General features: G+C 69.9%; 52 protein-coding genes and 1 riboswitch (2 of these 53 cut by a window edge). Of the genes, 45 read left to right on the top strand and 7 right to left on the bottom strand.

Features of this window, described 5'->3' with window-relative positions; all coding sequences use genetic code 11:
* The 3 genes in view from AAFO60_RS00775 to AAFO60_RS00765 are tightly spaced (at most 13 nt apart) and all read left to right on the top strand, a layout consistent with a single transcriptional unit that may run on beyond the window.
* Window positions 1-159 carry the final stretch of an ABC transporter substrate-binding protein gene (locus tag AAFO60_RS00775; protein ID WP_347954252.1) on the top strand. Its footprint begins 1,539 nt before the window's first position, so the window shows 159 of its 1,698 coding nt (coding positions 1,540-1,698); its start codon lies off the left edge, out of view; the stop codon is at window positions 157-159.
* Window positions 156-725 carry an adenine phosphoribosyltransferase gene (locus AAFO60_RS00770; protein WP_347954251.1) on the top strand — a complete coding sequence of 190 codons (570 nt, stop codon included), beginning with the start codon at window positions 156-158 and terminating at the stop codon, window positions 723-725. Before AAFO60_RS00775 ends, AAFO60_RS00770 begins: the two co-directional genes overlap by 4 nt.
* 13 nt (window positions 726-738) lie before the next feature.
* Window positions 739-3,033, top strand: coding sequence for a RelA/SpoT family protein (locus tag AAFO60_RS00765; protein WP_347954250.1), 2,295 nt, complete (start codon window positions 739-741; stop codon window positions 3,031-3,033).
* Window positions 3,034-3,643: 610 nt separating this feature from the next.
* Here the strand turns inward: AAFO60_RS00765 and AAFO60_RS00760 are convergent.
* A complete protein-coding gene (locus AAFO60_RS00760) occupies window positions 3,644-4,573 on the bottom strand; it encodes a peptidylprolyl isomerase (RefSeq protein WP_347954249.1) in 930 nt (309 codons plus the stop codon).
* 165 nt (window positions 4,574-4,738) lie between these two features.
* Here AAFO60_RS00760 and AAFO60_RS00755 point away from each other — a divergent pair, with 165 nt between their 5' ends.
* Both AAFO60_RS00755 and hisS read left to right on the top strand, forming a co-directional pair.
* Window positions 4,739-5,422: an MBL fold metallo-hydrolase gene (locus AAFO60_RS00755; RefSeq protein ID WP_347954248.1), complete on the top strand. Its 684-nt coding sequence runs from the start codon at window positions 4,739-4,741 to the stop codon at window positions 5,420-5,422.
* Complete coding sequence (gene hisS, locus AAFO60_RS00750) at window positions 5,419-6,684, top strand: histidine--tRNA ligase (RefSeq protein WP_347954247.1); 1,266 nt, start codon at window positions 5,419-5,421, stop codon at window positions 6,682-6,684. Before AAFO60_RS00755 ends, hisS begins: the two co-directional genes overlap by 4 nt.
* 116 nt (window positions 6,685-6,800) lie before the next feature.
* On the opposite strand, the gene ypfJ is transcribed toward hisS, so the two are convergent.
* Window positions 6,801-7,679: a KPN_02809 family neutral zinc metallopeptidase gene (gene ypfJ, locus AAFO60_RS00745; protein ID WP_347954246.1), complete on the bottom strand. Its 879-nt coding sequence runs from the start codon at window positions 7,677-7,679 to the stop codon at window positions 6,801-6,803.
* Window positions 7,680-7,818: 139 nt separating this feature from the next.
* On the opposite strand from ypfJ, the gene aspS reads away from it, so the two are divergent.
* From aspS to aroB, 11 genes are all read left to right on the top strand, one after another.
* Window positions 7,819-9,666: an aspartate--tRNA ligase gene (aspS, locus tag AAFO60_RS00740; protein WP_347954245.1), complete on the top strand. Its 1,848-nt coding sequence runs from the start codon at window positions 7,819-7,821 to the stop codon at window positions 9,664-9,666.
* A gap of 7 nt (window positions 9,667-9,673) precedes the next feature.
* Complete coding sequence (locus AAFO60_RS00735) at window positions 9,674-10,834, top strand: hypothetical protein (RefSeq protein WP_347954244.1); 1,161 nt, start codon at window positions 9,674-9,676, stop codon at window positions 10,832-10,834.
* Window positions 10,835-10,859: 25 nt separating this feature from the next.
* Window positions 10,860-12,221: a replication-associated recombination protein A gene (locus tag AAFO60_RS00730; protein WP_347954631.1), complete on the top strand. Its 1,362-nt coding sequence runs from the start codon at window positions 10,860-10,862 to the stop codon at window positions 12,219-12,221.
* 131 nt (window positions 12,222-12,352) lie between these two features.
* Window positions 12,353-15,019 (top strand): alanine--tRNA ligase, encoded by a 2,667-nt coding sequence (gene alaS, locus AAFO60_RS00725; RefSeq protein WP_347954243.1) that lies wholly within the window; start codon window positions 12,353-12,355, stop codon window positions 15,017-15,019.
* A complete protein-coding gene (gene ruvX, locus AAFO60_RS00720) occupies window positions 15,016-15,444 on the top strand; it encodes a Holliday junction resolvase RuvX (protein WP_347954242.1) in 429 nt (142 codons plus the stop codon). The genes alaS and ruvX overlap by 4 nt, the downstream gene beginning before the upstream one ends.
* 45 nt (window positions 15,445-15,489) lie before the next feature.
* Window positions 15,490-17,373, top strand: a complete 1,884-nt coding sequence (locus AAFO60_RS00715) for an endolytic transglycosylase MltG (protein ID WP_347954241.1) — start codon at window positions 15,490-15,492, stop codon at window positions 17,371-17,373.
* The gene (locus tag AAFO60_RS00710; protein ID WP_347954240.1) at window positions 17,370-18,194 is read left to right on the top strand and encodes a shikimate dehydrogenase; all 825 of its coding nucleotides are present in this window, start codon (window positions 17,370-17,372) and stop codon (window positions 18,192-18,194) included. Before AAFO60_RS00715 ends, AAFO60_RS00710 begins: the two co-directional genes overlap by 4 nt.
* Window positions 18,195-18,285: 91 nt before the next feature.
* Entirely contained in the window at window positions 18,286-18,663 is a 378-nt protein-coding gene (locus tag AAFO60_RS00705; RefSeq protein ID WP_347954239.1) for an A24 family peptidase, read from the top strand.
* 31 nt (window positions 18,664-18,694) lie between these two features.
* Complete coding sequence (gene aroC / locus AAFO60_RS00700; RefSeq protein ID WP_347954238.1) at window positions 18,695-19,891, top strand: chorismate synthase; 1,197 nt, start codon at window positions 18,695-18,697, stop codon at window positions 19,889-19,891.
* Between the two features lie 26 nt (window positions 19,892-19,917).
* Window positions 19,918-20,454, top strand: coding sequence for a shikimate kinase (locus AAFO60_RS00695; RefSeq protein ID WP_347954237.1), 537 nt, complete (start codon window positions 19,918-19,920; stop codon window positions 20,452-20,454).
* Entirely contained in the window at window positions 20,447-21,556 is a 1,110-nt protein-coding gene (gene aroB, locus AAFO60_RS00690; RefSeq protein ID WP_347954236.1) for a 3-dehydroquinate synthase, read from the top strand. The genes AAFO60_RS00695 and aroB overlap by 8 nt, the downstream gene beginning before the upstream one ends.
* A 72-nt stretch (window positions 21,557-21,628) precedes the next feature.
* Here the strand turns inward: aroB and AAFO60_RS00685 are convergent, their stop codons facing one another.
* A complete protein-coding gene (locus AAFO60_RS00685) occupies window positions 21,629-22,120 on the bottom strand; it encodes a B-4DMT family transporter (RefSeq protein WP_347954235.1) in 492 nt (163 codons plus the stop codon).
* A gap of 84 nt (window positions 22,121-22,204) precedes the next feature.
* Here AAFO60_RS00685 and AAFO60_RS00680 point away from each other — a divergent pair, with 84 nt between their 5' ends.
* The 10 genes from AAFO60_RS00680 to pyrF all read left to right on the top strand — a co-directional run bounded on the left by AAFO60_RS00680 (window position 22,205) and on the right by pyrF (window position 33,388).
* Window positions 22,205-23,347 (top strand): aminopeptidase P family protein, encoded by a 1,143-nt coding sequence (locus tag AAFO60_RS00680; RefSeq protein ID WP_347954234.1) that lies wholly within the window; start codon window positions 22,205-22,207, stop codon window positions 23,345-23,347.
* 25 nt (window positions 23,348-23,372) lie between these two features.
* Entirely contained in the window at window positions 23,373-23,936 is a 564-nt protein-coding gene (gene efp / locus AAFO60_RS00675; RefSeq protein ID WP_347954233.1) for an elongation factor P, read from the top strand.
* 59 nt (window positions 23,937-23,995) lie between these two features.
* On the top strand, window positions 23,996-24,445 hold the full coding sequence (gene nusB / locus AAFO60_RS00670) for a transcription antitermination factor NusB (RefSeq protein ID WP_347954232.1): 450 nt from the start codon (window positions 23,996-23,998) through the stop codon (window positions 24,443-24,445).
* Window positions 24,446-24,529: 84 nt separating this feature from the next.
* Window positions 24,530-25,093, top strand: a complete 564-nt coding sequence (gene pyrR, locus AAFO60_RS00665; protein ID WP_347954231.1) for a bifunctional pyr operon transcriptional regulator/uracil phosphoribosyltransferase PyrR — start codon at window positions 24,530-24,532, stop codon at window positions 25,091-25,093.
* Window positions 25,090-26,088, top strand: a complete 999-nt coding sequence (locus AAFO60_RS00660) for an aspartate carbamoyltransferase catalytic subunit (RefSeq protein WP_347954230.1) — start codon at window positions 25,090-25,092, stop codon at window positions 26,086-26,088. The genes pyrR and AAFO60_RS00660 overlap by 4 nt, the downstream gene beginning before the upstream one ends.
* Entirely contained in the window at window positions 26,088-27,431 is a 1,344-nt protein-coding gene (locus tag AAFO60_RS00655; protein ID WP_347954229.1) for a dihydroorotase, read from the top strand. Before AAFO60_RS00660 ends, AAFO60_RS00655 begins: the two co-directional genes overlap by 1 nt.
* On the top strand, window positions 27,428-28,000 hold the full coding sequence (locus tag AAFO60_RS00650) for a transporter (RefSeq protein WP_347954228.1): 573 nt from the start codon (window positions 27,428-27,430) through the stop codon (window positions 27,998-28,000). The genes AAFO60_RS00655 and AAFO60_RS00650 overlap by 4 nt, the downstream gene beginning before the upstream one ends.
* A complete protein-coding gene (gene carA / locus AAFO60_RS00645) occupies window positions 27,997-29,214 on the top strand; it encodes a glutamine-hydrolyzing carbamoyl-phosphate synthase small subunit (protein WP_347954227.1) in 1,218 nt (405 codons plus the stop codon). Before AAFO60_RS00650 ends, carA begins: the two co-directional genes overlap by 4 nt.
* Window positions 29,214-32,564, top strand: a complete 3,351-nt coding sequence (gene carB / locus AAFO60_RS00640) for a carbamoyl-phosphate synthase large subunit (protein WP_347954226.1) — start codon at window positions 29,214-29,216, stop codon at window positions 32,562-32,564. The genes carA and carB overlap by 1 nt, the downstream gene beginning before the upstream one ends.
* Complete coding sequence (gene pyrF, locus AAFO60_RS00635; RefSeq protein WP_347954225.1) at window positions 32,561-33,388, top strand: orotidine-5'-phosphate decarboxylase; 828 nt, start codon at window positions 32,561-32,563, stop codon at window positions 33,386-33,388. Before carB ends, pyrF begins: the two co-directional genes overlap by 4 nt.
* 72 nt (window positions 33,389-33,460) lie before the next feature.
* Here pyrF and AAFO60_RS00630 read toward each other — a convergent pair whose 3' ends face one another.
* Window positions 33,461-34,528, bottom strand: coding sequence for an alpha/beta fold hydrolase (locus AAFO60_RS00630; RefSeq protein ID WP_347954224.1), 1,068 nt, complete (start codon window positions 34,526-34,528; stop codon window positions 33,461-33,463).
* A gap of 206 nt (window positions 34,529-34,734) precedes the next feature.
* Between AAFO60_RS00630 and mihF the strand changes: the two genes are divergently transcribed.
* From mihF to metK, 5 genes are read left to right on the top strand one after another with little or no spacing between them, the layout of a single operon-like run.
* Entirely contained in the window at window positions 34,735-35,049 is a 315-nt protein-coding gene (gene mihF, locus AAFO60_RS00625; RefSeq protein WP_006894812.1) for an integration host factor, actinobacterial type, read from the top strand.
* Window positions 35,050-35,051: 2 nt separating this feature from the next.
* Window positions 35,052-35,672, top strand: coding sequence for a guanylate kinase (gmk, locus tag AAFO60_RS00620; RefSeq protein WP_347954223.1), 621 nt, complete (start codon window positions 35,052-35,054; stop codon window positions 35,670-35,672).
* A complete protein-coding gene (gene rpoZ / locus AAFO60_RS00615; RefSeq protein WP_347954222.1) occupies window positions 35,673-35,972 on the top strand; it encodes a DNA-directed RNA polymerase subunit omega in 300 nt (99 codons plus the stop codon).
* A gap of 9 nt (window positions 35,973-35,981) precedes the next feature.
* Window positions 35,982-37,247, top strand: coding sequence for a bifunctional phosphopantothenoylcysteine decarboxylase/phosphopantothenate--cysteine ligase CoaBC (gene coaBC / locus AAFO60_RS00610; protein ID WP_347954221.1), 1,266 nt, complete (start codon window positions 35,982-35,984; stop codon window positions 37,245-37,247).
* Between the two features lie 30 nt (window positions 37,248-37,277).
* The gene (metK, locus tag AAFO60_RS00605; RefSeq protein ID WP_347954220.1) at window positions 37,278-38,492 is read left to right on the top strand and encodes a methionine adenosyltransferase; all 1,215 of its coding nucleotides are present in this window, start codon (window positions 37,278-37,280) and stop codon (window positions 38,490-38,492) included.
* An 88-nt stretch (window positions 38,493-38,580) separates the two neighbouring features.
* On the opposite strand, the gene AAFO60_RS00600 is transcribed toward metK, so the two are convergent.
* Window positions 38,581-40,485, bottom strand: coding sequence for a cutinase family protein (locus tag AAFO60_RS00600; protein WP_347954219.1), 1,905 nt, complete (start codon window positions 40,483-40,485; stop codon window positions 38,581-38,583).
* A gap of 283 nt (window positions 40,486-40,768) precedes the next feature.
* Between AAFO60_RS00600 and AAFO60_RS00595 the strand changes: the two genes are divergently transcribed.
* Genes AAFO60_RS00595 through ribD form a run of 6 tightly spaced genes read left to right on the top strand, consistent with a single transcriptional unit; the run spans window position 40,769 to window position 48,403 of the window.
* Window positions 40,769-42,709 (top strand): primosomal protein N', encoded by a 1,941-nt coding sequence (locus tag AAFO60_RS00595; protein WP_347954630.1) that lies wholly within the window; start codon window positions 40,769-40,771, stop codon window positions 42,707-42,709.
* A gap of 1 nt (window position 42,710) precedes the next feature.
* A complete protein-coding gene (fmt, locus tag AAFO60_RS00590; protein WP_347954218.1) occupies window positions 42,711-43,652 on the top strand; it encodes a methionyl-tRNA formyltransferase in 942 nt (313 codons plus the stop codon).
* Complete coding sequence (locus AAFO60_RS00585; protein ID WP_432211681.1) at window positions 43,649-45,064, top strand: RsmB/NOP family class I SAM-dependent RNA methyltransferase; 1,416 nt, start codon at window positions 43,649-43,651, stop codon at window positions 45,062-45,064. The genes fmt and AAFO60_RS00585 overlap by 4 nt, the downstream gene beginning before the upstream one ends.
* Window positions 45,065-45,121: 57 nt before the next feature.
* Complete coding sequence (locus AAFO60_RS00580) at window positions 45,122-46,645, top strand: alanine/glycine:cation symporter family protein (RefSeq protein WP_347954217.1); 1,524 nt, start codon at window positions 45,122-45,124, stop codon at window positions 46,643-46,645.
* Window positions 46,646-46,688: 43 nt separating this feature from the next.
* Window positions 46,689-47,390 carry a ribulose-phosphate 3-epimerase gene (rpe, locus tag AAFO60_RS00575; protein ID WP_347954216.1) on the top strand — a complete coding sequence of 234 codons (702 nt, stop codon included), beginning with the start codon at window positions 46,689-46,691 and terminating at the stop codon, window positions 47,388-47,390.
* A 5-nt stretch (window positions 47,391-47,395) separates the two neighbouring features.
* Window positions 47,396-48,403 (top strand): bifunctional diaminohydroxyphosphoribosylaminopyrimidine deaminase/5-amino-6-(5-phosphoribosylamino)uracil reductase RibD, encoded by a 1,008-nt coding sequence (gene ribD / locus AAFO60_RS00570; RefSeq protein ID WP_347954215.1) that lies wholly within the window; start codon window positions 47,396-47,398, stop codon window positions 48,401-48,403.
* A gap of 67 nt (window positions 48,404-48,470) precedes the next feature.
* Here the strand turns inward: ribD and AAFO60_RS00565 are convergent, their stop codons facing one another.
* Entirely contained in the window at window positions 48,471-48,707 is a 237-nt protein-coding gene (locus tag AAFO60_RS00565; RefSeq protein ID WP_347954214.1) for a LapA family protein, read from the bottom strand.
* A gap of 206 nt (window positions 48,708-48,913) precedes the next feature.
* Window positions 48,914-49,065: riboswitch (FMN riboswitch) on the top strand.
* A 57-nt stretch (window positions 49,066-49,122) separates the two neighbouring features.
* Here AAFO60_RS00565 and AAFO60_RS00560 point away from each other — a divergent pair.
* From AAFO60_RS00560 to AAFO60_RS00540, 5 genes are read left to right on the top strand one after another with little or no spacing between them, the layout of a single operon-like run.
* Window positions 49,123-49,767: a riboflavin synthase gene (locus AAFO60_RS00560; protein WP_347954213.1), complete on the top strand. Its 645-nt coding sequence runs from the start codon at window positions 49,123-49,125 to the stop codon at window positions 49,765-49,767.
* 11 nt (window positions 49,768-49,778) lie between these two features.
* Window positions 49,779-51,089 carry a bifunctional 3,4-dihydroxy-2-butanone-4-phosphate synthase/GTP cyclohydrolase II gene (locus tag AAFO60_RS00555; protein WP_347954212.1) on the top strand — a complete coding sequence of 437 codons (1,311 nt, stop codon included), beginning with the start codon at window positions 49,779-49,781 and terminating at the stop codon, window positions 51,087-51,089.
* On the top strand, window positions 51,086-51,556 hold the full coding sequence (gene ribH / locus AAFO60_RS00550) for a 6,7-dimethyl-8-ribityllumazine synthase (RefSeq protein WP_347954211.1): 471 nt from the start codon (window positions 51,086-51,088) through the stop codon (window positions 51,554-51,556). Before AAFO60_RS00555 ends, ribH begins: the two co-directional genes overlap by 4 nt.
* Window positions 51,553-52,059, top strand: coding sequence for a PH domain-containing protein (locus AAFO60_RS00545; protein ID WP_347954210.1), 507 nt, complete (start codon window positions 51,553-51,555; stop codon window positions 52,057-52,059). Before ribH ends, AAFO60_RS00545 begins: the two co-directional genes overlap by 4 nt.
* A gap of 43 nt (window positions 52,060-52,102) precedes the next feature.
* Window positions 52,103-53,698, top strand: a complete 1,596-nt coding sequence (locus tag AAFO60_RS00540) for a cation:proton antiporter family protein (RefSeq protein ID WP_347954209.1) — start codon at window positions 52,103-52,105, stop codon at window positions 53,696-53,698.
* A 57-nt stretch (window positions 53,699-53,755) separates the two neighbouring features.
* On the opposite strand, the gene AAFO60_RS00535 is transcribed toward AAFO60_RS00540, so the two are convergent.
* Window positions 53,756-54,142 (bottom strand): type II toxin-antitoxin system death-on-curing family toxin, encoded by a 387-nt coding sequence (locus tag AAFO60_RS00535; protein WP_347954208.1) that lies wholly within the window; start codon window positions 54,140-54,142, stop codon window positions 53,756-53,758.
* Between the two features lie 394 nt (window positions 54,143-54,536).
* Here AAFO60_RS00535 and uvrC point away from each other — a divergent pair, with 394 nt between their 5' ends.
* The 3 genes in view from uvrC to AAFO60_RS00520 are tightly spaced (at most 41 nt apart) and all read left to right on the top strand, a layout consistent with a single transcriptional unit that may run on beyond the window.
* Complete coding sequence (gene uvrC, locus AAFO60_RS00530) at window positions 54,537-56,510, top strand: excinuclease ABC subunit UvrC (RefSeq protein WP_347954207.1); 1,974 nt, start codon at window positions 54,537-54,539, stop codon at window positions 56,508-56,510.
* A gap of 41 nt (window positions 56,511-56,551) precedes the next feature.
* The gene (gene rapZ, locus AAFO60_RS00525; RefSeq protein WP_424326677.1) at window positions 56,552-57,403 is read left to right on the top strand and encodes an RNase adapter RapZ; all 852 of its coding nucleotides are present in this window, start codon (window positions 56,552-56,554) and stop codon (window positions 57,401-57,403) included.
* Window positions 57,400-57,671, top strand: partial view of a gluconeogenesis factor YvcK family protein gene (locus AAFO60_RS00520; RefSeq protein ID WP_347954205.1) — the beginning only. It continues 736 nt past the right edge of the window; 272 of the gene's 1,008 nt are visible here — the first part of the coding sequence; the start codon lies at window positions 57,400-57,402; the stop codon falls past the right edge of the window. Before rapZ ends, AAFO60_RS00520 begins: the two co-directional genes overlap by 4 nt.

The raw sequence follows: 57,671 nt of genomic DNA, 5'->3' as shown, positions 1-57,671 counted from the left end.
CTGCTGCGTACCATCGAGACCGCGGCGTGGGATCAGCTGCCGACGATCCCGCTGTTCGGCACCGTCCGGGCCCGCGAATCGGTGTCGGTGAATCAAGTGGTGCCCGGGTTCGGCGTGTCGGGCACGGGATGGAACATGGATCGGTGGACAGTCTCATGACGCTCGGGCAACCCTCGGCGCACTCCCTGACGCGCGCCCAGGCCGCGATCGAACGGCACGCACGCCTGGTGCCCGACTTCCCGTCGCCGGGCATCGCGTTCAAAGATCTGACGCCGGTCCTCGCCGACGCCGACGGTCTCGACGCCGTCGTCGACGCCCTGGCCCGCGCGTGCGACGGGGCCGACCTCGTCGCGGGCATCGATGCCCGCGGATTCCTGCTGGGCGGCGCCGTCGCGCGGCAACTGGGCACCGGTCTCGTCGCGGTCCGCAAGGGCGGGAAGCTGCCGCCGCCGGTCATCGGCGTCGACTACGCCCTCGAGTACGGCACCGCGAGACTGGAGATCCCCGCCGACGGCCTCGATCTCGCCGGCCGCCGGGTCGCCGTCATCGACGACGTGCTGGCCACCGGCGGAACCCTGGTCGCCGCCTCGCAACTGCTGCACCGCGCGGGCGCGCACGTGCACACCATCGCCGTCATCATGGAGTTGGCCGGATTCACCGGGCGGGAAGCGATTCGGTCGGGCATCGGTCCGGCCGTGCAGGTGCATACGCTCTGCGAAGGCTGAGTACGATCGCCCTATGAGCGATCCCGAGACCAGGCGCCCGGACGACGGTTCCCCGCTGAGCTCGCGCCGCGTGCGTGCGCGCTTGGCCCGCCGGATGACGGCGGCTCCCCGCAGCGGGGTCGCACCGGTGCTCGAGCCCCTGGTCACCCTGCACCGCGAGGTGTATCCGAAGGCCGACGTCGCCGTCCTGGCGCAGGCGTACGCGGTCGCCGACGAACATCACTCGGGGCAGTTCCGCAAGTCCGGCGACCCGTACATCACGCACCCGCTGGCGGTCGCGACCATTCTCGCCGACCTGGGCATGGACACGACCACGCTGGTCGCGGCCCTCCTGCACGACACCGTCGAAGACACCGGCTATTCACTGGAGGCCTTGGAGAAGGACTTCGGGATGGAGGTCGCGCACCTCGTCGACGGCGTGACCAAACTCGACAAGGTGGCGCTCGGCAGCGCCGCCGAGGCCGAGACCATCCGCAAGATGATCATCGCGATGGCGCGCGACCCGCGGGTGCTGGTGATCAAGGTCGCCGACCGGCTCCACAACATGCGCACCATGCGGTTCCTGCCGCCGGAGAAGCAGGCGCGCAAGGCCCGCGAGACGCTGGAGGTCATCGCGCCGCTCGCGCACCGACTCGGCATGGCGACCGTCAAATGGGAGCTCGAAGACCTTTCGTTCGCGATCCTGCATCCGAAGAAGTACGAGGAGATCGTTCGCCTCGTCGCCGACCGCGCCCCCAGCCGCGACACCTACCTGGCCCGGGTGCGCTCGGATCTGAACAACGCCCTCGCCGCCTCCCGCATCACCGCGACCGTCGAAGGGCGACCCAAGCACTACTGGTCGATCTATCAGAAGATGATCGTCAAGGGCAAGGACTTCGACGACATCCACGACCTGGTCGGGATGCGGATCCTCTGCGACGAGGTGCGCGACTGCTATGCGGCGATCGGCGTCGTCCACTCGCTGTGGCAGCCGATGGCCGGCCGCTTCAAGGACTACATCGCGCAGCCCAGCTTCGGCGTCTACCAGTCTCTGCACACGACGGTGATCGGACCCGAGGGCAAACCGCTCGAAGTGCAGATCCGCACCTTCGAGATGCACCGGACCGCCGAGTTCGGCATCGCCGCGCACTGGCGCTACAAGGAAGGCCGAAAAGGCAAGGGCCGCAAGTCGACCGATGTCGCCGAAGTCGACGACATGGCGTGGATGCGGCAGCTGCTCGACTGGCAGCGGGAAGCCGCGGATCCGGGGGAGTTCCTGGAATCGCTGCGCTACGACCTCGCGGTCAAGGAGATCTTCGTCTTCACCCCCAAGGGCGACGTCGTGACCCTGCCCGCCGGGTCGACGCCCGTCGACTTCGCCTACGCGGTGCACACGGAGGTCGGGCACCGGTGCATCGGCGCCCGCGTCAACGGTCGCCTGGTGGCGCTCGAACGGGCGCTGGAGAACGGCGAGGTCGTCGAGGTGTTCACCTCCAAGGCCGAGAACGCCGGGCCGAGCCAGGACTGGCAGAACTTCGTCGTCTCACCGCGCGCCAAGGCGAAGATTCGGCAGTGGTTCGCGAAGGAGCGCCGCGAAGAGGCGCTCGAGACCGGCAAGGACGCGATCGTCAAGGAGGTCCGGCGCGGCGGACTGCCCGTGCACCGCCTGGTGTCGGGGGAGTCGATCAACGCGCTGGCCAAGGAGTTCGGCTTCAACGACGTCGACGCGCTGTACACGGCGGTCGGCGAAGGCCATGTGCCCGCGGGCCGAGTGGTGCACCGGTTGGTCGCGATGCTCGGCGGAGTCGACGCGGCCGAAGAAGAGATCGCCGCCCGCGCGACGCCCTCGTCGACGAGCCGGCGCCGACAGTCCGGCGACAGCGGCGTGGTCGTGGAGGGCGTCGACAACGTTCTGGTCAAACTCGCCAAATGCTGCACGCCGGTGCCGGGCGACGAGATCCTCGGCTTCGTCACCCGGGGCGGCGGCGTCAGCGTCCACCGCGCCGACTGCACCAATGCCGACGACCTGCGGTCGCAGCCCGAGCGGCTGCTGCCGGTGAGCTGGGCGCCGAACCCGACGTCGGTCTTCCTCGTCGCGATCCAGGTCGAGGCCCTCGACCGCCACCGCCTCCTGTCGGACGTCACTCGAGTGCTGGCCGACGAACGCGTCAACATCCTCTCCGCGACCCTGACGACGAACCGGGACCGCGTCGCAGTCAGCAAGTTCACCTTCGAGATGGGCGACCCGAAGCACCTCGGCCACGTCCTCAACGTGGTCCGCAACGTCGAAGGCGTCTACGACGTCTACCGCGTCACCTCCGCGGCCTAGGGGAGCGAGCCGTTCCTTCCAGGCTGGTCGAGACCCGGGTGCGGGGGATCTCGCAGGCTTGCTCGACCAGCGTGGCCTTTTAGGGTGGTCGAGTAGGCCGAGGCGCTAGCCGAGGGCGTATCGAGACCCTTGGGGTGCTGGGTGATCTCGATGCGCTTGCTCGCTGCGCTCGCAGGCTTACTCGATCAGCCTGGGGCGCAGGAGCGGAGCGACGGAGCGCATCGAGACCGCGTGCGGTGATCTCGCAGGCTTGCTCGATCAGCGTGGCCTTTTAGGGTGGTCGAGTAGGCCGAGGCGCTAGCCGAGGGCGTATCGAGACCTGGGGGGTGCGGGGCGATCTCGATGCGCTTGCTCGCTGCGCTCGCAGGCTTACTCGATCAGCCTGGGGCGCAGGAGCGGAGCGACGGAGCGCATCGAGACCGCGTGCGGTGATCTCGCAGGCTTGCTCGATCAGCGTGGCCTTTTAGGGTGGTCGAGTAGGCCGAGGCGCTAGCCGAGGGCGTATCGAGACCTGGGGGTGCGGGTGGATCTCGATGCGCTTGCTCGCAGGCTTACTCGATCAGCCTGGGGCGCAGGAGCGGAGCGACGGAGCGCATCGAGACCGGGCGGGCTACGAGCTGATCGAGGCCGATTCGATCTTCAGCGGGGTCTTGGGGAAGCCGCTGGTCGGGGTGCCGACGGGGCCGGGGTCGATGCCACCGGCGACGACCTTGTCGACGATCTTCATCCCGGCCTCGTCGACCTTGCCGACCACCGACAGCGTCGGCTGCAGCTCCGAATCCTTGGTCACGATGAAGAACTGGGCGCTGCCGGTGTTCGTCACACCGCTCTGCTCGTCGTTCCGGTTGGCGATCGCGACGGTGCCGCGCGGGTAGATCACCGGCGGCGTCATGCCCAGCTGGAGCATCTGCGGATTGATCTCGCCGGGCTTGAGGTCGGTCGGATTCTCATCCGGGCTCGTCCAGCCGGGGGCGCCCGCACCCGTGCGGGTCGGGTCGCCGCATTGCAGGACGTGCAGCTTCGCCGACTCAGCCAGCCGGTGGCAGTCGGTTCCGTCGTAGTACTTGTTCTCGGTCAGCGAGATCAGCGCGTTCACATTGCACGCCGCCGACGACCGGTCGAGCGTGATCGGGATCTCGCCGAGATTCGTCTTCAACGTCCAGTCGACGGTCCCGGTGTTCCGGGTGCGGCTCTGCGGCATCGGGGAGGTCCGCACGTTCTTGCCGCCTTCGCGCATGAACGCCAGGTACTTCTCGCCCTCGGCCTTCTGATCGGCTGGCGCGGCCTTCACCTGCTCCTCGATCGACTTGAGCGTCTTGTCCCAGTCGTTCGCGGCCTTGGTGTAGGTGCAGTCGGTGTTCCGCTTGTCGTCCCAGTGGCGGTAGTAGAAGTAGCCGCCGACCGCGGCCGCGGCCAGCACGGCCACGCTGCAGACCGAGATGATCGTGATCCGCCGTTGGCGCGCGATGTGGCGCTCGCGTTCGAGGCGTTCCTCGAGCTTGCGGCGGGCGGCGTCGCGGCGCTCTTCGTTGGACGACACGCTGGTGGAACCTCCTGTGCGGCTGCGGGGTGGGGCACCGTGAAATCGACGCTGTCACGGCAGCGCGCACCATGCTATCGCAGGGTCCTGGGAAGCCGATGAGACAATGGCACCCGACGTGTCGTCCGGGCAGACCACCGGGCGCTGACGAGGAGGTCCACCACCGTGCTGATCGCCGGGTTCCCCGCTGGCATGTTCCAGACCAACTGCTATCTGGTCGCGCACGATCGCGGTCAGGACGCGGTCATCATCGATCCGGGGCAGGACGCGGCGTCGATGGTGCGTCAGGCACTGGCCGAGTACGAGCTGACGCCGGTGGCGATCTTCCTGACCCACGGCCATCTGGACCACACCTGGAACGCCACCGAACTCGCCGACGAGTACTCGATCCCCGTCTACATCCACGCCGACGACCGGTCGATGCTCACCGACCCCGGCATGGGCCTGGGCAGCGCCCTGTCGTCGATGATCGGCGACATGACCTTCACCGAACCGGAGAAGGTCATCGAGTTCGTCGACGGCGAGGACGTCGACGCCGCGGGCATCCGCTGGGGCGTCGACCATGCGCCCGGCCATTCGGCGGGAAGCGTGCTGCTCTCGCCGGACGCCGCGCCGGTCTGTTTCGCGGGCGACGTACTGTTCAATGGTTCGATCGGGCGCACCGACCTGCCCGGCGGCGACCACCGGCAACTCCTCGACTCGATCGCCGAGAAGCTGATGGGCCGCGACAACGACCTCGTGATCCTGCCGGGTCACGGACCCCAGACGACGATCGGCGCCGAGCGGGCCTCCAACCCGTTCCTGCTCGATCTTCCCGAAGCCAAGAAGAAAGGACGTTTCGGACTGTGAGTGGAGAGTTTGCGGCACCGAAGGGCATTCCCGACTACTACCCGCCCGCTTCGACGGACTTCCTCGCAGTACGCAACGCGTTGACCGAGGCCGCGCACCGCGCGGGATACGGGCACATCGAGCTGCCGATCTTCGAGGACACCGCGCTGTTCGCACGCGGCGTCGGCGAGTCGACCGATGTGGTCAGCAAGGAGATGTACACCTTCGCCGATCGCGGCGACCGGTCGGTGACCCTCCGGCCCGAAGGCACCGCCGGCGTGATGCGCGCGGTGATCCAGCACGGTCTCGACCGCGGCCAACTGCCGGTCAAGCTCTGCTACTCGGGTCCCTTCTTCCGCTACGAACGACCCCAGGCCGGGCGTTACCGGCAGCTCCAGCAGGTCGGTGTCGAGGCGATCGGCGTCGACGATCCGGCGTTGGACGCCGAGGTGATCGCCGTCGCCGACGAGGGCTACCGGCGGCTGGGCCTGTCCGGCTACCGGCTCGAACTCACCTCCCTCGGCGACGACACCTGCCGTCCCCAGTATCGGGAAGCCTTGCAGCAGTTCCTGTTCGGCCTCGACCTGGATGAGGCCACCCGGGAACGCGCGGCCATCAATCCGCTGCGCGTACTGGACGACAAGCGGCCCGAGATCAAGGAGATGACCGCGAACGCCCCGCTGATGCTCGATCACCTCAGTGAGAGCGCGGGGGAGCACTTCGCGCAGGTCCGCGCACACCTGGACCGCCTCGGCGTCGAGTACGTCATCAACCCGCGCCTGGTCCGCGGCCTGGACTACTACACCAAGACCACGTTCGAGTTCGTCCACGACGGCCTCGGCGCGCAGTCGGGCATCGGCGGCGGCGGCAGGTACGACGGCCTCATGCGGCAGATCGGCGGCAAGCAGGACCTGTCCGGCATCGGCTTCGGCATCGGCGTCGACCGCACCGTTCTGGCCCTGCAGGCCGAGGGCGTCTCGGTGGCGGGCGAGGGACGTGTGCAGGTCTTCGGCGTCCCGCTCGGCGCGGCAGCGAAGAGCGAGCTGGTGGCCGTGGCGGCGCAGCTGCGGGCGGCGGGCGTCAGCGTCGACCTCGCGTACGGCGACCGCGGAATCAAGGGCGCCATGAAGGCCGCCGACCGGTCCGGCGCGCGGCTGGCGCTGGTCCTGGGCGATCGCGAACTCGAGGAGCGGACGATCGAGCTGAAGGACCTCTCGAACGGTTCGCAGCGCAAGATCGGGCTCGACGACACGGTGTCGACCGTTCTCGCAGCGCTGGGCTGACCCCGCGGTGGGCTGAGCCGGCGCCGGACTGAGCCGGCGCCGGGTTGAGCCTCGACCGTCGTGCCGGCGACGTCGGAGGTCGCTGGTCGAGAAGTCAGAGGTCGTTGGTCGAGTAGTCAGAGGTCGTTGGTCGAGAAGGTGTCGCACTGGCGCGGATTGCCGTTGCGGTAGCCGATCTTGAACCACCGCACCCGCTGCGCGGCCGAACCGTGCGTCCAGCTCTCCGGGTTCGACCGCGATCCCTGGATGGTGTCGTCGCCGATGGCCTGGGCGGACTGGATGACCGTCTGGATCTGCTCCTCGGTCAGCGGTGCCAGCATGGCGTCGGGGCCCTTGTCGGCGTGGTAGGCCCACACCCCGGCCAGGCAGTCGGCCTGCAGCTCGATGCGGACCGAGCCGGCGTTGCCCATCCGCTGCCCCTTCGCCAGGACTCCGGTCAGGTTCTCGACGTGGTGGCCGAACTCGTGGGCGACGACGTACTCCTGGGCGAGCGGACCGTCGGATCCGCCCATGCGCTTGAGGTCGGCGAAGAACGACGGGTCGAAGTAGGCGGTCTGATCGGCGGGGCAGTAGAACGGGCCCATCGCCGACGACGCCGCGCCGCAGGCGGTGTTGATCCTGCCGCTGAAGATCCGCGTCTTCGGCTGGGTGTATCCCTTCATCTGCTGCGACCACACGCGGTTCAAGCTGTTGGTGGTGGCGACGATGCGGCAGACGTCGTCGGTGTTCGCCTTCTCGATGGTGCAGGAGTCGATGTGCTCCTGGAGCGCCTGATTGCTGCTCGCCCCCTGGCCGCCGGGCGCGGCCTGCCTGCCCGGATCGGCACCGCCGAGGATGTCCCCGGGATTCAGGCCGAACAGCAGCGCCACGATCGTGACGACCAGTCCGACGCCGCCGCCGAGCGCGATCCGTCCGCCACCGAATCCACCGCCGCCGCCCGACCCGCCGGCGGACACCCCGCCGGTGTCGAGCGGTCCGTTCCCCTGAAACGTCATGGACACACATTAGCGACGAGTCGTGGGCGACAGCGAGACGAGTCGTGGGCGACTGTCGGCGTGTCGGTGGCAGTCCGTAGAATTGTCCGGAACAGCTTGCATCCTGGCAGCTTCGTGCTGCGCAGAAGGAAGGAACCCAGTGCTCCGCACTCATTTCGCCGGATCGTTGCGTCCAGGCGACGCCTCGCAGACCGTCACCGTCGTCGGATGGGTGGCGCGCCGACGCGACCACGGAGGCGTCGTGTTCATCGATCTGCGCGACTCCTCGGGGCTGGTGCAGGTGGTCTTCCGCGACGAGCAGGTCGCGGAGGCGGCGCACCGACTGCGCGCCGAGTACTGCGTGCAGGTGACCGGCCAGGTGGAGCTGCGGCCCGAGGGCAGTGAGAACGCCGCCCTCGCGTCGGGCGGCATCGAGCTCAACGCCCGCGAACTGGTGGTGCTCAACGAGTCGGCACCGCTCCCGTTCCAGCTCGACGAGCATCCGGGTGAGGAGGCTCGCCTGCGCCACCGCTACCTGGATCTGCGTCGGGAGGGCCCGGCCAAGGCGATCCGGTTGCGCTCGCAGGTCAGCGCCGCGGCCCGTGCGGTGCTCGGTGCGCACGACTTCGTCGAGATCGAGACCCCGACCCTGACCCGGTCGACCCCGGAGGGTGCCCGCGACTTCCTGGTGCCCGCGCGATTGCAGCCGGGCTCGTTCTACGCATTGCCGCAGAGCCCGCAGCTGTTCAAGCAGCTGCTGATGGTGGCCGGCATGGAACGCTACTACCAGATCGCCCGCTGCTACCGCGACGAGGACTTCCGCGCCGACCGTCAGCCGGAGTTCACGCAGCTCGACATCGAGATGAGCTTCGTCGACGAGGACGACGTGATCGCTCTCGCCGAGGAGATCCTGGCGGCGCTGTGGAAGCTGATCGGGGTGGAGCTGACCACGCCGATCCCGCGGATGACCTACGCCGACGCCATGCGTCGCTTCGGCAGCGACAAGCCGGACCTGCGGTTCGACATCGAGCTCGTGGAGTGCACCGAGTTCTTCGCCGACTCGCCGTTCCGCGTGTTCAAGGCCCCGTACGTGGGCGCCGTGGTGATGCCCGGCGGCGCCTCGCAGCCCCGCCGTCAGCTCGACGCGTGGCAGGAGTGGGCCAAGCAGCGCGGCGCCAAGGGGCTCGCGTACGTGCTGGTGCAGGAGGACGGCACCCTCACCGGGCCGGTCGCCAAGAACATCTCCGACGCCGAGCGCGAGGGCATCGCCGCTCATGTCGGCGCACAGCCCGGCGACTGCATCTTCTTCGCTGCCGGACCGACCAAGGCCATGCGCGCTCTGCTGGGCGCCGCGCGCGGTGAGATCGCCGAGAAGCTCGGCCTGATCAAGGACGGCGACTGGGCGTTCACCTGGGTCGTCGACGCGCCGCTGTTCGAGCCCGCCGACGATGCGACCGCCGCGGGCGACGTCGCCGTCGGCGCGGGTGCCTGGACGGCCGTTCACCACGCCTTCACCTCGCCGAAGCCCGAATGCCTCGACACCCTGGAGCAGAACCCGGGCGAGGCGCTGGCCTACGCCTACGACATCGTCTGCAACGGCAACGAGATCGGTGGCGGCTCTATCCGAATCCACCGTCGCGACGTGCAGGAACGCGTGTTCAAGATCATGGGCATCAGCGAGGAGGACGCGCAGGAGAAGTTCGGCTTCCTGCTCGACGCCTTCTCGTACGGTGCGCCGCCGCACGGCGGCATCGCCTTCGGCTGGGACCGCATCACCGCGCTGCTGGCGGGCGAGCCGTCGATCCGCGAGGTCATCGCCTTCCCGAAGTCGGGCGGCGGCGTCGACCCGCTGACCGACGCGCCGGCGCCGATCACTCCCGAGCAGCGCAAGGAGAGCGGCATCGACGCCAAGCCGCAGAAGCCCGCAGTCAAGGAAGCCGCAGTGAAGGAAGCCGCAGTGAAGGAAGCTGCAGTGAAGGCACCCGAAGCGAAGGCACCCGAAGCCTGAGGACGATATGACCGTAATCGCTGACGAACGGATCGCCGCGGTCCTGCAAGCGGCCGAGGGGGTGCTCGCCAAACGGGCCGGTACCGCGGTGAAGCTCGACGGCCCCGAGGACCTCGGCGGCACCGGCCGCTCGACGGTCCTGCGGGTCCGAGTGCTCGACAACCCGGTCTCTCTCGACCGCACCGTGGTGGTCAAGGCGTTCGACGAGCAGACCCCGGCGTCACAGGTGCTGCGCGAGATCGCCTCGTACCGCTACGCCACCGCATTGCCGACCCGGTCCCGTCCGGGACCGCAGCTGCTCGCCTCCGAACTGGAGGCGCGCGTGCTGGTCCTGACCGATCTCGGTCACGGGCGGTCGATGGTCGATCTGCTCGGCTCCACCGACGCCGACGAGGTGGAGCGGGGCGTCAGCGCCTGGGGCCAGGCGCTGGGGCGGATGCATGCGGCGACCCTCGGCGGCGAAGAGGACTTCGCGACCCTCCTGCGCATCAGCGGGAAGGACCGCGGCGGGAAGCAGTCGCGCGTCACCGCGGCCGGCGGCGGCATCGCCGACGAGGCGGCGGCCGCGGTGGCCGCCTACGACGAGGTGCTGGCCGCGATCGACGCCGAGTTCGCACCCGGCTCGCGGGAGTTCCTGACCGAGGCGCTGAACCTGTTCGACGAAGGCGACTTCCGTGCGTTCAGCCCCGCCGACGTGGGGCCGGAGAACATCCTCATCAACGGCGACGGCGTCCAGTTCATGGACTACGAATGGGGTGTCTTCCGGGACGCGACGCTCGACGTCGCCTACGCGCTGGCGACCTTCCCGGCGCGTCTGTCGACCGATGTCCTCGCCGAACGACTCGACCTGGAGAAGTCGCTGGTCGACGCCTGGCGCGGCGAGGTGAAGCCGCTGTGGCCGTCGATCAGCGACCGGTCGCTCGGCCGGCGCATCTTCCAGGCGCGGGCCCTGTGGGTGTGGCTGTCGACCTACTGGATGATCCGCGGTTCCGGGGATCAGGAATGGGTCAGCGGACACGACTGGGCGCTGCACACGACCGACGCCCGCGTGGTGCTGTCGCGGTGGGCCGATCTGGCCGACGCCGCGGAGGCGGTGGGGGCCGAGGAGAGCTTCATCGACGGCGCCGACCGCTTGCAGGAAGCGTTGCGCGTCTACTGGTTCGGGTGAGAGCGGTGCGAGGGTGACCGAGTCGCTGTTCGCCGACGAACCCGAACCGACCGACCGCGGCGGCGGCTCGGAGGAGCCGCCGCGACCACCGCTGGCGGTGCGGATGCGGCCGGCCTCGCTCGACGAGATCGTCGGGCAGGAGCACCTGCTGGGCGAGCGCGCACCGCTGCGCCGGCTGATCGCGGGCTCGGGGGCGGCCTCGGTCCTGCTGTACGGGCCGCCCGGCACCGGCAAGACGACGATGGCCTCGCTGATCAGCCAGGCCACCGGCGGGCGCTTCGAGGCGCTGTCGGCGCTCTCGTCGGGGGTGAAGGAGGTCCGCGCGGTCATCGACATGGCGCGCCGCCGCCTCGCGCACGGCCAGCAGACCGTACTGTTCATCGACGAGGTGCACCGCTTCTCCAAGACCCAGCAGGACGCCCTGCTCGACGCCGTCGAGAACCGGATCGTGCTGCTGGTCGCGGCGACCACCGAGAACCCGTCGTTCTCGGTGGTGGCACCGCTGCTGTCGCGATCGCTGGTGCTGCAACTGCGTTCGCTGTCGGACGAGGACGTGGCCACGGTGCTCCGGCGGGCGGTGGCCGACCCGCGCGGGCTCGACGGCGCGGTGGAGCTGACCGACGACGCCGTCGACCACCTGGTGGCCGTCGCGGGCGGTGACGCCCGGCGCGCGCTCACCGCGCTGGAGGCCAGCGCCGACGCCGCCGAGGCCGGCGGGTCGATCCAGGTCGACGACGTCGAGGCGGCGATCGATCGGGCGGCGGTCCGCTACGACCGGGCAGGCGATCAGCACTACGACGTCACGAGTGCGTTCATCAAATCGATCCGGGGCTCGGACGTGGATGCGGCGCTGCACTATCTGGCACGGATGATCAGTGCGGGCGAGGATCCACGGTTCATCGCGCGGCGACTGATGATCCACGCCAGCGAGGACGTCGGCATGGCCGACCCGACGGCGCTGCAGGCGGCGGTCGCGGCGGCACAGGTGGTACAGCTGGTCGGCATGCCCGAGGCGCAGCTGGCGTTGGCGCAGGCCACCATTCATCTGGCCACCGCACCCAAGTCGGGGGCGGTCACCGCGGCGCTGGGCAAGGCGATGGCCGACATCGCCGCGGGCAAGGCGGGCGCGGTGCCGCCGGCGTTGCGCGACGGCCACTATGCGGGGGCGCGCAAACTGGGCAATGCGGTCGGTTACCGGTTCCCGCACGACGACCCCGACGGCGTCCTGGCTCAGCAGTATCCGCCCGACGCGCTCGTCGGCGTCGACTACTACGAACCGACCGACCACGGATTCGAGCGGGAACTGCTGCCCCGCGTCGGTCGGCTCCGCTCCATCGTGCGCGGCCTGCGTTCTCGGGGAGCGTCGGCGCGGCGTCCGAGCCCGTAGGCGTCCGAGCACACGGGCGTTCGAGTAGATAGGCGTTCGCGCACACGGGGGCGCTGGCGCGGGCGGAGTCTGATCGCAGCGTAAACTCGACTGTTGATTCCTGCCAGACTTCAACGAAGGACACCGCCGCAGTGCAGACGCATGAAATCCGGAAGCGCTTCCTGGATCACTTCATCCGGGCCGGACACACCGAGGTGCCGAGCGCCTCGCTGATCCTCGACGATCCGAATCTGCTGTTCGTCAATGCAGGCATGGTGCCCTTCAAGCCCTACTTCCTCGGTGACCAGACCCCGCCCTACGAGCGGGCCACCAGCGTGCAGAAGTGCGTGCGCACCCTCGACATCGAGGAGGTCGGCATCACCACGCGCCACAACACCTTCTTCCAGATGGCGGGCAACTTCTCGTTCGGCGACTACTTCAAGCGCGAGGCCATCACCTTCGCGTGGCAGCTGCTGACCAACCCGGTCGAAGAGGGCGGATACGGCATCGACCCGACCAGGCTGTGGCCGACGGTCTACCTCGACGACGACGAGGCCGAGCGCATCTGGCGCGAGGAGATCGGTGTGCCCGCCGAGCGGATCCAGCGTCGCGGGATGGCCGACAACTACTGGTCGATGGGCGTGCCCGGCCCGTGCGGCCCGTGCTCGGAGATCTTCTACGACCGCGGACCGGACTACGGCGCCCCGGGCGGTCCGGAAGCCGACGAGGACCGCTACATCGAGATCTGGAATCTCGTGTTCATGGAGAACGAACGCGGCGAGGGCACCAGCAAGGACGACTACCAGATCCTCGGTCCGCTGCCGAAGAAGAACATCGACACCGGCATGGGCATCGAGCGCGTGGCCTGCCTGCTGCAGGGCGTCGACAACGTGTACGAGACCGACCTGATGAAGCCGATCATCGACCTCGCCTCGCGTCTGACCGGTCGCGGCTACGGCGCAGGCAACCACGAGGACGACGTCCGGTTCCGCGTGGTCGCCGACCACGCGCGGACCGCCGCGATGCTGATCGGTGACGGCGTCGTGCCGTCCAACGACGGCCGCGGCTACGTCCTGCGCCGACTGCTGCGGCGCATCGTGCGGTCGATCCGCCTGCTCGGCGCCGAGAAGCCTGTGATGGAGCAGATCATCGGCGACGTCATCGATGTGATGAGCCCGTCGTACCCCGAACTGGAGGCGCAGCGCGCCCACATCGTCTCGGTGGCCGTCGCCGAGGAGACGACCTTCGCGCGGACCCTCAGCGCCGGCTCGAAACTGTTCTCGGAGGCCGCCGAAGCGACGCAGCGGGCCGGGCTCACCTCGATCAGCGGCAACGACGCCTTCACCCTTCACGACACCTACGGTTTCCCGATCGACCTGACGCTGGAGATGGCCGCCGAGGCCGGACTCGAGGTCGACCGCGACGGATTCGCCGAGCTGATGGGGGAGCAGCGTCGTCGTGCGAAGGCCGATGCCAACGCCCGCAAGTCCTCGCACGCCGACCACTCGGTGTACCGCGAGTTCCTCGACCGCGGTCCGACCGAGTTCACCGGATTCGACGAACTCGTCTCGCAGGCCCGCGTCCTCGGTCTGGTGGCCGACGGCACCCGCGTGCGGTCGGCGGCGCCGGGCACCGAACTGGAGCTGATCCTCGACCGCAGCCCGCTGTACGCGGAGTCGGGCGGTCAGCTCGCCGACCGCGGCACCATCACCACCGGCGACGGCGTGCGCCTGTCGGTTCAGGACGTGCAGAAGGTCGGCAAGCAGGTCTGGCTGCACAAGGTCGTCGTCGACGAGGGCGAGATCGTCGAAGGCGACGAGGTGCTCGCGGCGGTCGACGCCGGCTGGCGGCACGGCGCCACACAGGGCCACTCGGGCACCCACCTGGTGCACGCCGCGCTGCGGCAGGTCCTCGGCCCCACGGCCACGCAGGCCGGCTCCCTCAACCGACCCGGCTACCTGCGCTTCGACTTCCACGCGGGCACCGGACTGACCGAGCGCCAGCGCGAGGAGATCGAACAGATCGCCAACCAGGCGGTCGAAGCCAACTACCAGGTCAACACCTTCGAGACCGACCTGGCCAAGGCCAAGTCGATGGGTGCGATGGCGCTCTTCGGCGAGAACTACGGCGACCAGGTGCGCGTCGTCGAGATCGGCGGCCCGTTCTCGATGGAGCTGTGCGGCGGCACCCACGTGGCGAACTCGGCCCAGATCGGCCCCATCACCGTCATCGGTGAGTCCTCGGTCGGGTCGGGCACCCGCCGCGTGGAGGCCTATGTCGGCATGGACTCGTTCCGCTACCTGTCGAAGGAGCGGGCGCTGATGGCCGGGCTCGCGGCGTCGCTGAAGGTGCCGTCCGACCAGGTGCCCGACCGGGTCGAGCAGCTGGTTCACAAGCTCAAGGACGCGGAGAAGGCTCTCGAGTCGCTGCGCGCCGAACAGGCGCGTGCCGCCGTCGCCGGCCTGATCGACCAGGGCGTCACCGTCGGCGACACCCTGGTGGTGGCCGCCCGGGTGGCCGACGGCCTGGATGCGAACGGACTGCGCTCGCTGGTCACCGACCTGCGCGGCCGCGTCGCCGACCGCAACGCCGTCATCGCCCTGTTCTCGGCCGCAGGCGACAAGGTGCCGTTCGCGATCGGCACCACCGACGCCGCGCGCGGCGCCGGTGCCAAGGCCGGCGACCTGGTCCGCGAGGTCGCGCCGCTCGTGGCCGGGCGGGGTGGCGGAAAGCCGGACCTGGCGCAGGGCTCGGGCACCAACGCTGCCGGAATCGATGCGGCCCTGGCCCGGCTGCGCGAGCTCATCGGCGGCCGGTGATCGAGCCGCGCGGGCGTCGGATCGCGATCGACGTCGGAAGCGTCCGCGTCGGGGTCGCCGTGTGCGATCCCGACGGAATCCTCGCCACCCCCGTGGAGACGGTCCGCCGGGCCAAGGACGGCTCGGACATCGCCCGGATCGTGGAGATAATCGGCGAGTACGAGGCGGTGGGCGTGGTGATCGGACTGCCCCGCACGCTGCGCGGCGAGGAGGGGCCCGCGGTGCGGGCCGCACGCGGTTTCGGTAGGCAGTTGGCGACCGAACTCGACGACGTGCCAATAGAATTCGCCGACGAGAGGCTCACGACGGTGACCGCGACCGCGGCGCTGCGTGCTTCCGGGGTGAAGGCGATCAACGCGCGTGCCGTCGTGGATCAGGCCGCAGCAGTCGCTATCCTTCAGGGATGGCTGGACGCTCGACGATGAGTTCGGGGCCGGTGAGGCCCGAACCGACGAGGAGGATTTTTCCAAGTGTCTGATCGAGACGACCCGCGCCGCTCGGGAGGGGGGCCGTCGGAGTCCGACCGCCGCCGCTACTTCACCGAGTCGATGGGTGACGGGCAGCCGGGGCATCGTCATCGGCGACGTCGGGCACCCGGCGATCCGACGACCACCGGCAGCATTCCGATCGTGCGGGTCGGCGACTCGTTGCCCGATCCGACGATCGAGTATCGGACGCCGGAGCCCCCGGCCGGGGAACCGTCCCCGTACTTCCAGGTCCAGTACCGGCCGACGGAGGTGGAGGGGGTCAGTTTCACCGCTCCGCGCACCTCGCCGCAGGCGGCGGAGCCGCCGACCGTGATCAACCCGCCGGTGCCCGAGCCGGCGCCGCGGCCTGAACCGACCCCGCCGCCGGCTCCGACCGGACTGTTCGACATCCTCGACGCCGGACCCGATGACTACGCAGCGCCCGACTACGCAGCGCCCGACTACACAGCGCCCGATTACACAGCGCCCGGTCGTCCCGAGCCCGCGTACGAGTACCGGCGTGAGACCGAGGTGCCGCTGGCGGCCGAGCCGGTCCGCGCTCAGCCGGTCGAGATCCCGGCGGGCCCGGGCCGGGCCGATTTCGCGCCCGAGACCTCCGCTTCCGAGACCTATGCTCCCGAGGCCTATGCTTCCGAGACCTCCGCTCCAGGTGTCCCTGCATCCGGTGCTGTCGACTCCGGGCCCTTCGACGGCGATGACGACGAGGTCGTGGAGCGGGCGATGCCGGCCCGACGCCGCAATCGGAAGGTGCTGCTGAGCATCCTGGTGATCGCCATCGTGATCGTCCTGGTCCTGTCTGGTCTGGCGCTCAAGGCGCTCGGCGTCTTCGACTCCAACACCGACTACAGCAGCACCACCGGTCACGGCGTGGTCCTCGTCGAGATCCCGGCGGACTCGTCGATTCGGGGCATCGGCGACACCCTCGCCGCCGCGGGCGTCGTGGGCAGCCGCAACGCCTTCGTCGACGCCACCGGCAACGACACCGTCTCGGCGGGCTTCTACAAGCTGCCGAAGGGACTGTCGGCCCAGTCCGCCGTCGCGCACATGCAGGATCCGGCCAACCGCGCCGGATTCATGGTCCTGCCCGACGGGCTGCAGCTGGACACCAAACAGGGCATCGACGGAAAGTCCACGCCGGGCATCTTCGAGAAGATCGCGGCGGCCACCACCGTCAAGACCGACGACGGCGACTACGGCGTCACCGTGCCGCAGCTGGTCAAGGCCGCCGAGAGCGCCAGCGCCACCGACTTGGGCATTCCGTCCTGGGCGCGGGCCGCCTTCGATCAGCTCGGTCGTGATCACCGCCGGATCGAGGGGTTGATCGCCGCCGGCGCCTGGGAGGATCTGGATCCCCGCCTGAATGCCGTCCAACTGCTGCATCGGCTGATCTCCGATTCGGCGAACCGCTTCACCGCCTGGGGGCTCGAGAGCGCCAACGAGACCGGCCTGGACCCGTACCAGACGCTGACCACGGCGTCGATCGTGGAGCGGGAGGCGCGCAAGGAGGAGGACTTCCCGAAGGTCGCGCGCGTGATCCTCAACCGACTCAAGGTCGACCAGCGGCTGGAGATGGACTCGACCGCCAATTACACCGCGCGGATCACCAACATCGACGTCTTCGGTGAGGCGTACAAGGACGAGAACGCCTGGAACACCTACCAGCACAAGGGGCTGCCGATCACGCCGATCGGTGCGGTCGGGGAGCGGGCGCTGCACGCCACGCTCAATCCGGCCGACGGCAACTGGCTGTACTTCGTGACCGTCGACAAGGAGGGCACCACGCTCTTCTCGCGCACCTACGACCAGCAGAAGAAGAATCGTGAGGTCGCGTGCAAGAACAAGCTGCTGACGACCGGGTGCGAATGACGGGCGACGGGCCGCGTCGCGCGGCAGTGCTGGGCTCGCCGGTCGCGCACTCGAAGTCGCCGGCGCTGCACCGCGCCGCGTACGCCGCGCTCGGGCTGACCGGGTGGACGTACGAGGCCATCGACACCACCGCCGAGCAGCTTCCGGGCCGCGTCCGCGCGGCCGGGCCGGAGTGGGCAGGCTTCTCGGTCACCATGCCGGGCAAGCTGGCGGCCCTGGCCGTCGCCGACGTGCGCACTCGGCGCGCGGAACTCGTCGGCTCGGCCAACACTCTGGTCCGCACCGACGAGGGCTGGCGCGCCGACTGCACCGACATCGACGGCATGGCCGGTGCACTGCGCGCCGCCGGGCTTCCCGCGCAGGCGCGACGGGCGGTGCTGATCGGCGCGGGCGGAACCGCTCTGCCCACGCTGGCGGCCCTGGCCGACGCGGGCATCGGCGAGGTGTCGGTCGTCGCACGCAGTGCCGAACGGGCCCGCGGCGTCCTCGACCTGGCACAGACGCTCGGCATGACCGCGCAGTTCATCGCCTTCGACGACGACCGGACGCTGCGGACCGCATGCGCAGTCACCGACGTCACGGTGTCGACGGTGCCCGCCTCTGCCGCGGCGTCCCTGGTGACCTCTGTCGCCGACACCGCGCGGCTCGTCGACGTCATCTACGATCCGTGGCCGACGCCGCTGGCGGCCGCCGTGTCGGCGGCGGGCGGCACCGTGGTCGGCGGGCTGGTGATGCTGTTGAATCAGGCCTACAGCCAGGTGGAGCAGTTCACCGGGCTGCCCGCGCCGCGCGAGGCGATGGCGGCCGCGCTCGACCTGTAGCCGCCGCTTTACCGGTAGCCGCGCTCGACCTGTAGCCACCCTGTGGATGCCGCGGTGGCGCCTGTCCCGCCGGTCCGGGCACGATCGGGCGATGGGGTGGATCGCGGCGATCTGGTTGGTGGCGGTGGCGGAGACCGACCGGCGGACGGGGTTGATCCCCAATGCGCTCGTCGGCCCGGCGCTGCTGGTGACCGGGGCGGCGGTGGCGGGCCGCCCGTCGCTGGTCCTGCCCGTGGCGGTCGCGACGGTTCCGTACCTGATCGCCTTCCTACGGCGGCAGTGCGGCGGCGGAGACGTGAAGCTGGCCGTGCCGTGCGGCGCGTTGGCCGCCGATCCGCTGGTCGCGGCCCTCGTCGTGGTCCTGGCGGCGGTCGGCACCCTGGTGATCGCCGGTCTGGCTCGGCGGGGGCGGGTGCGTCACGGTCCGGCCCTGGCCGGTGCCACGCTGGTGATGATGGCCTGGCGGTGACCACCGCCGGGGCTTCTGAAACAATTGACCTGTGTTGCGTTGGATAACTGCCGGAGAATCCCATGGGCCGGCTCTCGTGGCCCTCGTCGAGGGCATGGTCGCCGGGGTGGAGATCACCTCGTCGGACATCGCCGAACAGCTCGCCCGCCGCAGGCTCGGTTACGGGCGCGGCGCCCGCATGAAGTTCGAGGCCGACCAGGTCACGATGGTCGGCGGCGTCCGACACGGGCTGACGATGGGCGGCCCAGTGGCCGTCGAGATCGGAAACACCGAGTGGCCCAAGTGGGAGCAGGTGATGTCGGCCGACCCCGTCGATCCCGACGAACTGGCAGGCAGTGCGCGGAACGCGGCGCTGACCCGCCCCCGACCCGGCCACGCCGACTACTCGGGGATGCTCAAGTACGGCTTCGACGACGCCCGCCCCGTCCTCGAACGCGCCAGCGCGCGCGAGACGGCCGCGCGGGTGACCGCGGGCACGGTCGCGCGGAACTTCCTGCGGCAGGTGTTCGGCATCGAGATCGTCTCGCACGTCATCTCGATCGGCGCCAGCGAACCGTACGACGGTCCGGCGCCGGAGTACGGCGACCTCGAGGCGATCGACGCGAGCCCGGTACGGGCGTTCGGGAAGGCCGCCGAGCAGTCGATGATCGACGAGATCGAGGCGGCCAAGCGCGACGGCGACACCCTCGGCGGCGTCGTCGAAGTGATCGCGACGGGTGTGCCGGTGGGCCTGGGCTCCCACGTCAGCGGCGAGACCCGCCTGGATGCGCGCCTGGCCGGCGCGCTGATGGGCATCCAGGCCATCAAGGGCGTGGAGGTGGGCGACGGCTTCGCGACCGCGCGTCGCCGCGGCAGCCAGGCGCACGACGAGATGGTGCCCGGAGCCGACGGCGTGCTGCGCTCCACCAACCGCGCCGGCGGCCTCGAGGGCGGCATGACCAACGGCGAGAGCATCCGGGTGCGGGCGGCGATGAAGCCGATCTCCACGGTGCCCCGCGCCCTGGCGACCGTCGACATGAGCACCGGTGAGGCCGCGACCGCCATCCATCAGCGCAGCGACGTGTGCGCGGTGCCCGCCGCGGGCGTGGTCGCCGAGGCCATGGTGGCGCTGGTGGTCGCACAGGCGGCGCTGGAGAAGTTCGGCGGCGACTCCGCGGCCGAGACCGCCGCCAACCTGCGCGGTTACCTGGCGGCCATCGAGGCCCGGCCGCCGCACCCCCAGGCATGACGAGCCCGGACACGAAGCGACCGGGCATGACGGGCCCGGTCGCCGTGCTGGTGGGCCCGATGGGGGCGGGCAAGTCGACGGTGGGCCGCGCGCTGGCCGCCGACCTCGGCGTCGACTTCTGCGACACCGACCACGAGATCGAGAGGCGTGCCGGTCGCACCATCCCGGAGATCTTCGCCGGTGACGGCGAGGCGACCTTCCGCACGATGGAGGCCGACGTCGTCACCGACGTGCTGTCGCGGTTCCGGGGCGTGGTCGCGCTCGGCGGCGGAGCCGTCATGACCGCGGCCGTGCGCGAGGCGCTGGCGGGACACCCGGTGATCTATCTGGAGATCGGACCGGACGCGGGATTCTCCCGCGTCGAGTCGTCTTCGCGCCCCCTGCTCGATCACCCCGACCCCGCGGGTCGCTACGCCGCGCTGCTGGCGTCGCGGACACAGACCTATCGCAGCGTCGCCACCATCGTCGTCGACGGTGAGCGCGCGGCGGACATCGTCGTCGGCGACATCGGTGACCGACTGGGATCGGTGACCCGACTCGAAGGAGAGATCACGCATGAGTGAACCGGTGAAGGTGGCAGTGCGTGCCGCCAGCCCCTACGAGGTGACGATCGGACGCGGTCTCCTCGACGACGTCGCCCAGGCGGCGGTCGGCGCGGACCGGGTGACGATCGTCTATCAGCCACCGCTGCTGGAGACCGCCGAACAGATCCGCGCCTACCTCGCCGAGCGCGGCTTCGACGCGCACCGCGTCGAGATCCCGGACGCCGAGGACGGCAAGGATCTGGGTGTGGCCTCCTTCTGCTGGGAGGTCTTCGGTCGCATCGGGATGAAGCGCAACGACAAGGTCATCAGCCTGGGCGGCGGCGCGGCCACCGACCTCGCCGGCTTCGTCGCCGCCACCTGGATGCGCGGCATCGGCGTGATCCACGTCCCGACCACGCTGCTGGCGATGGTCGACGCCGCCGTCGGCGGCAAGACCGGCATCAACACCGACGCGGGCAAGAACCTGGTCGGCTCCTTCCACGAGCCCGACGCCGTGCTCATCGACCTCGCGACGCTGGAGACGGTCCCGCACAACGAGATCGTCGCCGGTCTGGCCGAGGTCATCAAGACCGGCTTCATCGCCGATCCGGTGATCCTCGAGTTGATCGAAGCCGATCCGGCGGCCGCGCTCGACCCCACCGGCCCGGTGCTTCCCGAGCTCATCCGACGGTCGGTGCAGGTCAAGGCCGATGTGGTGTCGGCCGACCTCAAGGAGTCCTCGCTGCGCGAGATCCTCAACTACGGTCACACGCTCGGGCACGCGATCGAACGCCGGGAGCGTTACAAGTGGCGTCACGGAGCCGCGATCTCGGTGGGCATGGTCTTCGCCGCCGAACTCGGGCGCCTGGCCGGCCGCCTCGACGACGAGACCGCCGACCGTCACCGTCGGATCCTGGAACTGGTCGGCCTGCCCACCGGCTACGACGAGGCCGCCTTCAACGAACTCCTGCAGACGATGGCCGGGGACAAGAAGAACCGGTCCGGCATGCTGCGGTTCGTCATCCTCGACGGACTGGCGAAGCCGGGCCGCCTGGAGGGCCCCGACCCGACACTGCTGGCCGCGGCCTACTCGGCCGTCGCCGCCGCGGGCGGCAAGGGCTCCGGCCCGGTCATGCTGTAGACCCGAACAGACGAGATCGGCCGGGAGTCCCGCGAGGGATTCCCGGCCGATCTCGCTTGTTCGTCTGGAGTGTCAGGCGGTGGTCGCGAACTGGGTTGTCTGCGCCTCGGCGGCGTCCTCGGCGGCCTGCTCGGCCTTGCGCTGGTCGCGGCGAACGAAGAAGCGGCCCAGGCTCACCCCGAAGAAGGCGGGCAGGTAGGTGATCAGGGTGATGAACGAGACGCCCGCGGTCATCTCGATCCAGAACGCCGCCTGGCCGATACCGTTGAGCCAGAAGGTGCCGAGGATCCAGCAGGTCAGGCAGGAGACGACGGCGGCGAACAGGCCGACCTTGAGCCAGCGGATCGTGAGATCCTCGTAGTCGTCGGGATCGGTGTGGGCGCGGGCATCCTTGATACCGTCGAGGCCGCCCCAGATCACCGCCACCAGCACGACGGCGATGACGGCGAGCCAGCGGCCCAGCGGTGAGGACAGCGGTGCGGTGATGACGACGACACCCAGGATGATTCGGGCGGCGATGTGCACGATCGACATCACGACGCCCCGCAGAAGCCACGAACTCATGGGAGCACCATACCGGGGTAGAACATGTTCAACAACGGTGACATGCGCGAAGTGCGTCATCGGAGGCAGGAAGGCGGCACGGAGATGAGCGGTGGGAACGGCAGGCACGCGGCACGGCGCGCGGCCCTGGCGGCCCGGCTGGGCAGCGAGGCGACCGACGGTCGGGTCGACGCCCTCCTCGTCACGGACCTGGTCAATGTGCGCTATCTGACCGGCTTCACCGGCAGCAACGGCGCGGTGCTCGTCTGGGCTCGCGGCACCGACCGCGAGACCGCCGAGGAGCGTGCCGATCTCGTCGCCACCGACGGCCGCTACCTCGCGCAGATCGCCGAACAGGTGCCCGATCTGACGGCCGAGATCTCCCGCGACACGGCCTCGGCGCTGTTGGCCGCGGCCGCCCGCGGTCGGGCGCGACTGCGGATCGGTGTGGAGGGGGATGCGATGAGCATCGCCCTGTTCGGCGAGCTGACCGATCAGGCGCGGGAAGTCGACGCCGACCTCACCGCGTTGCGCGGCGCCGTGGAGGCCCTGCGGACCGTCAAGGACGCCGACGAAGTGGAGTTGATCACGTCCGCGTGCCGGATCGGCGACCGGGCGCTGGGGGAGTTGATCGAGCGCGGTGCGATCGCCGCCGGCCGCACCGAACGCGAGGTGGCCCGCGATCTGGAATGGCAGATGTACGCCGACGGAGCCGACGCGATCGCCTTCGAGACGATCGTGGCGACCGGCGCGAACTCGGCGATTCCGCACCACCGGCCGACCGACGCGGTGCTCGCGGTCGGCGACCTGGTCAAGATCGATTTCGGGGCGGTGAGCAGCGGGTATCATTCCGACATGACCCGCACGTTCGTGCTGGGTGAACCGCAGGAGTGGCAGCGTGAGATCCATCGACTCGTGCAGGCCGCGCAGCAGGCCGGTCGCGAGGCCCTCGTGCCGGGGACGGAGCTGGCCGAGGTCGACGCCGCGGCGCGCCGGGTCATCGCCGACGCGGGCTACGGCGAGTACTACGTGCACGGGCTCGGTCACGGGGTGGGTCTGCAGATCCACGAAGGTCCGGGAATCGGTGCCGCCGCGAGCGGTACACTGCCTGTCGGCGCAACGGTCACCGTCGAACCGGGGATCTACCTCCCCGGGCGCGGCGGCGTCCGCATCGAAGACACCCTGGTCGTCACCGATGACGGACCACGATTGCTCACGACCACCCCCCGAGCGCTGCGCGCGCTCTGAACACACGTCCGAGGAGAACACACATATGGCGTCGACCGCCGATTTCAAGAACGGCCTCGTCCTCAAGATGGAGGGCCAGCTCTGGCAGATCCTGGAGTTCCAGCACGTGAAGCCGGGCAAGGGCCCCGCCTTCGTGCGCACCAAGATCAAGAACGTGCTGTCGGGCAAGATCGTCGACAAGACCTTCAACGCCGGCGTCAAGGTCGAGACCGCGACCGTCGACCGTCGCGACATGACCTACCTGTACAACGACGGCGCCGACTTCGTCTTCATGGACGGCGAGACCTTCGAGCAGATCAACATCGCGCCCGAGACCGTCGGCGACGGTGCCCGCTTCCTCCTCGAGAACATGACCGTGCAGGTCTCCACCCACGAGGGTGCGCCCCTGTCGGTGGAACTGCCCGTCACCGTCGAGCTCGAGGTCAAGCACACCGATCCGGGCCTGCAGGGCGACCGCTCGACCGGCGGCAGCAAGCCTGCGACGCTGGAGACCGGCGCCGAGGTGCAGGTTCCGCTGTTCATCAACACCGGCGACAAGCTGAAGATCGATTCGCGCGACGGCAACTACCTCGGTCGCGTCAACAACTGATCACCGCCGCCTCCCGTTCGTCCCGTCCCACCATCGCTAGATAAGGCACTGCAAGTCACGTGAAGAAACCCGGTACCCGCCACAAGGCACGCAAGCGCGCGGTGGACCTGCTGTTCGAGGCCGAGGCCAAGAACGTCCCGGCCACCCAGCTGATCGCCGAACGGCGCGAGATCTACCCTCGTGACGACAGTGTCGGCACCATGTACGAGTACACGGTGCGCGTGGTGGAGGGCGTCACCGCCGACGCCTCGCAGGTCGACGCGGTGATCGAATCCCATCTGGAGAACTGGAAGCTGCACCGGCTCCCGGCGGTCGACCGCGCCATCCTGCGGTTGGCCGTCTGGGAGCTGCTCTACGCCTCCGACGTCGATATCGACGTGGTGCTCGACGAGGCGGTGCAGCTGGCCAAGGAACTGTCCACCGACGATTCCCCGGCCTTCGTCAACGGGGTGCTGGGCAAGGTCGGGGAACTGGCCCCCCAGGTCCGGGCCGCAGCGGCCGCGGAGTAGACTCTTCCGCGAAGAGCGGTTCGCCGCGCTCACAAGAGATTTTCCTTTAACGATCCGTCCAGTGAGGCGGAGAAGGAGGTCGACTTGGCTTCGCCAGTCGATGGTGCACGCCCGCAGCGGGTGTTGCTCGACGCTTCGGACGTCGGGCGGACCGTGGCGCGAATGGCGCACCAGATCATCGAGAAGACCGCGCTCGACGCGGCCGACGCCCGGCGCGTCGTACTCATCGGCATTCCCACCCGCGGCACCTCGCTGGCCATGCGGCTGGCCGAGCGGATCGCCGAGTTCTCCGGCGTCGCGGTGCCCACCGGGTACCTCGACATCACCCTGTATCGCGACGATCTGCGCGACAAGCCGCACCGCCCGCTGGAGCGGACCCTGGTCCCCGAGGGCGGGGTCGACGGCGCCCTGGTGATCCTCGTGGACGACGTCCTGTTCTCCGGTCGGACCGTCCGCGCGGCCCTCGACGCCCTGCGCGACCTCGGCCGTCCCGCGGCCGTGCAGCTGGCGGTCCTCGTCGACCGCGGGCACCGCGAACTGCCGCTGCGCGCCGACTACGTCGGCAAGAACGTGCCGACCTCGCGCGACGAGGACGTGCAGGTGCACCTGTCCGAACACGACGATGTCGATCAGGTGGTGCTGCGATGAAGCATCTGCTCGGGACCGCCGACCTCTCCCGCGACGACGCGATCGACATTCTCGACGAGGCCCAGCGTTTCGAGCAGGCGCTCGCCGGCCGCGAGGTCCGCAAGCTGCCGACGCTGCGCGGCCGGACCGTGATGACCGTCTTCTACGAGAACTCCACCCGCACCCGGGTCTCCTTCGAGGTCGCGGCCAAATGGATGAGCGCCGACGCGATCAACATCAGCGCCTCCAGTTCGTCGGTCAGCAAGGGCGAATCGCTGCGCGACACCGCCAAGACCCTGCGCGCGCTGGGCGCCGACGCCCTGATCCTGCGTCACCCCGCCTCCGGCGCAGCCGCACAGGTCGCGCGCTGGACCAACGACGGCAGCGACGTGCTCGGCTTGTCGACCACGGGTCCGTCGATCATCAACGCCGGCGACGGGATGCACGAGCACCCCACCCAGGCCCTGCTGGACGCGTACACGATCCGACAGCGGCTCGGCGGGCTCGAGGGGCGCCGCGTCCTCATCGTCGGTGACATCCTCCACTCGCGCGTCGCTCGCTCGAATGCCCACCTGCTGACCACGCTCGGTGCCGAAGTGGTGCTGGTGGCCCCGCCGACGCTGCTGCCGACCGGGGTGCAGACCTGGCCGGTCCGGGTCGCGACCGACCTGGACGCCGAGCTCCCCGCCGCCGACGCGGTGATGATGCTCCGCGTGCAGGCCGAACGGATGAGCGGCGGCTTCTTCCCGAGCACGCGCGAATATGCGGTGCGATACGGACTGTCGGACGCGCGCAGGCGGCTGCTCCGCGACGACGCGGTCCTGCTCCACCCCGGCCCGATGCTCCGCGGCATGGAGATCGGCTTCAACGTCGCCGATGCGCCCCAGACCACCGTTCTCGAACAGGTCCGCAACGGTGTGCACGTGCGGATGGCCGTGCTGTTCCGCCTGATCGCAGGCGCCGAGAACGGTGCGGCCCAGAAATTGACCCCAGACGATCATCGAGGAGAGCAGTAGTGCCCGTCACCGGTTCGGTCCTGATCAAGAATGTCCGACCCTACGGTGACGGCCCCCCGCTCGACGTCGCTGTCACAGACGGCGAGATCACCGGGATCGGTGCTGCCCTGACGGCCCCCGAGGGCGCGGTGATCGTCGACGGCGACGGCGGCGTGCTGCTGCCCGGCTTCGTCGACCTGCACACGCACCTGCGCGAACCAGGTCGCGAGGACACCGAGACCGTCGAGTCCGGGTCCCGCGCCGCGGCCCGCGGCGGCTACACCGCGGTCTTCGCGATGGCGAACACCGCGCCGGTCGCCGACAACGCCGCCATCACCGACCACGTGTGGCGGATGGGACGCGAGGTCGGCCTCGTCGACGTCCACCCGGTCGGTGCGGTCACCGTGGGACTGGAGGGCGAACAGCTCGCCGAGATGGGCATGATGGCCGCGGGTGCCGCGCAGGTGAAGCTGTTCAGCGACGACGGCAAGTGCGTGCACGATCCGGTCATCATGAAGCGGGCGCTGGAGTACTCGAAGGGTCTCGGGGTCCTGATCTCGCAGCACTCGGAGGATCCACGGCTCACCGTCGGCGCGGTCGCCCACGACGGTCCGACCGCCGCGCGGCTCGGCCTGGCCGGCTGGCCGCGGGCCGCCGAGGAGTCGATCGTCGCCCGCGACGCCCTGCTGGCGCGCGACGCCGGCGCCCGCGTGCACATCGCACACGCCTCCACCGCCGGGACCGTGGAACTGCTCCGCTGGGCTCGCGGGCAGGGGATCGACATCACCGCCGAGGTGACGCCGCACCACCTGCTGCTCGACGACTCGCGGCTGGAGACCTACGACGGCGTCAACCGCGTCAACCCGCCGCTGCGGGAGGAGAGCGACAAGATGGCGCTGCGCACCGCGCTGGCCGAGGGCGTCATCGACTGCGTCGCCACCGACCACGCGCCGCACGCCTCCCAGGAGAAGTGCTGCGAGTTCTCGCAGGCCCGGCCGGGCATGCTCGGCCTGGAGACCGCGCTGTCGATCATCGTCGAGACGATGGTGCGGCCGGGGCTGCTCGACTGGCGCGGCGTGGCCCGGGTGATGAGCGAGAACCCGGCCCGGATCGTCGGACTCGACGACCAGGGGCGGCCGATCGCCGTCGGCGAACCGGCCAACCTGACGATCATCGCCCCGGACGCGGAGTGGACCGTGCGTGGTGCCGATCTGGCGAGCCGCTCGGAGAACACGCCGTTCGAGGAGATGACGCTGCCCGGCGTCGTCACCGCGACCGTGCTGCGCGGACGGATCACGGCCCGCCGCGACGAGACCGGCAGCGGTGCGGGCACGGGAGACGCCAACCCGGGGGACTGGGCATGAACAACTTCGTGTACTACACGCTCATCGCGGTCGTCGCGCTGATCGTGTGGCTGACGCTGGTCGCGATGGTGCTGCGCGGTTGGCGCAACCGCGGCCGACGCCAGGAGGAGGCGGTCGGGGAGTTCCCGGCGGTGCCCGCCGACCTCGGCGAGCCGGTCCGCGGGCCGCACACCGGCCTCTACCTGGGCAGCACCCTGGCGCCGAGCTGGCAGAACCGCATCGCGGTGGGCGACTACGGCGACCGCGCGACCGCCGAGCTGACGGCCTATCCGGCTGGACTGCTGCTGAGCCGCCACGGCGCCACCGACATCTGGATCCCCGAGGAGTCGATCGTCGCGGTCCGCACCGAACGGGGCATCGCGGGCAAGGCGATGAGCCGCGACGGCGTCCTGGTGATCCGATGGACTCTGCCCACCGGCACGCAGCTCGACTCGGGACTGCGCGCCGACGACAAGACCGTGTACCCGGCGTGGGTGGCCGCCTACGCCGAGATCACCGAGAAGGCATACCGCGAGCTCGACCTCGCGGACGAACGAGAATCTGGCACTGAGAAGAAGGACAAGAGATGAGCAAAGCGGTATTAGTGCTGGAGAACGGCCAGGTCTTCACCGGTCAGGCGTACGGCGCCACGGGCGCTACCCTGGGCGAGGCGGTCTTCTGCACCGCCATGACCGGCTACCAGGAGACGTTGACCGACCCGAGCTACCACCGGCAGATCCTGATCGCGACCGCCCCGCAGATCGGCAACACCGGCTGGAACACCGAGGACAGCGAGAGCCTGCTCGGCAAGCGCTCGGCGGTGAAGTGGGTGCCGGGAGCGGACGCGAGCGGGCCCTATCAGCAGTGGTCGGCGGACTTCACCGACCACAACGATCCGGGCAAGATCTGGGTCGCCGGGTACGCGGTCCGCAACCCCACCCGCCGGGTCTCGAGCTGGCGCGCCGGTTCGGCCTTGGAAGACGAGATGATCGGCCAGCAGGTGGTCGGCATCGCGGGCATCGACACCCGCGTGGTGGTCCGCGTGCTGCGCGACTCGGGCGCCATGCGCGCCGGGATCTTCTCCGGTGACGCGCTCGCCGACGTCGACGAGATGGTCGCGACCGTCCGCTCGCAGCCGTCGATGGCCGGCGCCGATCTGGCCGCCGAGGTCAGCACCGCCGAACCGTACATCGTCGAGGCGGCGGGCGGCACCCCGAAGTTCCGGGTCGCGGCCCTCGACCTCGGCATCAAGGCCAACACCCCGCGCATGCTCGCCGCACGCGGCATCGAGGTGCACGTGCTGCCCAGCAGCGCCACCTACGCCGACGTCAAGGCGCTGAACCCGGACGGCTTCTTCCTGTCCAACGGGCCGGGCGACCCGGTCACCGCCGACGCGGCGGTCGCCCTCACCAGTGAGGTCATCGACGCCGGCCTGCCGACCTTCGGCATCTGCTTCGGCAACCAGATCATCGGCCGGGCGTTCGGACGCAGTACCTACAAGCTGAAGTTCGGTCACCGCGGCATCAACATCCCCGTTCTCGACGTGGCGACCGGCCGGGTCGCGATCACCGCCCAGAACCACGGTTTCGCCCTCGAGGGCGAGGCGGGCGAAGAGTTCGACACCGACCTCGGCCGCGCCCGCGTCTCGCACGTGTGCGCCAACGACGGCGTCGTCGAAGGCTTGGAACTGCTCTCGGGCAAGGCCTTCTCCGTCCAGTACCACCCGGAGGCCGCGTCGGGCCCGCACGACGCCGCCAACCTCTTCGACAAGTTCGTTTCGGTCATGGAAGGATCGCGCTCCTAATGCCTCGTCGTACAGACCTCTCCCACGTTCTGGTGATCGGGTCCGGCCCGATCGTGATCGGCCAGGCCTGCGAATTCGACTACTCGGGCACCCAGGCGTGCCGCGTCCTCAAGGCCGAGGGCCTGCGGGTCTCGCTGGTCAACTCCAACCCGGCCACCATCATGACCGACCCGGAGTTCGCCGACGCCACCTACATCGAGCCGATCACTCCCGAGTACATCGAGAAGGTGATCGCGGCCGAGGCCGCGGGCGGCCATCCGATCGACGCCGTGCTGGCGACCCTCGGCGGCCAGACGGCGCTCAACGCGGCCGTCGGCCTGCACGAGAAGGGCATCCTCGCCAAGTACGACATCGAACTGATCGGCGCCGACTTCGACGCCATCCAGCGCGGTGAGGACCGGCAGATGTTCAAGGACATCGTCGCCAAGGTCGGCGGCGAGAGCGCCCGCTCGAAGGTCTGCCACACGATGGAGGAGGTGCACGCGACGGTCGCCGAGCTCGGCTACCCGGTCGTCGTGCGGCCCTCGTTCACCATGGGCGGGCTCGGCTCGGGCATGGCCTACGACGAGGACGACCTCGAACGCATCGCCGGCGGCGGCCTGGCCGCCTCGCCGACCGCGAACGTCCTGATCGAGGAGTCCATCCTCGGTTGGAAGGAGTTCGAGCTGGAGCTGATGCGCGACAACAAGGACAACGTCGTCGTCATCTGCTCCATCGAGAACGTCGATCCGGTCGGCGTGCACACCGGTGACTCGATCACCGTGGCCCCCGCGATGACCCTCACCGACCGCGAATACCAGGTGATGCGCGACCTGTCGATCGCGATCATCCGCGAGGTCGGCGTCGACACCGGCGGCTGCAACATCCAGTTCGCGCAGGACCCGAAGGACGGCCGCATGGTCGTCATCGAGATGAACCCGCGCGTGTCGCGGTCGTCGGCGCTGGCGTCGAAGGCCACCGGCTACCCGATCGCCAAGATGGCCGCCAAGCTGGCCATCGGCTACTCGCTCGACGAGATCATGAACGACATCACCAAGGTGACGCCCGCGTGCTTCGAGCCCGCGCTCGACTACGTGGTGGTCAAGGCCCCGCGCTTCGCCTTCGAGAAGTTCCCCGGCGCCGACGACACCCTCACCACGACCATGAAGTCGGTCGGCGAGGCGATGAGCCTGGGCCGCAGCTACGCCGAGGCCTTCGGCAAGGTGATGCGGTCGCTGGAGACCAAGGTCGCCGGTTTCTGGACCGAGGCCGACCGCCCCGATCCGGCGACCGTCGACATCGACGCGCTGCTGGCGGAGGTCAAGGTCCCGCGCGACGGCCGCATGTACCAGATCATGCTGCTGCTGGAGGCCGGTGCCACCATCGAGCAGGTCTACGAGGCCACCGCCATCGACCCCTGGTTCCTGGCCGAGATGGCCGCCGTCGCACAGATCGGGCACGAGGTCCGCGATGCGCAGATCCTCGACGAGGACCTGCTGCGCCTGGCCAAGAGCAACGGACTGTCGGACCGGCAGATCGCCGCGCTGCGCAGCGCGGGCGGCGACACCGCGCTGGCCGACGAGGACGCCGTCCGGGCGCACCGCATCGGTCTGGGCGTGCACCCGGTGTACAAGACGGTCGACACCTGCGCCGCCGAGTTCGAGGCCAAGACGCCGTACCACTACAGCAGCTACGAGCTCGATCCGGCCGCCGTCAGTGAGATCGCGCCGCAGACCGAGCGCCCCAAGGTGCTGATCCTGGGCTCGGGCCCCAACCGCATCGGCCAGGGCATCGAGTTCGACTACTCGTGCGTGCACGCCGCCCTCACCCTCTCGGAGGCCGGTTACGAGACGGTGATGGTCAACTGCAACCCGGAGACCGTCTCCACCGACTACGACACCGCCGACCGCCTGTACTTCGAGCCGCTGACCTTCGAGGACGTGATGGAGGTCTACCACGCGGAGTCGCAGTCGGGTACCGTCGCCGGCGTCATCGTCCAGCTCGGCGGACAGACCCCGCTGGGGCTGGCCGCACGCCTGGAGGCCGCCGGGGTGCCGATCGTCGGCACCAGTCCGTCGGCCATCGACCTGGCCGAGGACCGCGGCGAGTTCGGCAAGGTCCTGGTGGCCGCCGACCTGCCCGCCCCGAAGTTCGGGACCGCCACCACCTTCGAGGGCGCCCGCGACATCGCCGCCGACATCGGGTACCCGGTGCTCGTGCGTCCGTCGTACGTCCTCGGCGGCCGCGGCATGCAGATCGTCTACGACGAGGACGCGCTGGCCACCTACATCGCCAACGCCACCGAGATCTCCGACGACCGCCCGGTGCTGGTCGACCGCTTCCTGGAAGGCGCGGTCGAGATCGACGTCGACGCCCTCTGCGACGGTGACGAGGTCTTCATCGGCGGCATCATGGAGCACATCGAGGAGGCGGGCATCCACTCCGGCGACTCGGCGTGTGCACTGCCGCCGATCACCCTCGGCGCCGACGTCATCGAACGCGTTCGCGTCTCCACCACGGCGCTGGCCAAGGGCCTCGGGGTGCGCGGGCTGATGAACGTGCAGTACGCGCTCGCCGACGACGTCCTCTACGTGCTGGAGGCCAACCCGCGCGCCAGCCGTACGGTGCCCTTCGTCTCCAAGGCCACGGCGGTGCCGCTGGCCAAGGCCTGCGCCCGCGTGATGCTCGGCATGAGCATCGCCGAGCTGCGCACGCAGGGCATCCTGCCCGCGGCGGGCGACGGCGCCTCGGTGCCCGAGCACGCGCCGATCGCGGTCAAGGAGGCCGTCCTGCCGTTCAACCGGTTCCGCCGCAAGGACGGGACCGGCGTCGACACGCTGCTGAGCCCGGAGATGAAGTCGACCGGCGAGGTGATGGGCCTGGACGACGACTTCGGTCGCGCCTTCGCCAAGTCGCAGGAGGGTGCCGGGGGAGCACTGCCCACCTCGGGCACCGTGTTCGTCTCGGTCGCCGACCGCGACAAGGCCTCGATCATCTTCCCGATCAAGCGGCTCGCCGACCTGGGCTTCACCGTCCTGGCCACCGGCGGCACCGCAGAGGTGCTGCGTCGCAACGGCATCCAGGTCGAGTCGGTGCGCAAGTACTTCGAGGCCAAGGAGGGCGAGCCGACGGTGATCGACGCGATCCGCGACCACCGGGTCGACCTCATCATCAACACCCCGTTCGGCACCGCCGGACCGCGCGTGGACGGCTACGAGATCCGCGCCGCCGCGATCGCCGCGACGGTGCCCTTCATCACCACCGTGCAGGGTGCCGGCGCCGCCGTGCAGGGCATCGAGGCCGCGCTGGCGTCGACGATGGGCGTGCGGTCGCTGCAGCGTCGCCAGGCGGAGATGCGGGCCGCCCGGTGACCGACCCCGGTTTCGCGGCACGCTACCGGGCGGCGGTGGCCGAGCGCGGCAGGCTGTGCGCGGGCATCGACCCGCACGCCGCCCTCCTGGAGCAGTGGGGCCTGCCGGTCAGCATCGAGGGCCTGCGGGCCTTCGCCGAGGCCTGCGTCGCAGGCCTCGGCCCGACCGCGGCCGTCATCAAGCCGCAGGTGGCGTTCTTCGAGGTCTTCGGCTCGGCCGGTTTCGCGATCCTCGAAGAGACCATCGCCGGCTGCCGTGAAGCCGGCGCCCTCGTCCTGTCCGACGCCAAGCGCGGCGACATCGGTTCGACGATGGCCGCCTATACCGGCGCCTGGCTCGACGACGCCTCACCGCTGTGCTCGGATGCGGTGACCGTCTCGCCGTACCTCGGCTTCGGCTCCCTCGAACCCGCCGTCGGCCAGGCCCGCCGGACCGGTCGCGGGATCTTCACCCTCGCCCGGACCTCCAACCCCGACGGCGGCGCACTGCAGACCGCCGACGCCGGAGGGCGGACGGTCGCGCAGTCGATCGTGGACGCCGCCGCGGCGGTCAACGCCGACGGTTCGGGAACCGTCGGGGTGGTGGTCGGCGCGACGCGCGAGCACGGCCTCGACCTGTCCGCACTGGCCGGCCCCGTGCTGTCGCCGGGCCTGGGGGCGCAGGGCGCCACCGCGGCCGATCTGGCCCGCATCTTCGCCGGATCGGACCTGTCGTGGCTGCTGCCCGCGGCCAGCCGGAGCATCCTGCGGGCCGGCCCGGATCCGGCGGCGCTGGCCGCCGCCGTCGTCGCCACGCGCGACGAGATCGAGGCGGCCCTGAGGTAGCTGTTCTGCCCTGGCACAGCCTGTCTGGGCAGCAGCGTCTGTCTGGGCAGCGGCCCCGGCGGTCGCGGCGGGCTATAGCCGCGAGATGTTCTCGCGGAACGCCGCGATCGCCGGCCAGGTCTGCTGCTCGGCGTCGGCGCCGGTCAGCAGGCCCAGGTGGCTCGACTCCACCGTGTGGAACTCGGTGTGCACCGATTCGGTGAACAGTGTCGTGCCGTGCGCTGCGGCGGCATGGCTGACGATCGCGTCACGATGGGAGCCGACCATGAGGATCGGCGCGGTGATCGACGTGAGGTCGACCGTCTGCGAGTCGAACTCCAGCACTCCGTGCGCGATCTCGTTGCGCACGATCAAGTTCACCAGCATCTGTTCGCTCACCCGGCCCGGATAGCCGGGCAGTGAGTTCTGGAACCGGTCGATCACCTGCATGCGGACCAGCGCGTCGACGTCTTTGAGATTCTGCAGGATGTACTGCGGCTTGCGCAGTTCGCGGTCCCACGCGGTGGCGCGATAAGCGAGCTGCACCGCGAACGACGGAATCCCGCCCAGGGCGCGCAGCAGGTAGGTGACCGGGCGCCCGCCCGTGGGCGCCAGGAGTGCTCGCACCAGCGGGTACGGCTCGATCTTCTGGTAGTTCAAGGGCGTGCCGACGGTGATCACCGACCGGATCGGCAGGTCGCGCTGGGCGCCGGCGGTCAGCAGCGACAGCGTGCCGCCCAGACTCCATCCCATCAGGTCGACCGCGTCGGGTCCGGCGCGGAAGTCGTCGACCACCTCGGCGATCGCGCGCGGCACGATCACGTCGAAGTAGTCCTCGAATCCCAGGTGCCGGTCGGCGTAGCGCACGCCGCCGAAATCGATGACGTAGGGGATGGTCCCGGTGCTCAGCAGGAACTCCACCACGGAGTTCGCGGGCGCCGCACCCGGCGCCAGGTCGTAGCAGTGCGCGGGCACCGCCAGCGGCGGCACCAGCAGGACCGGGACCTGGCCGGATTCGCGTGCTGACCGCAGTTGCTCGGCCGATCCGTACCGGACCAAACGGGCGTGCGGACGGTCCGACAGCTGGACGCTCTGGGTCGCGGCGGACGGCGCCAAGTCGTCGGTCAACACGCGGGCGAGGGTCCGAAGGTCACTCAACATGGAGGGCACGGTACCTTGTTCGACGGCGCTTGCGACATGACCGGGTACCGTTTGTGCTGGTCCGCTTGCGTAAGACCGGGCACTGAGCGTTAGGCTGGATCAGATTCGCTCGTAGGGGGCTCGTTCCCCGAGGCGGAAAACGCACGAGATGTTCGTATAGCGTCGCGTGGACAAACCGAACTGTAGAAACGAAAGACGGAGGAACCGTGGCTCTTCCCCAGTTGACCGATGAGCAGCGCGCAGCAGCACTCGAGAAGGCGGCCGCCGCTCGCCGAGTGCGTGCGGAGCTCAAGAACCGCCTGAAGAGCGGTGGCACCAACCTGCAGCAGGTGCTGGCGGATGCCGAGAACGACGAGATCCTCGGCAAGATGAAGGTTTCGGCTCTCCTCGAGGCGCTGCCGAAGGTCGGCAAGGTCAAGGCGCAGGAGATCATGACCGAGCTGGAGATCGCACCGACGCGTCGCGTGCGCGGGCTCGGCGACCGCCAGCGCAAGGCACTGCTCGAGAAGTTCAGCTCCTGAGCGTGACTCGGGAGCAGACCCGACCGAGGGGCCGACTGGTTGTACTGGTCGGCCCCTCGGCCGTCGGGAAGTCGACGGTGGTGGCGAAGCTGCGCGAACTGGTGCCCGGGCTCTGGTTCAGCGTCTCGGCCACCACGCGCGATCCGCGGCCGGGAGAGGTCGACGGGCGCGACTACCACTTCGTCGGCCGCGAGCGCTTCGACGCGATGATCGAGGCGGACGAGCTGCTCGAATGGGCCGACATCCACGGCGGACTGCAGCGGTCGGGCACACCGGCCGCCCCGGTCCGCGAGGCGCTCGAGGGCGGCGCGCCGGTGCTGCTGGAGGTCGACCTGGTCGGCTTCCGCAACATCCGAGACGCCATGCCGGAGGCGATCAGCGTCTTCCTGGCGCCGCCGAGCTGGGACGTCCTGGTGGAGCGCCTGACCGGGAGAGGGACCGAATCCCAGGAGGCGATCGATCGTCGACTGGAGACCGCGCGGACCGAGATGGCCGCGCAGGGCGAGTTTCAACACGTCGTGGTGAACGACGATGTCGACGACGCCGCCCAACAGTTGGTAAACTTGCTGGTTGGGCCGTCATCGACTGAGAAGGCCCAGGCACAGACTTCGCAGGAGAATTGAGTGAGCACTCAGACTGAGACCGTTTCGACCGAGGCCGCGGACGAGGCCGTCTACGACACCCCGCTGGGTATCACCAATCCGCCCATCGACGAACTGCTCGAGCGGGCGTCGTCGAAGTACGCACTGGTGATCTTCGCCGCCAAGCGTGCCCGGCAGATCAACGACTACTACAACCAGCTCGCCGACGGCATCCTCGAGTACGTGGGCCCGCTGGTGGAGCCGGGCGTCCAGGAGAAGCCGCTGTCGATCGCGATGCGGGAGATCCACTCGGATCTGCTCGAGCACACCGAAGGCGAGTAGGCCGCGCCGGTGTCCAAAGCGCACATCCTGATCGGGGTGGGCGGCGGGATCGCGGCGTACAAGGTGTGCTCGGTCATCCGTCACTACACCGAGGCGGGCCACGACGTCCGCGTGATGCCGACCCGCGCCGCCCTCAACTTCGTGGGGGCCGCCACGTTCGAAGCGCTGTCGGGAAACCCGGTCAGCACCGAGGTCTTCGACGACGTCGACGAGGTCGCGCACGTCGCGCTCGGCAGGCAGGCGGATCTGGTCATCGTCGCGCCGGCCACCGCGGACCTGATGGCCCGCGCCGTGGCCGGGCGCGCCGACGATCTGCTCACCGCGTCGCTGCTGACCGTCTCCTGCCCGGTGCTGTTCGTCCCCGCGATGCACACCGAGATGTGGGAGCATCCGGCGACCGTCGCCAACGTCGCGACCCTGCGGGAGCGGGGCGTGACCGTCATGACGCCGGCGTCGGGCCGGCTCACCGGCTCCGACAGCGGTGCCGGTCGGATGCCCGAGCCCACCGAGATCGCCGCGCTCGGCGACCTGCTGCTCGACCGCCCCGACGCCCTGCCCTACGACCTGGCGGGCGTGCGGATGGTGATCAGCGCCGGCGGCACTCGCGAGGCGCTCGACCCCGTTCGGTACCTGGGCAACCACAGTTCCGGCAAGCAGGGCTACGCGCTGGCGCGGGCCGCCGCCCAGCGCGGCGCGCAGGTGACGCTGGTGTCGGGCGCGACGTCGAATCCGGGCCAGCCCGCGGCGGTCGAGGTGATCGACGTCGACTCCGCGCGGCAGATGCAGGCGGAGATGGCCGAGCGCGCCAAGGACGCCGACGTGGTGATCATGGCGGCGGCCGTCGCCGACTTCCGCCCGGTCTCCGTGGCCGACGCGAAGATCAAGAAGGGCGATGAGGGCCCCGCGCCCATCCACCTGGACACCAACCCCGACATTCTGGCCGGCCTGGTCCGCGATCGCACCGAGGGTGCGATCGCCTCGTCGACGGTCATCGTCGGTTTCGCCGCCGAGACCGGCGACGCCGACGGCGGCGTCCTGGATCACGGTCGGGCCAAGCTGCGCCGAAAGGGCTGCGACCTGCTGGTCGTCAACGCGGTCGGCGGCGGGAAGGCCTTCGGCACCGACGACAACACCGGCTGGGTGCTGTCCGCCGACAGCCGCGAGACCGGGCTGCCTTTCGGCTCAAAAACATTGATGGCGAGCAGAATCCTTGACGAAGTGGCCTCGCTCGTGCCAGATGGACAGGTGCCCCGCACCGACAGCGGCGGCAAGTAACTCACACACATGACTATCCGAGAGGAACCGATGAGCGCCTCAGCGTCCCGTCTATTCACGAGCGAATCCGTCACGGAGGGCCATCCCGACAAGATCTGTGACGCGATCAGCGACTCGATTCTCGACGCGATGCTGGCCGCCGATCCTCACGCGAAGGTGGCCGTGGAGACTCTCGTCACCACCGGTCAGGTGCACGTCGCGGGCGAGGTCAACACCACCGCGTACGTCGACATCCCCACCATCGTCCGCGAGCGGATCCTGGAGATCGGCTACGACTCGTCGACCAAGGGCTTCGACGGCGCCTCGTGCGGTGTCAACATCGCCATCGGTGCGCAGTCGCCGGAGATCAACCAGGGCCTGACGGATTCGCACGAGAAGCGCACCGGCACCCACGCCGACGAGATCGACCAGCAGGGCGCGGGCGATCAGGGCCTGATGTTCGGTTACGCCTCGGATGAGACGCCCGAGCTGATGCCGCTGCCGATCGCGCTCGCGCACCGGCTGTCGCGCCGGCTGACCCAGGTCCGCAAGGACGGCGTGCTGCCGTACCTGCGCCCCGACGGCAAGACCCAGGTCACCATCGAGTACGCCGGGGACACCCCGGTCCGTCTCGACACCGTTGTCGTGTCGACCCAGCACGCCGCCGGGATCGACATCGACGCGATGCTCGCGCCCGACATCCGCAAGCACGTGCTGGAGCCGGTCTTCGCCGAGCTGGATCTGCCGGTCAAGCTCGACACCTCGAACCCGCGCCTGCTGGTCAACCCGACCGGCAGCTTCGTGCTCGGCGGCCCGATGGGCGACGCCGGCCTGACTGGCCGCAAGATCATCGTCGACACCTACGGCGGCATGGCTCGCCACGGCGGAGGCGCCTTCTCGGGCAAGGATCCGTCGAAGGTCGACCGCAGCGCCGCGTACGCGATGCGCTGGGTCGCCAAGAACGCCGTCGCCGCCGGGCTGGCGAGCCGCATCGAGGTCCAGGTCGCCTATGCGATCGGCAAGGCCGCGCCGGTCGGACTGTTCGTGGAGACCTTCGGCACCGAGAAGGTCGACCCGGGGCTGATCCAGAAGGCCGTCTCCGAGGTCTTCGACCTGCGGCCGGGGGCGATCATCCGCGACCTCGACCTGCTGCAGCCGATCTACGCGCCGACCGCCGCCTACGGGCACTTCGGCCGCACCGACGTCGACCTGCCCTGGGAGCGCACCGACCGCGTCGAGGCCCTGCGCGCCGCCGCCGGTCTGTAGGCGAACCGCTCGACGAGCGAACGTACGCAACGCCCCGCCCGCCGCTGGAGACTCTCCGCGGCGGGCGGGGCGTTCGGCATCTGCGCGATCAGCTGCCGGAGCTGCCGGTGCCGAGACTGCCGTTGCCGATGCGGCCCAGGTCCAGGCTGCCGAAATCGAGACTGCCGTTGCCGGCTCCGGTCTTCTTGACGTTCGGTACCGCGGTCGGCGCGAGCACGTCGATGCGAACGACCGTCTGGGCGGTGCGACCCTCCGAGTCGGTGACCCGGAGCCTGACCTCACGCGGACCCGACCGTTCCGGCACGAAGCTGAAGGTCGTGCCCGGGGCAGGGGCGGAGAACGTGCCGTCGCCGTTGACGTCGAATTCGAACGTCAACGGCCCGGTTCCGGTGCTGGCGGCCGCGGAGAGCGCGACGGGGTGCCCGCTGAAGGCCGGGGTCGAGATCCCGAGGGCTGCCGTCGGTGCCGAGGCGGCGTGGTCGATGGCAGCCTGAATTGCCTCGGAGACGCGGTCCGCTTGAGAGATGTCGAAGACTTCGCCGCCCGAATCGGTCGAGAGCTTGCTCAATCCACGAGTCAGCGAGGCGTCGGCACTGAGAGTGTAGAGCGATGTCGGAATCGGCGTCGTCGAGGCGTCTGCCGCGACCGTGGCCCTGACCGCGGTACGCGCCGACGCGCGCCCGGGGATCGGCTTCTTGCCTGCGAGGAACTCGCCGATCTGGTCGGCGGTGTACCCGGTGACCGGTTCGGGATCGTGGGGCGGTGCATCGCCGATGACGAGGATCGATCGTCTTCCGGTCGGCGTCGGATCGAAGGATCGGAGGCTCTCGACGATGCCGGAGTAGACGGCCTCCGGGAAGTCGCCGCCGCCGAAAGCGCTCAGCGTGTCGACTCCGTTCTGGAACGCAGTGGCATTGGAGGTCGCGGGAACGACGGTGCGCGCGACGAAGGCGTCACCGTGGTCTCGATACTCGACGAGCGACACCTTGGAACCGTTGCGCGTGCTCAGGATCCGATTGGCGATCGCGGTGGCATTCGATCGAGCATTCGCGATGTAAGGACCCATCGACCCGGTCGTGTCGATGGCGATCGCGATGTCGGTGCGCGAGGCGGCGGGAGCCGGGGTGTCATCGGGTGATGAACCTGCCCTGCGGACCGCCTGGGCGAGACGGACCGCCTCCGTGGAGGCTTCCGCGGTGTTCGCGAAGTAGTTCGTGTGGGGACCGAAGTCGCCCTTGGTAGCGCGTACGAAACCGGTCCCGTCGACGGCACAGACGATGTCGTGTAGGTGGCACAGTGAGAAATGACTGAACTCCGTGCGCTCGTAATACTTGTCGGGGTGGGCGCCGGGGTACTGGGCTCGAAGGATTCCGGTGCCGCCGCCACCGTCTCCGGTCACTCCGAGCGCATTCGGCTTCTGCCACGGATCACCGTAGAGAAGAACCGCGTCGATGAGGCTGGGAAGGATGCCGGCGGTCTCCCGAGCGACCATCGCGCCCTGCGAGTATCCGACGAGCACGAACCTGGTCGACTTGCAGCCTCGGGAGTCATGATGTCGAAAGTCCCCGATCGCGCGCAGGGCCGCCGCGGTGCCCTTCGACGCGGACCGGTACAGCGGGCTGTTCGGCAGGAAGTCGTTGATCGCCTCTCTGCGGAGGGCGGAGGGGCTCTCGACCGCGATCGCCGGATAGGCCGGCCCCTTCACCTCGACGATCGGAACATCGGCCAGATCTGGGGCGCTGCGGTAGAAGGCGTCGAGCAGGCGCCGGAGCACCTGTCCCTCCCATCCCGAGGTGGACACGGCGGGGGTGAAGTTCTTGTCGGGCAGTTTGGTCTCTCCCGAACCGCGGATGGGAACGATCGCCACCGGGGCGCACCCCGGTGCGCCCGAGGCGGGTGGGCCGGGGACGACGAGTGCTGCGCAGAGCAGAGAGATGATGACGAGTAGACAGATGACGGCGGGGGTCCCGGCTGCGGAACGCTTGCGGGGCATGGCGACCTCTTCTTCGACGGGAGTGTCTTCATTTGAACGAGGAGTCTTCTTTTGATCGGGGACTCTTCTTCGGCGGCTGTGCGGCAAAACTGGGACATCTGAGACTGGAGTGACACAAGTTAATTTATGAGACTGGAGTGATGTGCGATATCGGCCAGATGGCGTAATGGTGAGCACCCGAACAGGTAGGCACTAGTCTCTGGGGGTGCCCACCGATGCTGCTGACCTCTCGCGCAATCAGCGGGTTCCGGCACCGCACCGACCCGTCGCCCGCGTGCTGCCGATGCTCGGTCTGGCCCACCTGGACCGGGCCTTCGACTACCTGGTGGACGCCCGAACCGACGGTGACGCACAGCCGGGAGTGCGTGTGCGCGTACGCTTCTCGGGCCGTCTGGTCGACGGCTACCTGCTGGAACGGGTGGAGCGCAGCGAGCATCACGGCAAACTGTCGTGGCTCGACCGCGTCGTCTCACCCGAACCCGTCCTGACCGCCGAGATCGCCGCGCTGAGCCGGGCCGTCGCCGATCGCTACGCAGGCACCATGGCTGACGTCCTCCGCTCGGCGATCCCGCCGCGTCATGCGCGGGTGGAGAAGGAAGACGTCAGCCACGACGTCCCGGCGCCCGTGCCGGCGCCCGCCGAGACCGCCTGGGACCTCTACACCGGCGGGGCGGCGTTCGTCGAGGCGACGATGCTCGGCGGGAATCCGCGCGTCGGCTGGCAGGCGATGCCCGGCGAAGACGTGACTGCGCGCCTCGCCGAACTCGCCGCGTGCGCGGCGGCCGCCGGGCGGGGCGTGGTGATCGTCGTCCCCGACCAGCGCGACCTCGACCGACTCGAGGCGGCGTGCGCCCCGCTCCTGGGCGAGCGGTGCGTCACCCTGGCCGCCGGCCTCGGCCCGACCGCCCGCTACCGGCGCTGGCTGTCGGTCCTGCGTGGCCGCGCGTCGGTGGTGATCGGCACGCGCAGCGCGATCTTCGCGCCCGTCCGCGACATCGGCCTGATCGTCGTCTTCGACGACGGCGACGACAGCCTCGACGAACCCCGCTCGCCGTACCCGCACCCGCGGGAGGTGGCCGTCCTGCGCGCACACGCCGCCGGGGCAGCGCTGCTCATCGGCGGGCACTCCCGCACCGCCGAGGTGCAGGCGCTCGTCGAATCGGGCTGGGCGTCCGACGTCGTCGCGCCGCGGGCCGTCGTCCGTGCCGCCATGCCGCGCGTCGACGGCCTGTCCGACGAGGACCGGCGGATCGCCGGCGACCCGCTCGCGCGATCCTCGCGCATCCCCGGCATCGCCTTCGACGCCGCCCGCCGCGCCCTGGACGCGGACCGGGCCGTCCTGTTCAGCGTCCCGCGGCGCGGCTACCTGCCCTCCGTCTCGTGCGCCCGGTGCCGGACGCACGCCCGCTGCCGGGCGTGCAACGGACCGCTGCAGATGGACGACCGCGGCGACCTCGCCTGCCGCTGGTGCGCCCGGCCGGAGAACCGCTTCGTCTGTCCGACCTGCGCGGGCACCGCGGTGCGCGCCCTCACCGTCGGCGACAAGCGGACCGCAGAAGAACTCGGCCGCGCCTTCCGCGGCGTGCCGGTGATCACCTCGGCGGGGGAGAAGATCGTCGACGAGATCCCGTCCGGCGCGCGCGTGGTCATCGCCACGCCCGGCGCGGCGCCCCGCGCTCCCGGCGGCTACGGTGCCGCCGTGCTGCTCGACACCTGGGCGCAACTGGACCGGGAGGACCTGCGGGCCGCCGAGGAGGCGGTCCGGGCGTGGATGGCGGTGGCCACCCTGGTCCGTACCCGTGAGGACGGCGGTCGGGTCGTCGTCGTCGCCGACGCGGGGGAGGCCCCCGTGCAGGCGCTGATCCGCTGGGATCCGATCGGGTTCGCCTCGGCCGAACTGCGTCAGCGCCTCGAGTTGGGCTTCCCGCCCGCGGTCACCATGGCCTCGGTCGACGGACCGCCCGCGGCCGTCGCCGCCTTCCTCGATCTGGTCGACCTCCCCGCCGACGCGCAGGCCCTCGGGCCGGTCCCGCTGCCGAAGGGTGTGCGCCGACCGGCCGGTCTGGACGAGTCCGGACCGGTGGACCGGATGCTGCTGCGCACCCCGCGCGCCTCCGGTCGCGCCCTGGCGCAGGCGCTGCGCACGGCCCAGGCGCTGCGCAACGCCCGACATGACGACACCGCGGGCATCCGGGTGCAAGTCGATCCCCCTACGATTGGTTGACATGAGGCTGGTGTTCGCAGGTACGCCCGAGGTGGCAGTGCCGACCCTGCAGGAACTGCTCGATTCGCCCGACCACCAGGTGGTCGGCGTCATCACCCGACCGGACACGACCGCGGGGCGCGGTCGTCGGGTCGTCCGGTCGGAGGTGGGGACCCTCGCCGACGCCCACGACATCGAGGTGATCACCCCCGCCCGGATGGGCGATCCCGAGGTCGCTGAGGCGCTGACCCGGTGGAACCCCGACCTGGGCGTCGTCGTCGCCTACGGCGGGCTGATCCCGCAGAGCGTGCTCGACCTGCTCCCGCACGGCTGGGTGAACCTGCACTTCTCCGTCCTGCCCGCATGGCGGGGCGCGGCGCCGGTGCAGGCCGCGATCGCCGCCGGCGACGAGATCAGCGGCGCCAGCGTCTTCGGGCTCGAAGCCGGACTCGACACCGGACCGGTGTACGGCACCCTCACCGAACGGATCCGGGACACCGACACCGCGGGCGACCTGCTGACCCGGCTGGCGGCCGCCGGCCCGGGCCTGGTGCGCGCGGTCGTCGACGGCATCGCGGCCGGGGAGCTCTCGCCCGTCGCGCAGGACGCCGACGGGGTCTCTCACGCGGGCAAGATCACGGTCGAGGACGCCCGCGTCCGGTGGACGCTGCCCTCGCATCTCATCGACCGCACGGTCCGCGCGCACACGCCGGCGCCCGGCGCATGGACGATGCTCGACGACGCGCGCATCAAGCTCGGCCCGGTGCGCCCGGTGGACGGGGAGCCGAACGTCCCCGCAGACCTGCAGCCGGGTGCTCTCGCTGCGACGAAGAAGGCCGTCTACGTCGGCACCGCCTCGGGTGCGGTCCGGTTGAGCACGGTGCAGGCCCCTGGCAAGAAGTCGATGAACGCCGCCGACTGGGCGCGCGGCAGCCGACTCGACGGAACGGAGCAGTTCGCGTGAGCAAGCATCAGGACGGCAAGCATCAGGACGGCAGGCATCGGGACGGCAAGTATCGGGATAAGGGGCTCGATCCGGCGCGCATCGCCGCCCGGGACGTGCTGCGCGCGGTTCGCGAGCGCGACGCCTACGCCAACCTGCTGCTGCCGAAGCTGCTGCGCGAACGCAGGATCATCGGCCGCGACGCCGCCCTCGCGACCGAGCTGACCTACGGCACCGCCCGGTCGGCGGGCTTCCTCGACGCGGTGATCTCGGCGGCGGCGGGCCGGCCGGCGGCCGAGATCGACGGCAAGCTGCTCGACGTGCTGCGGCTCGGCTCCTATCAGCTGCTGCGGACCCGGATCGGCTCGCACGCCGCCGTCTCCACGTCGGTCGACATCGCTCGCAGCGAGAACGGGCTGGGCCCTTCGGGATTCGTCAACGCGGTGCTGCGCAAGATCAGCCAGCGCGACGAACAGCTGTGGATCGACGAGCTGGCGCCGTCGATGATGGACGACCGCGTCGGCAACCTGGCCTTCACCTACGCGCATCCGCGGTGGATCGGCGAGGTCTTCTTCGAGGCGCTGGGCCGCTCGACCGGCGAGCTGCAGGCGGCACTGGCCGCCGACGACGAACGGCCGATCGTGCACCTGGTGGCCCGGCCGGGGCAGATCACCGCCGAGGAGCTCGCCCTGATCAGCGGCGGCGACGAAGGCCGATACTCGCCCTACTGCGTGTATCTGCCCGAAGGCGACCCGGGAACGCTCGACGCCGTCCGCGAAGGCTTCGCCGGCGTGCAGGACGAGGGCAGCCAGCTCGTCGCGGTCGCCCTGAGCCGTGCCGACGTCGGCGACGACGGCGGCCGCTGGCTCGACCTGTGCGCGGGTCCCGGCGGGAAGGCGGCGCTGCTCGGCTCGCTCGCCGACGTCGCGGGCGCGCATCTGGACGCGGTCGAGATCTCCGAGCACCGTGCCGAACTGATCGAGAAGGTCGTCGGCGGCCTCCCGGTCACCGTGCACGTCGCCGACGGTCGCGACGCCGGCCTGGCGCCGGGCTTCGACCGCATCCTCGTCGACGCGCCCTGCTCGGGTCTGGGGTCGCTGCGACGTCGCCCCGAGGCGCGCTGGCGGCGCCGGCCCGAGGACGTGCCGCCGCTGGTCGCACTGCAGAAGCAGTTGCTCACCGAGGCGCTGCGCCTGGTCCGGCCCGGCGGAACCGTCGTCTACTCCACGTGTTCGCCCCACCTCGCCGAGACCGTCGAGGTGGTCGACGCCGTCCTCGCCGAGGTGGACGGCATCACGCAGGTCGACGCCCGGCCGCTGGTGGCCGGGGAGGTCTTCGACACCGAGTCGCTGGGTCCCGGTCCGCACGTTCAGCTCTGGCCGCACCGGCAGGACACCGACGCGATGTTCTTGGCGGCCCTGCGCAAGGAGTGATGGGCATCCCTCGCTAAGCTGTGCTACGCAACACGCCCGACGAAAGGTGCACGCCGCATGGTCATCGCCGAATCCGCCTCGGCCGTCTCACGGATCGAGGAGTTCCTGGCCTCGCTGGGCAGCATCATCTGGGGGCCGTGGCTCCTGATCCCGCTGCTCCTCGGCACCGGCCTGTACCTGACGATCCGGTTGGGCGGCATTCAGTTCGTGCGGTTGGCCGCGGCGCTGCGGCTGGGGCTGCTCAAGCGCAAGGACGCCGACGCCGAGGGGGACATCTCCCAGTTCCAGGCGCTGACCACGGCGCTGGCCGCCACGGTCGGCACCGGCAACATCGTCGGCGTCGCCACCGCGATCGGCATCGGCGGCCCGGGTTCGCTGTTCTGGATGTGGGTGACCGGCCTGGTCGGCATGGCGTCCAAGTACTCCGAGGCCTACCTCGGCGTCCGCTTCCGCACCACCGATGCGGCCGGTGAGCGCAACGGCGGCCCGCAGCAGTACCTGGAGCGAGGCATCCGCGGACCGCTCGGCAAGGTCCTGGCGTGGATGTTCACCGTCTTCACGATCTTCGCCTGCTTCGGCATCGGCAACATGACGCAGGGCAACTCGGTCGCCATGAACGTCAAGGAGAGCACCTCCATCCCGACCTGGGCGACGGGTCTGTTCCTGACGGTGATCGCACTCGCCGTGCTCGTCGGCGGCATCAAGTCGATCGGCCGCGTCACCGCGGGCCTGGTGCCGGTGATGATCGTGTTCTATGTGGCCGCCGCACTGTTCATCCTGGTCGCCAACGTCGCCGACCTCCCCTCGGCCTTCGCGACGATCTTCTCCGACGCCTTCACCGGCACCGCCGCGGCTGGCGGCTTCGCCGGTTCGGTGATCATCGTCGCCGTGCAGATGGGTGTCGCGCGCGGCATCTTCTCCAACGAGTCCGGCATGGGTTCGGCGGCCATCGCGGCCTCGGCCGCCCAGACCTCGCACCCGGTGCGCCAGGGTCTGGTGTCGATGACGCAGACCTTCATCGACACGATCATCGTCGTGTCGATGACCGGCCTGGTCATCATCGTCACCGGTGCCTACAAGTTCACCACCCTCGGCGCCGACGGGACGCCCGAGCAGATGTCCGCGGCACTGATGACGAGCGAGGCGTTCACCCGCGGACTGCCCGGCACGTGGGGCCACTGGGTCGTCACCATCGGCATCTCCCTGTTCGCCTTCTCCACCCTGCTGGGGTGGTCGTACTACGGCGAACGCAACATCGAGAAGGTCTTCGGCCGGGCCGCGGTGCTGCCCTTCCGCATCTTCTTCTCCCTGATCGTCTACGTCGGCTGCGTCACCGAGCTGAAGGTCGTCTGGAACTTCTCCGACGTCATGAACGGCCTGATGGCGCTGCCGAACCTGATCGGCCTGCTGATCCTGTCCGGACTGGTCGCCAGGGAGACGCGCGCCTACCTGCGCCACGATCCCGGCCTGACCGCCACCACCGCCGAAGTGGAGGCCTTCATGGCCGACGACCCCGGCTACCAGGAATGGCGGCGCACCGAGGGCCTGGTCGACGCCAAGCAGCTCTCACGCGAGAGCTGAACCGTCGGGAGGCGGCCGGGGGCGTCCCACTAGACTCACCTGCATGTGCAACCCCGGCCGCCCGGCTCCGATGATCGCCCCGTCCATCCTGTCCGCAGACTTCGCGAACCTCGCCTCCGAGATCGCGGCGGTCGGCCCGTCCGCCGTCGACCCCGGCGTCGACTGGGTGCACGTGGACGTGATGGACAACCACTTCGTGCCCAACCTGACCCTCGGCATGCCGGTGGTCGAGAGCCTGCTCAAGGCCACCGACATCCCGCTCGACTGCCACCTGATGATCGAGGACCCGGGCCGTTGGGCACCGCCCTACGCCGAGGCCGGCGCCTACAACGTCACCTTCCACGCCGAGGCCACCGACGATCCGGTGTCCGTCGGCCGCGACATCCGCGCGGCGGGCGGAAAGGCCGGTCTCGCCATCAAGCCCGGCACCCCGCTCGAGCCGTACCTGGAGATCCTGCGCGAGTTCGACACGCTGCTCGTGATGAGCGTGGAGCCCGGCTTCGGCGGTCAGAAGTTCATGCCCGAGGTCCTCGACAAGGTCCGCACCATCCGCAAGATCGTCGACAGCGACGACCTGCGCCTGCTGATCGAGATCGACGGCGGGATCAGCACCTCGACGATCGAGCAGGCCGCCGAGGCCGGCGTCGACTGCTTCGTCGCCGGATCGGCCGTCTACGGCGGCGACGATCCGGCCGCCCGCGTCGCCGAACTGCGCCGTCTGGCGACCGCTGCCGCGAGCCACTGACGCCGATGGTTCCGATCGACGAGGCGATGGGGCTGGCGATCGCCGAATCGGCCGCCGCCCTGGGGTTCAGTTCGCCCAACCCCGCGGTCGGTGCGGTGATCCTGGACTGCGACGGCGCCGTCGCCGGGGTGGGGCACACGCAGCCGCCGGGTGGTCCGCACGCCGAGGTGATGGCGCTGCGGGCCGCGGGATCGCGGGCCCGCGGCGGTACCGCGGTGGTGACGCTGGAACCCTGCAATCACACCGGCCGGACCGGTCCGTGCGCGCAGGCGCTGATCGACGCCGGAGTCGCGGCCGTCCACTTCGCGGTCGCCGACCCGAACCCGGCCGCGGCCGGGGGAGCCGCGCGTCTGCGGGAGGCCGGTGTCGAGGTCCACGCCGGTCGGCACGAGGCGCAGGCGCGCGGAGGCCCGCTCCGGTACTGGCTGCTGCGCCAGGATCTGGGCCGACCGTTCGTCACCGTCAAGATCGCGGCCACCCTCGACGGTCGGATCGCCGCACTCGACGGCACCAGTCAGTGGATCACCGGCGCCGCGGCGCGCGAGCACGCGCACCGCGTCCGCGCGCAGCTCGATGCGATCGTCGTCGGCACCGGCACCGTCCTCGCCGATGATCCGTCGTTGACGGCCCGCCGGCCGGACGGTTCGCTCGCCGCACGTCAACCGACGCGCGTGGTCCTCGGCCGCCGGGACGTCCCGACCGCGGCGCGGCTGCGCGACGGCGTCTCACCGCTGGTCCACGTCGTCGGCCGCGATCCCCGCGACGTCCTGGCGGCCCTGCCCGAGTCGCTGCATGTGCTGGTGGAGGGCGGTCCGGCGATCATCGGCGCCTTCCTCGCCGCGGGCGTGGTCGACGAGATCCAGGCGTACCTCGCACCGACCGTGCTGGGGGCCGGCCGCAGCGCCGTCGACGACGTCACGGTCGGCACCCTGGCGCAGGCCCACCGTTTCGTCCGCACGGCGGTCACCGAACTCGGCGAAGATCTGCTCGTGGTGCTGCAAGCAGCACGCTGACGGGCCGCTTCCGGAAGATTGCCGGCGGAGCCCGCTCAGCGTGCTGCTTGTGACGGCATCGGGACGGTCAGGCCTTCTTGCTCGGTCGACGGCCGACCATGACGCCGCAGACGAAGGCGATCACCGTGACGACGGTGAGGGTGAGCCACAGGGGCGCGTTGAACGAGAACCAGAACAGGGTGGTGCTAGTGCCGTCTCGGTTCTGCGCGATGAACACGATCGCGAGGACGGCGAGCAGGATCGGGAGCCAATAGCGGCGAAGGAAGGTGATCGCCGGCGAGCCGGTCTGTTCCGGTGCGCTCATCTGGAGGCCTTTCGGGGGAGAATGCGGCTTTCGGTGGATCACACTGTAACCCGCCCCGGCGGGGATCGAGACCCGAACCGGAACAGTATGGGGCAGAACGATTTACACATCGGCGCGCGGCGTCCGTGTCACCTCTGAACTGGCCTGATCCCGCTGATCGGGAAGCCGGGCACGCACGGTGGCGGCTCCACATGATAATTTCGATGTTGAGTTCTCGGGGCGGGGTGAAATTCCCCACCGGCGGAGATGCCCCCGATCGGGGGACGAGCCCGCGAGCGCCCGCACTTCGGTGCGGGGTCAGCAGACTCCGGTGAGACCCCGGGGCCGACGGTCACAGTCCGGATACGAGAGAACAGCAGCGCGGCGGCCCGTCGTGACCTGCCCGTCCCGAGCGCACCATGCAAAGGAGAGACGGGTGTTCACGGGAATCGTGGAGGAGCGGGGCCAGATCACCGCGCGCGACGACCTCACGGAGGCCGCGCGTTTTCGCATCAAGGGTCCGCTGGTGACCAGCGACGCTCACTTCGGCGACTCGATCGCCGTCAACGGTGTCTGTCTGACCGTCACCGAACTGTCCGACGACGAGTTCACCGTCGACGTGATGGCAGAGACCCTACGGCGCAGTTCGCTCGACCGGCTCGGCGCCGGCGCCGTGGTCAACCTCGAACGCGCCATGCCGGCCGGGGGCCGTTTCGGCGGACACATCGTCCAGGGGCACGTCGACGGCGTCGGCGTGATCGCGACCGTGTCGCCGAGCGAGAACTGGACCGTCGTGCGGATCGCGATTCCGGCGGACCTGGCCCGCTACGTGGTCGAGAAGGGATCGATCACCGTCGACGGGATCTCCCTGACCGTCTCGGCGGTCGGCGACGACGCCGGGTCCGGCGCCTGGCTCGAGGTGTCGCTGATCCCTACGACCCTGGCCGAGACCAACCTCTCCGACGCCGCTCCCGGCGTGCGAGTCAATCTTGAAGTCGATGTCATCGCGAAGTATGTCGAGCGCCTCACCGGCATCGGCCGACCCGCGACCAGTGGTGTGGAAGGCAGTGAGTCCGAATGAGCGAGGCACAGATGAGTGAGACCGGCGAGCAGACGACCGGCGAGCACGCGACCGTCGACTTCGACACCGTCGAGCGGGCGATCGCCGACATCGCGGCCGGCAAGGCGGTCGTCGTCGTCGACGACGAGGACCGCGAGAACGAGGGCGACCTGATCTTCGCCGCCGAGAAGGCGACGCCCGAACTGGTGGCGTTCATGGTCCGCTACACCTCCGGCTACCTGTGCGTGCCGTTGGCGGGCGACGACTGCGACCGCCTCGGCCTGCCGCCGATGTACTCGGTGAACCAGGACAAGCACGGCACCGCGTACACGGTGACCGTCGACGCCCGCGAAGGCATCGGGACCGGCATCAGCGCCGCCGACCGCGCGACCACCATGCGGACGCTGGCCGACCCGAACTCCGAGGCGCACGACCTGACCCGTCCCGGTCACGTGGTGCCCCTGCGCGCCAAGGAGGGCGGCGTCCTGCGTCGGCCCGGGCACACCGAGGCGGCCGTCGACCTGGCCAAGGCGGCCGGTCTGGCGCCCGCGGGCGTGATCTGCGAGATCGTCAGCCAGAAGGACCCCGGGCACATGGCCCGGACCGAGGAGCTGCGCGCCTTCGCCGACGAGCACGGACTGGCGATGATCTCGATCGCGGCGCTCATCTCCTGGCGTCGTCACCACGAGAAGCACGTGGTCAAGGTCGCCGACGCCCGCATCCCGACCGAGTACGGCACCTTCCGCGCGGTCGGCTACCAGAGCCCCTACGACGACGCCGAGCACGTCGCGCTGGTGATGGGCGACATCGACGGACCCGACGGCGACGGCGAGGGCGTCCTGGTGCGGGTGCACTCGGAGTGCCTGACCGGCGACGTCTTCGGGTCGCTGCGCTGCGACTGCGGCCCGCAGTTGCAGGCCGCCATGGAGATGGTCGGCCGGGAGGGTCGCGGCGTGGTCCTGTACATGCGGGGTCACGAGGGTCGCGGCATCGGCCTGATGCACAAGCTGCAGGCCTACCAGCTGCAGGACGCCGGCGCCGACACCGTCGACGCGAACCTGGAGCTGGGGCTGCCCGCCGATGCCCGCGACTACGGCCTCGGCGCGCAGATTCTGGTAGACCTGGGCGTGCGGTCGATGCGCCTGCTGACCAACAACCCGGCCAAGCGCGTCGGCCTCGACGGGTACGGTCTGGAGATCGTCGAGCGCGTGCCGATGCCGGTGCGCGCCAACGCCGAGAACCTGCGTTACCTGCGGACCAAACGCGACCGGATGGGCCACGTCCTGGACGGTCTCGACGACATCGTGCCGAGTGCGGCCGACGGAACTGGAGAAGGTGCATGAGCGGCAGCGGTGAACCCACGCTCGATCTGGCCGATGCGAGCGGGCTGAAGGTCGCGATCGTCGCCTCGCAGTGGCACGAGACCATCTGCACGGCGCTGCTCGAGGGCGCCAAGAGGGCGGCGGCGGCCAACGGCGTCGTCGCACCGACCGTCATTCAGGTGGCGGGCGCCATCGAACTGCCGGTGATCACGCAGGCACTGGCCCGCACCCACGACGCCGTCGTCGCGCTCGGCGTCGTCATCAAGGGGGAGACCCCGCACTTCGAGTACGTCTGCGATGCGGTGACCGCGGGTCTGACCCGCGTCAGCCTCGACGAGTCGACTCCGGTCGGCAACGGTGTGCTCACCACGCTCAACGAGGCGCAGGCCCTGAATCGGGCCGGCCTGCCCGACTCGGCCGAGGACAAGGGCGCGCAGGCCATGACGGCCGCGCTCGCGTCCGCCCTCGTCCTCAAGGGTCTGGCATGACCGAGACGCGACGCGGCGACGCGGGCGGCGGGAACACCGACCGCCGCGACGCCGCCGGCGGCGAGTGGGAGTACGTCTACCGTCCGCGGTGGATGAAGAAGGCGGCCTGGGTGGCCATCGGCATCGTCCTGGTGATCCACGTGACTTTCGGCCTGCTGCTCAACATCTCCTACACCGGGGTCAACGTCGACTGGTTCGACAAGTTGTCGCTGATCGGGGTCGGCGTGGTGATCTGCGGGGTGATCCTGTTCCTGACGCGGGCGCGGCTGCGGCTCGGCCCCGACGGGGTCGGCGTGCTGAACCTGGTGTCCGAGCGTGTCTTCACCTGGGACGAGATCACCGGCATGGAGTACCCGGAGAACTGGTTCTGCGCACGCCTGCTGTTCCCGAGCGACGAGCACATCCCGGTGATGGCGATCCAGGCGCGCGACGGCGACCTCGCGGTGACCGCGATGGAACGGTTCCGCGAGTTCCACCACAAGTACGCCCCGACCGAATCCTGACCCGCCGCCCTCGCGGTCCGCGGCCCAGGGCATGATCGGGGTCATGGAGCTCGTCGCAACCTACCTGGGCGTTGTCTTCGCCGGCGGCCTGGTGGCGCGGCTGATCAGAATGCCGCCGCTGATCGGGTTCCTGGCCGCCGGATTCGTCCTCAATGCGATCGGCGTGGAGCATCTGGCCGGCCTGGACGTGATGGCCGAGCTGGGCGTCACGCTCATGCTGTTCGCGATCGGGCTCCGGCTCGATCTCAAGAGCCTGGCGAAGAAGGAGGTCTGGCTCAACGCGGGCGCCCACATGCTGGTCATGACGATCGTCGGCGTCGGCTTCCTGGCCGGGATCAGCGCGCTCGGCGCGTTCGGGCCCGAACCCTTCCGGGTGCTGGTCGCGATGAGCTTCGTCCTCTCGTTCTCCAGCACCATCGTGGTGGTCAAGATCCTGCAGGACCGCGGCGACGATCAAGCCCTGTACGGCCGCATCTCCATCGGCGTGCTGGTGATGCAGGACATCGCCGCGGTGGTCCTGATCTCGATCTCTCGCGGCGAGCCGCCCAGCCTGTGGTCGATCGGGCTGGTTGTCGCGGTGCCCGCCCTGGCGTGGGCCACCAAGTACTGGTATCGGATCGGCCACGGCGAGATGACCGCGCTGTTCGGCATCGTGATGGCGCTGATCCCCGGTTATCTGCTGTTCACCTGGCTCGGCCTGTCGGGCAGTCTGGGCGCGCTGATCATGGGTTTGATCCTCGCGCCGCGACCGGGGTCGGACGAGCTGTCGCGGACGCTGTTCACGGTCAAGGAACTGCTCCTGGTCGGCTTCTTTGTCACGATCGGCTTCCACGGCCTCCCGTCGTGGCAGAACGTCGTCGTCGGACTGGCCCTGCTCGCGCTGCTGCCCGTCCAGGGCGTCTTCTACTGGCTGCTGCTGTGGATGCTCGGGATGCGCAACCGCACCGCGCTGCTTGCCGGACTGCTGCTGGCGAACTACTCCGAGTTCGCGCTGATCATCGCCGAGATGGGCGCCCTGGACGGCTGGTTGTCGGAGGACTGGCTGCTGTCGCTGGTGATCGCGGTCGCGGGCAGCTTCGTCATCGCCGCACTGATCAATCCGACCGGCGTGTCGGGGGTGTCGAAGTTCGCCAAACGGCTGCCGGCACGACCACCGGACAAGATCCACCCCGAGGACCGGCCGATCGACGTCGGCGACGCGCAGGCGATCGTCCTCGGCATGGGCCGCGTCGGTTCGGCCGCCTACGCGCAGCTGGTCGGCGAGTACGGCCTGCGCGTGCTCGGCGTGGAGCACGACCCCAACCGGGTGCGGCAGCTGCTCAAGCAGGGCGTCAACGTCATCGAGGGCGACGCCACCGACTACGACTTCTGGACCCGCGCGGTGGGTGCCGGCCAGACCAAGATGATCGTGCTGGCCATGCCCGCGCAGTACGCCAACGTGGAGGCGTTGCGCGAACTGCGCCGGATCGGCGACGGCGGCGCCACCGTCGCCTCGGTGGCCCTGTACCGCGAAGACGTCAAGGAGCTCGAGGAGCTGGGCCTCGACGTGGTCATCCACCTGTACGAGGGCGCCGGTGAGGCCCTCGCCGACCGGACCGTGCAGGCCCGGGCAGCCAAGAGCCTCGACGACAGCGAGTGACGGGGAGCGTTGCTGCGGGGTCAGGCCTCGTTCTCTCCCGGAAGCGTTCCCACGCGGCTACGGAGCCGGTGCGGTGAATCCGTCTCGGAGGCGCTGGGCGAGCCGATCCACGTCGAGGTGAGCGGAACTGGCCTCGATGATCAGGTCGTACGCCGCGTCGTCGCCGAGGGTCCACGTCCGGCGGTCGTTGCGGAAGTAGAGGAGGCGGATCGCGATCCAGGCACATCTCTTGTCGCCGTCGACGAGGGCGTGATTGCGGCACAGTGAGTCCAGGAGGGCGGCGGCCTTGAGGTCGATCGAGGCGTACTGCTCCTCCCCGAACAAGGTGATCATCGGCCGAGTGATGCTGCTCTGTAGCAGCCCTGCGTCGCGAATCTCGGGATCAGCGCCGTAAATCGTGCGGTAGACGAGGAAGACGTCGGCGATTCGCGGCGTCCAGATCACTGCACGTTCCCCAGCCGATCCAAGAGGGCCTTGTCGTTGCTGACGATGTCGTTGACTGCGTCGTCCATGGAGTGCAGGCGCTGCTCGCGAAGGCCGCGCTGGACCTGTTCGGTGACGGACTGGCTGACCTGACCCTTAGGGCATGGCCGAGCGTAGTTCGTCGGCGATGTCGTCGAGTCGTCCGCGCATGGATCTCGACACCGGCTCCGCTTCGCTCCGCCGGGCTCGATCAGCCTGTGGGGCGGCCCGCGGTGAGGCTCAGGGATGCGATCAACCTGCGGGGCGGCCCGCGGTGAGGCTCCGGGATGCGATCAACCTGCGGGGTGGCCCGCGGTGAGGTCTCGGGGGTGCTCAGCGCGGCCCGGGTAATGGTCCTGCGACTAACCTGGTGTCCGTGGCTGATCCGTCGACTTACCGCCCCGCCTCGGGCACCATTCCCACCGATCCCGGCGTCTACAAGTTCCGGGATCAGCATGGGCGGGTCATCTATGTCGGCAAGGCCAAGAGTCTGCGGCAGCGCCTCACGTCGTACTTCGCCGACCTGACCACCCTGCATCCGCGGACCCGGCAGATGGTGACCACCGCCGCCTCGGTGGAGTGGACGGTCGTCGGCACCGAGGTGGAGGCGCTGCAGCTCGAATACAACTGGATCAAGGAGTTCGACCCGCGGTTCAACGTCCGCTACCGCGACGACAAGACCTACCCGATGCTCGCGGTGACGCTCAACGAGGAGTACCCGCGCGTGTTCGTCTACCGCGGTCCACGCCGACCGGGCGTGCGGTACTTCGGGCCCTACTCGCACGCCTGGGCCATCCGCGAGACGGTCGACCTCCTGACCCGCGTCTTCGGGGTCCGCACGTGCTCGAAGGGCGTCTTCCGGCGCAGCGAGCAGATGGGCCGCCCGTGCCTGCTCGGCTACATCGACAAGTGCTCGGCGCCGTGTGTCGGGCGCGTGTCGGCGGCCGAGCACCGGCAGATCGTCGGCGACTTCTGCGACTTCCTCTCCGGCAAGACCGACGGACTCATCCGCCGACTCGAACGGGAGATGACGCAGGCCGCCGAAGAACTCGACTTCGAACGGGCCGCGCGCCTGCGCGACGACGTCTCCGCACTGCGCCGCGCCATGGAGAAGCAGGCGGTGGTCCTCGGCAGCGGCACCGACGCCGACGTGATCGCCATGGTCGGCGACGAACTCGAAGCGTCGGTCAAGATCTTCCATGTGCGCGACGGACGCGTCCGCGGCGAACGCGGCTGGGTGGTCGAGATCCAGGAGAACGCGAGCCTGGCCGACCAGGTCGGCACCTTCCTGACCCAGTTCTACGGCGCCGAATCGGAGATGAGCTCGGGGATCCCGCGCGAGGTGCTGGTGCCCGCCCTGCCCGACGACGCGCCGCAGGTCGAACAGTGGCTCACCCAGCGGCGCGGCGCGCACGTGAGCCTGCGGGTGCCGCAACGCGGGGACAAGCGGACGCTGATGACGACCGTCGAACTCAACGCCACCGAGGCCCTGGCCCGGCACAAGCTGGCCCGCGCGGGCGACCTCACCACCCGCTCGGCGGCCCTCACCGAACTGCAGGAGGCCCTCGGCCTGGACGTGGCACCCCTGCGCATCGAGTGCATCGACATCTCGCACGTGCAGGGCACCGACGTCGTCGCCTCGATGGTCGTCTTCGAAGACGGCCTGGCCCGCAAGTCCGATTATCGGCACTACGCCATCAAGGAGGCCGCCGGCGACGGCCACTCCGACGACGTCGCGTCCATCGCCGAGGTGACCCGCCGCCGCTTCGCGCGCTACCACGAGGGCGCCGTGGTGCCACCGCCGGAGAACTCCGGCGAAGTCGAGGCGGACGACGAGCGCGCCTCGCGGAAGGCCAAACGGTTCGCCTACCCGCCCAACCTGTTCGTCGTCGACGGCGGCGCCCCGCAGGCGCACGCGGCGGCGAGCGTGCTCGACGAACTGGGCGTCGCCGACGTCGCGGTGGTGGGTCTGGCGAAACGACTGGAAGAGGTGTGGATTCCGGGTGATGATGAGCCGGTGATCCTGCCACGCAACAGCGAAGCGCTGTTCCTGCTGCAGCGGGTGCGCGACGAGGCCCACCGGTTCGCGATCACCTTCCACCGCAGCAAACGGAGCAAGCGGATGACCGCGTCGGCGCTCGACGGCATCGCCGGGCTCGGCGCCTCCCGCCGCACCGCACTCGTGACGCACTTCGGGTCGGTCGCCAACCTCAAACGCGCGGCCGTCGACGAGATCGCCGAGGTGAAGGGGATAGGTCCGGCGACCGCACAGGCCGTCTACGACGCCCTGCGGGCCGACACGGCAGGTCCCGACACGCAGCTCTCCGAGACGAAGGAACAGGTAAGTTGACTGAACCGGACAACCGCACTACGGTGCTGTTCGTCACCGGCATGTCCGGTGCCGGACGCACCTCGGTGGCCAATGTGCTCGAAGACGACGGCTGGTACGTCAGCGACAACGTGCCGATCTCGCTGATCGCACAGCTGGTCGAGATGGTGCGCACCAGCGAGGTCGGCGCCCAGCGCATTGCGATGGTGGTCCGCGGCGGTCACCCCTCGTTCGCCTCCGCGATGGCGACTCTGCGCCGCGACCTGGAGGACGGCGGCGCCAGCACCTCGATGATGTTCGTCGACGCCTCCGACGACGTGCTGGTCCGACGCTTCGAGCAGGTGCGTCGCAGGCATCCGCTGCAGGGCACCGGCACGTTGAGCGAGGGGATCGCCGCCGAGCGAGCGATCACCGCACCGGTCGCCGAGGCGGCCGACACCGTCATCGACACCTCCAACCTCAGCGCGACGCGTCTGCGGTCGATCGTCGAGAACGTCTTCCCGCACGTGGCCGGCCGTCGACTGTCGATCGCGGTGCAGTCCTTCGGCTTCAAGTACGGGCTGCCGATCGACTGCGACCTGGTCGCCGACGTCCGCTTCCTGCCCAACCCGTACTGGATTCCCGAACTGCGTGAGCACAACGGTCGTGCCCCGCAGGTCCGCGACTACGTCCTGGGACAGGACGACGCCGCGGAGTTCCTCGACCGATACGTGGAGCTGGTCGGCATCGTCGGACGCGGCTACCTGCGAGAAGGCAAGGGATACATGACACTCGGGGTCGGCTGCACCGGCGGAAAGCACCGGAGCGTGGCGATGTCCGAAGAGCTCGCGCGCCGGCTCGGTGAGATCGTCGACGACGACGGGCACCGCCTGTACGACGTCGAAGTGACCCACCGCGATCTGGGCCGCGAATGATGCGCATCGACGGGCTGTCGGCGGTCGCGCTCGGCGGCGGACACGGGCTGTTCAACACGCTGACCGCGCTGCGGTACCTGACCCCGGAGGTGACCGCCGTGGTGACCGTCGCCGACGACGGCGGCTCCTCCGGTCGGCTGCGCGCCGAGCTCGGCCTGATCCCGCCCGGCGACCTGCGGATGGCGATCGCGGCGCTGATGGCGGCGCCCGCGGCGCTCGAGGACCGGCGGAGGGTCGACCCGCGCTCGGCCGACCGGCATGAGCGGTG

Source organism: Gordonia aichiensis (assembly GCF_039946255.1).
In the GTDB taxonomy this organism is placed as follows: Bacteria; Actinomycetota; Actinomycetes; order Mycobacteriales; family Mycobacteriaceae; genus Gordonia; species Gordonia aichiensis_A.
This window is presented reverse-complemented; position numbering and strand designations above follow the sequence as displayed.

What these genes read in the sequence shown, in the direction of transcription:
- AAFO60_RS00695 (WP_347954237.1), top strand. Translation starts at nt 19,918, where the DNA reads ATGACGGGCCCGGTCGCCGTGCTGGTGGGCCCGATGGGGGCGGGCAAG.
- AAFO60_RS00660 (WP_347954230.1), top strand. Translation starts at nt 25,090, where the DNA reads ATGAAGCATCTGCTCGGGACCGCCGACCTCTCCCGCGACGACGCGATC.
- AAFO60_RS00580 (WP_347954217.1), top strand. Translation starts at nt 45,122, where the DNA reads ATGGTCATCGCCGAATCCGCCTCGGCCGTCTCACGGATCGAGGAGTTC.
- AAFO60_RS00710 (WP_347954240.1), top strand. Translation starts at nt 17,370, where the DNA reads ATGACGGGCGACGGGCCGCGTCGCGCGGCAGTGCTGGGCTCGCCGGTC.
- AAFO60_RS00765 (WP_347954250.1), top strand. Translation starts at nt 739, where the DNA reads ATGAGCGATCCCGAGACCAGGCGCCCGGACGACGGTTCCCCGCTGAGC.
- AAFO60_RS00545 (WP_347954210.1), top strand. Translation starts at nt 51,553, where the DNA reads ATGACCGAGACGCGACGCGGCGACGCGGGCGGCGGGAACACCGACCGC.
- rapZ (WP_424326677.1), top strand. Translation starts at nt 56,552, where the DNA reads ATGTCCGGTGCCGGACGCACCTCGGTGGCCAATGTGCTCGAAGACGAC.
- AAFO60_RS00680 (WP_347954234.1), top strand. Translation starts at nt 22,205, where the DNA reads ATGAGCGGTGGGAACGGCAGGCACGCGGCACGGCGCGCGGCCCTGGCG.
- AAFO60_RS00565 (WP_347954214.1), bottom strand. Translation starts at nt 48,707, where the DNA reads ATGAGCGCACCGGAACAGACCGGCTCGCCGGCGATCACCTTCCTTCGC.
- efp (WP_347954233.1), top strand. Translation starts at nt 23,373, where the DNA reads ATGGCGTCGACCGCCGATTTCAAGAACGGCCTCGTCCTCAAGATGGAG.
- carB (WP_347954226.1), top strand. Translation starts at nt 29,214, where the DNA reads ATGCCTCGTCGTACAGACCTCTCCCACGTTCTGGTGATCGGGTCCGGC.
- AAFO60_RS00595 (WP_347954630.1), top strand. Translation starts at nt 40,769, where the DNA reads ATGCTCGGTCTGGCCCACCTGGACCGGGCCTTCGACTACCTGGTGGAC.
- rpe (WP_347954216.1), top strand. Translation starts at nt 46,689, where the DNA reads ATGTGCAACCCCGGCCGCCCGGCTCCGATGATCGCCCCGTCCATCCTG.
- ribH (WP_347954211.1), top strand. Translation starts at nt 51,086, where the DNA reads ATGAGCGGCAGCGGTGAACCCACGCTCGATCTGGCCGATGCGAGCGGG.
- ribD (WP_347954215.1), top strand. Translation starts at nt 47,396, where the DNA reads ATGGTTCCGATCGACGAGGCGATGGGGCTGGCGATCGCCGAATCGGCC.
- AAFO60_RS00630 (WP_347954224.1), bottom strand. Translation starts at nt 34,528, where the DNA reads ATGTTGAGTGACCTTCGGACCCTCGCCCGCGTGTTGACCGACGACTTG.
- carA (WP_347954227.1), top strand. Translation starts at nt 27,997, where the DNA reads ATGAGCAAAGCGGTATTAGTGCTGGAGAACGGCCAGGTCTTCACCGGT.
- AAFO60_RS00735 (WP_347954244.1), top strand. Translation starts at nt 9,674, where the DNA reads ATGACCGTAATCGCTGACGAACGGATCGCCGCGGTCCTGCAAGCGGCC.
- fmt (WP_347954218.1), top strand. Translation starts at nt 42,711, where the DNA reads ATGAGGCTGGTGTTCGCAGGTACGCCCGAGGTGGCAGTGCCGACCCTG.
- AAFO60_RS00600 (WP_347954219.1), bottom strand. Translation starts at nt 40,485, where the DNA reads ATGCCCCGCAAGCGTTCCGCAGCCGGGACCCCCGCCGTCATCTGTCTA.
- AAFO60_RS00770 (WP_347954251.1), top strand. Translation starts at nt 156, where the DNA reads ATGACGCTCGGGCAACCCTCGGCGCACTCCCTGACGCGCGCCCAGGCC.
- AAFO60_RS00540 (WP_347954209.1), top strand. Translation starts at nt 52,103, where the DNA reads ATGGAGCTCGTCGCAACCTACCTGGGCGTTGTCTTCGCCGGCGGCCTG.
- AAFO60_RS00555 (WP_347954212.1), top strand. Translation starts at nt 49,779, where the DNA reads ATGAGTGAGACCGGCGAGCAGACGACCGGCGAGCACGCGACCGTCGAC.
- AAFO60_RS00650 (WP_347954228.1), top strand. Translation starts at nt 27,428, where the DNA reads ATGAACAACTTCGTGTACTACACGCTCATCGCGGTCGTCGCGCTGATC.
- aroB (WP_347954236.1), top strand. Translation starts at nt 20,447, where the DNA reads ATGAGTGAACCGGTGAAGGTGGCAGTGCGTGCCGCCAGCCCCTACGAG.
- AAFO60_RS00685 (WP_347954235.1), bottom strand. Translation starts at nt 22,120, where the DNA reads ATGAGTTCGTGGCTTCTGCGGGGCGTCGTGATGTCGATCGTGCACATC.
- AAFO60_RS00705 (WP_347954239.1), top strand. Translation starts at nt 18,286, where the DNA reads ATGGGGTGGATCGCGGCGATCTGGTTGGTGGCGGTGGCGGAGACCGAC.
- ypfJ (WP_347954246.1), bottom strand. Translation starts at nt 7,679, where the DNA reads ATGACGTTTCAGGGGAACGGACCGCTCGACACCGGCGGGGTGTCCGCC.
- metK (WP_347954220.1), top strand. Translation starts at nt 37,278, where the DNA reads ATGAGCGCCTCAGCGTCCCGTCTATTCACGAGCGAATCCGTCACGGAG.